A 56,686-nucleotide genomic window follows, 5' to 3' on the forward strand; every position below is an offset into this window, starting at 1 on the left:
CCGAACCCGGAAGTTAAGCCTTTCAGCGCCGATGGTACTGCAACCGAGAGGCTGTGGGAGAGTAGGACGCCGCCGGACATACACTCAAGTAGAGGCCACCGTAAGGTGGCCTCTACTCATTTCTGCACCTTTGAGCCTCGAGAACCAGGAGCACACAGTCGTGGCCGAGCAGCGTCGTAGCCAGCGCCCATCGGGCGGCAAGCCCACGGGAGGCAAGCCCGCGGCCGGACGCTCGGGCAAGCCCGGGCAGAAGCGTGGCCCGTCGGCGAAGTCCGCCGAGCGGTCCGCGCGCTGGAGTCCGGACGACCGCAAGGGATCGGGAGCCGGCAAGGACGCGCGCCGCGGCGGGAAGCCCGCTGGCCCGCAGAAGGGCGCGCGGCGCGGCCCCGGCAAGCCGGCCGAGAAGCCCGCGCGGACGGCGGAGCAGGCGACGTACGACGGCCCGGAGCTGCCCGAGGGCATCACCGGCGGCGAGCTCGACCGGTCGGTGTCGGCACAGCTCAAGGGCCTGCCCGAGAAGCTCGCGGCACGGGTGGCGCGCCACCTGGCCGCCGCCGGGCTGCTCATCGACCAGGACCCGGAGCTGGCCTACCAGCACGCGCTCGCCGCGCGGGCGCGTGCGCCGCGGATCGCCGTGGTGCGGGAGGCGACGGGCGAGGCGGCGTACGCCGCGGGCCACTACGCCGAGGCGCTCGCCGAGCTGCGGGCCGCCAAGCGGATGAACGGCGCGACGGCGTACCTGCCGATCATGGCTGACTGCCACCGGGCGCTCGGGAAGCCGCAGGACGCGCTGAAGCTGGCGAAGAGCCCCGGCGTCGCAAACTTCTCGGCCGAGGCGAAGGCTGAGATGACGATCGTCGAGGCCGGCGCCCGGCGCGACCTCGGACAGCTGGACGCCGCGCTGCGCACGCTCGAGCTCTCGCCGCTCCAGTCGAAGAGCCGCGGCGCGTGGGTGGTGCGGCTGCGCTACGCGTACGCCGACACGCTCGAGGCGGCCGGTCGCGAGCAGGATGCGCTCGCGTGGTTCCACCGCACGCACGCGATCGACTCGGACGAGATCACCGACGCCGCTGAGCGCGCGGAGGCGCTCGAGAAGCGGCTCGACTAGGTTTTCGCCGTGACGCCCGGGGCAGGATCGCAGCATTCTCGGGCGAGGAGGCGATCGATGCTGCGTTTCTCCGGCGCAGGCGTCAGCGATGTGGGGCGGGTCCGTCCCCACAACGAGGACGCCGCGTTCCTCGGGCCGTACGTCGCGATCGTGGCCGACGGCGTCGGCGGTGCCGCGGCCGGAGAGGTGGCATCGGCGACCTCGGCGTACGTCGTCGCCGCGACGGCGTTGGCTCACTTCGGCGAGGACCCCGGCCAGGTGCTGGTGCGGGGCGTCGAGGAGGCGCACGCGAGCGTCCGGGCGGGCGTGGTCGCCGACCCGGAGCGCACCGGGATGGCCACGACGCTGACCGCGGTCGCCACCGACGGCTACCGGGCGGTCCTCGCGCACGTCGGGGACAGCCGGGCCTACCTGCTGCGCGACGGAGACCTGCGCCAGCTGTCGCGCGACCACACCTATGTCCAGCATCTCGTCGACTCGGGCCAGCTCGACGCCGACGCGCGCGCCGGCCACCCGTGGAGCAACGTCGTGCTGCGCTCGCTCGACGGCGGTCCGGAGTCCAGCCTCGATCTCACCGAGCTGGACCTGCAGGTCGGCGACCGCCTCCTGCTCTGCAGCGACGGCCTCACGGACCTGGTCCCGGAGCTGGAGATCGCGGAGGCCCTCAAGGGGTTGGCGGACCCGCACGCCGCCGCGTCGATCCTCGTGCACGCGGCGAACACCGCCGGCGGCAGGGACAACGTGACCTGCCTGGTGCTCGACGTCGAGATCGGACCGCTGGTGATCGGGGACGGCACCGTCCTCGGCGCGCTCGCGGACCCGACGAACATCGTGGACCCCGCGTCGGTGCACGCCTGACGGGCGCGGCGCGACACGGGGCGCCTCACGCGGCAACGCTGGCGTTCTCAGGCCCCATTTGCCACAATGGGTCCCACAACTACACGCGTGTCACTCACGCCTCAAGACATCTTCGGTGAGACCGCTGGGGAAGGCGCATCTCGCGCTGGAGATGAATGGAGGTCACGGTGACCGCACGCACTGCTATCCGCACCGCGACGAGGGGCGTCCTGTACGTCCACTCAGCGCCGTCAGCGCTGTGCCCTCACATCGAGTGGGCCGTCGGCGGTGTCCTCGGCGTGCCCGTGAGCCTGGACTGGACCCCCCAGCCGGCCCAGCCGGGCGCGTACCGCGCCGAGCTCTCGTGGGCCGGGGCGACCGGCGCCGCGGCGGCCGTGGCGTCGGCACTACGCGGCTGGAACCACCTCCGGTTCGAGATCACCGAGGAGCCGACGGCGTCCTCGGAGGGCGCTCGCTACTCCTACACGCCCGAGCTCGGCATCTTCCACGCCGTCACCGGCCTGCACGGCGACATCATGATCCCTGAGGACCGGCTCAAGGCAGCGGTCGTCAAGGCCGCCCTCGGCGACACCACGCTGCTCGTCGAGATCGACAAGCTGCTCGGCAAGCCGTGGGACGACGAGCTGGAGACGTTCCGGCACGCCGGCGACGGCGCGCCGGTGCGCTGGCTGCACCAGGTGGTCTGACTAGCGCTTCCGCTTCAGGCGGAAGTGGGAGGGCTCGAACCACGTGACGTGCTCGCCCTCGTCGTCGTACCAGGCGAGCTTGGCCTTGATGGTGAAGCGGCCGGGCCGCGCGGTGTGGCGGCAGAACCGGAACGTGCTGTGGCCGGTGGCGGCGTCGGCATCGGAGAGGAACATCCCGGCCGCGACGCCCTCACCGGTGCGGTCGGTCAGGAACGTCTCGAGCAGCCACTCCTGCGTCGGTGGGGTGGCGGTGTACTTGTACGCGTAGTTGCGGCACCCCTTGCGCAGCACCCCGTCGGGCGCGTCGGTGTTGCCGTACGAGTCGCGCGTGCGGGGCGGCTCCGACTCCGGGGCGGGCTCCGGCTCCGGCTGCCCCAGCAGCAGGCCGAGCAGCGGGCTGAGCGGCCCCAGGATCGGGTCGGCAGGGGAGGGTTGCGGCTCCGCGTGGGCCGGCACACCAGCGAGAACCCCGGTGGTGACGCCGGCAGCCGCGAGGCATGCGACGAGACGTGTGACCGTGGCCATACGGGTCCAACGCGGCTCCCCGCGGGCCGTTACGGCTACAGCGGGATGTTGCCGTGCGCCCCGCGGCGTACGCCGACCGTCTGTACGGCGTCCTCGATGGCCCGCGCGATCGCCGATCGCGTGCGGGTGGGCTCGACGACCTCGTCGACCACCCCGATCTCGACCGCCTTGTCGACGCCGCCGGCGATCCGCTCGTGCTCGGCGGCGAGCTCGGCCTCGACCTGCGGGCGGATGTCGGGTGCGACCTCCGCCAGCCGACGCCGGTGCAGGATCCGGATCGCGGCGACGGCGCCCATGACCGCCACCTCCGCGCCCGGCCAGGCGAAGACCCTGGTCGCGCCGAGCGATCGGGCGTTCATGGCGATGTAGGCGCCGCCGTACGTCTTGCGGGTCACCAGGGTGACCCGCGGGACGACGCACTCGCCGAACGCGTGCAGCAGCTTCGCGCCGCGGCGCACGACGCCGTCCCACTCCTGGCCGACGCCCGGGAGGTAGCCGGGCACGTCGACCACGACGACGAGGGGGACACCGAATGCGTCGCACATGCGCACGAAGCGGGAGGCCTTCTCGGCGGAGAGCGAGTCGAGGCACCCGCCGAGGCGCAGCGGGTTGTTGGCGACGACGCCGACCGTGCGACCGCCGAGGCGGCCGAGGGCGGTGACGATGTTGGGCGCCCAGCGGGCGTGCAGCTCCTGGGCGGTGCCCTCGTCGAGGATCGACTCGACGAGCGGGTGCACGTCGTAGGCGCGCTTCTTGGACTCGGGCAGCAGCGCCTCGAGGTCGCGGTCCTCGACCTCGTCGATCTTCATGCTGCCCTGGGCGCCGAGCAGGGACGCGACGCCGCGGGCGCGGTCGAGCGCCTCCCGCTCGGACTCGGCCAGGATGTGCACGACGCCGGAGCGGCGTCCGTGCGGCTCCGGGCCGCCGAGGCGGAGCATGTCGACGTCCTCGCCGGTGACCGAGCGGACCACGTCGGGGCCGGTGACGAAGATCCGGCCCTCGGGGCCGAGGATGACGACGTCGGTGAGGGCCGGGCCGTACGCCGCGCCGCCGGCCGCGGGGCCGAGCACGACCGAGATCTGCGGGATCTTGCCGGAGGCCTGGGTCATGGCATGGAAGATCCGGCCGACCGCGTGCAGCGACAGCACGCCCTCGGCGAGGCGTGCGCCGCCCGAGTGCCAGAGGCCGATGATCGGCACGCCGTCGGTCATCGCGCGGTGGTAGGCGTCGACGACGACGCGGCAGCCCTGGTCGCCCATCGCGCCGCCCATGACGGTCGCGTCGGAGCAGAACGCCACGACGTGCGTGCCGTAGACCGAGCCGACTGCGGCCAGCATGCCGGAGTCGTCGTCGGGGGTGATCAGCTCGAGCGTGCCCTCGTCGAAGAGTGCGGTGAGTCGGTGGACCGGGTTGCGGGGGTCCTCCTCGCGGGGGAGCTTCGCAGGCTTCGTCGCGGTCGCCGTCATGTCAGACCGATCCGAAGGCGACGGCGACGTTGGCGCCGCCGAACCCGAAGGAGTTGTTGAGGGCCGCGATGTCGCCGAGCGGGAGGTCGCGGGCCTTGGTCGCGATGTCGAGGTCGACCGCCGGGTCCTGGTTGTCCAGGTTGATCGTCGGTGGCGCGATGCGGTGGTGCAGTGCGAGCACCGTGGCGACCGCCTCGAGCGCGCCGGCTCCACCGAGCAGGTGCCCGGTCATCGACTTCGTGCTGGTCACGACCACGTCCGTGGCGTGGGCGCCGAGTGTCGCGTGGAGCATCAGGCCCTCGGCGATGTCGCCCTGCGGCGTCGACGTCGCGTGCGCGTTGACGTGGGCGATGTCGCCAGGGCTGATCTCCGCCTCGGCCAGTGCGCGCAGGATCGCGCGGGAGCCGCCGCGACCCTCGGGGTCGGGCTGGGCGATGTCGTGGGAGTCGGCGGTGATGCCGGCGCCCAGGACGGTCGCGTAGATCCGCGCGCCGCGTGCCTTGGCGTGCTCCTCGGACTCGAGCACCAGCACGCCGGCGCCCTCGCCGAGCACGAAGCCGTCGCGCGCCGTGTCCCACGGTCGGGAGACCGCGGTCGGGTCGCCGCCGGCCTCGCCGCTCGCGGTCTTCGACAGCGCCATCATGTTGGCGAAGGCCGCCATCGGGAGGGGGTGGATGGCGGCCTCGGTGCCACCGGCGAGCACGACGTCGGCCCGGCCGAGCCGGATCTGGTCGACCGCCAGGGCGATGCCCTCGTTGCCGGAGGCGCACGCCGAGACCGGCGTGTTGACCGCCGCGCGCGCTCCGACGTACAGGCTGATCTGCGCCGCGGGCGCGTTCGGCATCAGCATGGGCACCGCGAGCGGGGAGACCCGGCGCGGGCCCTTCTCCTTGAGCGCGTCGTAGTTGTCGAGCAGCGTGGTCACACCGCCGATGCCGGAGGCCATGGCGACGCCGAGCCGGTCCTTGTCCAGCTCGGCGTCGACCAGTCCTGCGTCGGCCCACGCTTCCATGGCCGCGACCATCGCGAACTGCGAGCTGCGGTCGAGGCGGCGTGCCTTGACCCGCTCGAGGATCTCGGTGGGCTCCACGGCGATGCGGCCGGCGATCTTGACCGGCATCTCCTCGGCCCAGTCGTCGGTCAGGTACCGGACGCCGGAGCGTCCGTTGACCAGGGCGTCCCAGGTCGTGGGAACGTCACCGCCGACGGGGGAGGTGACCCCGAGGCCGGTGACGACGACTCGCTTGGAAGACATGCTGCTCCTGAAGGGTGTGACGCGCAGGTGTGGCTCAGGCCTGGGCGCGCTCGATGAAGGCGACGGCGTCGCCCACGGTCTTGAGGTTCTTGACCTCGTCATCGGGGATCGAGACGCCGAACTTCTCCTCAGCGGCGACGACGACCTCGACCATGGACAGGGAGTCCACGTCCAGGTCGTCCACGAAGGACTTGTCCAGCTGGACGTCGTCGGCGTCGATGCCGGCGACCTCGTTGACGATCTCGGCGAGGTCGCCGCGGATCTCCTCGGTGGTGGCCATCAGGCTGGTCCCTTTCTTCGGGTTTCGGTGGGTGGTGCGGAAACTGTGGTCGGCGCCGGCGTGCGGGTCAGGGGACCCGGACGACCTGCGCGGCGTACGCGAGGCCGGCGCCGAACGCGATGAGCAGCGCGGTGTCGCCGCTGCGCGCGTCGCCCTCCTCGATCATCCGGTCGAGGGCGAGCGGGATCGAGGCTGCGGAGGTGTTGCCCTGCTCGGCGATGTCGCGCGCGATCCGGACTCGCTCGGGCAGCTTCATCGCGCGGGCCATCGCGTCGGTGATGCGCATGTTGGCCTGGTGGGGGACGAAGACGTCGAGGTCGTCGATGCCCACGCCGGCGCGGTCGAGCGCCTGCTGACCGATCTTCGCCATCGCGAAGGACGCCCAGCGGAAGACCGCGTTGCCCTGCATGATCAGGTGCGGCATCTCCGGCTTGTCGCTGGCGATGACGTCGCGCCAGTCCTCCTTCTGGCGGATCAGGTCGAACTGCTCGCCGTCGGAGCCCCAGACGACCGGCCCGATGCCCGGGGTGTCGCTCGGTCCGACGACGGCTGCTCCCGCGCCGTCGGCGAAGATGAACGCCGTGCCGCGGTCACCGACGTCGGTGAGGTCGGAGAGGCGCTCGACGCCGATCACCAGCACGTGGCCGGCCGAGCCGCCGCGCACCAGGTCGGCCGCGAGCGCGACGCCGTGGCAGAAGCCGGCGCAGGCGGCGGAGATGTCGAACGCCGCGGCCTGGTCGGTGCCGAGCTCGTGGGCGATCGCGGTCGCGACCGCGGGCGTCTGGAACATGTGGGTGACGGTCGCGACGATGACGCAGTCGATCTGCTTGGCATCGATCCCGGCGCGCTCGATGGCGGTGCGGGACGCGGCGACCGACATCATCTGGACGGTCTCCTCGGGCGCCGCCCAGCGGCGCTGCTTGATGCCCGAGCGCTGCTGGATCCACTCGTCGCTGGAGTCGATCGCCTCGATGACCTCGGCGTTGGGGATCACCCGGCTGGGCCGGTAGGAGCCGAGGCCGAGGATGGCGGCGTGGCGCGTGCCCTCGACCTGGGCGAGGGGGTTGGTACCGGCCATCACTGGCCTCCTTCGGGGTGCAGGCGGAGCAGGGGCTGGCCGGGGGAGACGAGGTCGCCGTCCTCGACGAGCCACTCGACGACCTGGCCGCCGTGGGTCGCGTGCACGCTGATCTCGTCACGGAGGCTCGACACGGCGCCGATGACCGAACCGGACGGCAGCAGCTCTGCCTCGGCCGCGGCCTCGTCGATGCGGAAGCTGCCCTTCGCCGGCGACACGACCATGCGCCAGGTCGGCGAGGTGTCGATCTCGGCGAACTCGCCGTGCTTGTCGCAGAACGCCCGCGCCTCGTCGAGCTGGTCCGGTGTCTTGAGCGCGAGGGTCTCCACGCCCTTGAGAGCCCTCTTGGCGATGCCGGTGAGGGTGCCGGCGGGCGGCATCTCGAGAATGCCCGTGACGCCGAGGTCGGCGAACGTGTCCATGCACAGGTCCCACCGGACCGGGCTGGCGATCTGGCCGACGATCCTGCGGAGCACGTCGCGGCCCTCGTGGACGACCTGTCCGTCCTTGTTGGACACGAACCTCGTGCGTGGGTCGTGCACCGACACCGACCGCGCCAGGGAGGCGAGGTGGCCGACGGCGGGCTCCATGTGCTGGGTGTGGAAGGCGCCGGCCACGCTGAGCGGCATCAGGCGGGCCTTCGCCGGCGGCTCCTCGGCGAACGCCGCGAGCTGCTCCGTCGTGCCGGCCGCGACGACCTGTCCGGGCCCGTTGTCGTTGGCGGCGGTGAGGCCGTGCTTGTCGATGGCCGCGAGCACCTCCTCGCGGTCGCCGCCGAGCACCGCGGTCATGCCGGTCGGCGTCGCCTCGGCCGCCTGCGCCATCGCCTTGCCGCGCTCGCGGACCAGGACCATCGCCTGCTCCGCGGTGATCACGCGGGCACCCGCGGCCGCGGTGAGCTCGCCCACCGAGTGGCCGGCGACCGCGCTCACCTTGCCGAACGCGTCGGTGGGGTGCGGGAAGATCCCGAGGGCGGCGACCAGCCCGGTCGCGACCAGCAGCGGCTGGGCGATCCGGGTGTCGCGGATGGTCTCGGCGTCCGCCTCGGTGCCGTAGTGGGCGAGGTCGAGGCCGGCCACGGTCGACAGCCAGTCGAAGCGCGAGGCGAAGGTCGGATCCTCCAACCAAGGCTTGAGGAATCCGGGGGTCTGGGCCCCCTGGCCGGGAGCGACGATCACGAGCACGTCTCCACTCTGCCGCGCCCGCGGTCCGGACCTCGCCTGCGGCCCGCACGAAATCGCCCCGCGATTCTTTGTGGGGTTCCTACAAATGTGCTTGGCGGGGCGTGCTAGTGGGTGCGGCCAGACAGGCGGCCCAGGACGAGGGCGATCTGCAGCGTCAGCGACTCGCGCGGGTCGGAGGGCGAGAAGCCGGTGAGGTCCGCGACCTGCCGCAGGCGGTAGCGCACCGTGTTGGGGTGCACGAAGAGCGCGCGGCCGGTCGCCTCGATCGACGAGCCTTCCTGGAAGTACGTCGAGAGCGTCTCGATCAGCGTGCCCCGGGCGTGGGCGAGGGGGAGGTAGATCTCCTCGACCAGGTGCCGCCGGGCGTGGCCGTCGCCGGCCAGGGCGCGCTCGGGCAGCAAGTCGTCGCTGCGGACCGGGCGCGGAGCGTCCGGCCAGCCCGGCGCCGCCCGGTGGGCGGCGAGCGCGGCGCGGGCGGAGACGTGCGCGGTGCCGAGCCCGTCGGTCACCGGTCCGACGACGACCGGTCCCGGCCCGAAGTGGTCCGCGACGACCGCGGCCGCGGCGCGTGCGTCCGTGACACCGCCGAGGACCACGACCAGGCGGTCGCCCTGCACCGCGCAGAGGGCGTCCATGCCGGCGGCCCGAGCGAGGCGGCGTACGTCGTCGAAGGTGTCGCGCTCGCGGCGCTCGGCGGTGACGCTGCCGAGCACGACGGCGACCTCGCCACGCCCGGCCCAGCCGAGCGCGCTCGCGCGCGAGAGCAGCGCCTCGTCGGGGTCGGACCGGAGCACGGCGTCGACGACCAGCGCCTCGAGCCGGGCGTCCCACGCGCCCCGGACCTCGGCGGCGCGGGCGTAGACCTCGGCGGTCGCGAACGCGACCTCCCGGGCGTAGCGCAGCACGGCCGCGCGCACGTCGGCGGCGTCCTCGGGGTCGAGCAGCTCCTCGACGTTCGCCTCGACCACCTCGATCGAGAGCCGCACCAGCGCGACGGTCTGCTGGAGGCTGATGACGCCGGCGAGGGCGCGCGGCGCGGCGCCGAAGACCGAGGCCACCATCTCCTCGCCGGCCGGGGCCGGCTTGTCCTCGGCGAGGCGGTACCAGTCGACGAACCCGCGGATGCCGGCCTGGACGATCGTCGACACCCACGACCGGTCCTCGGCACTCAGCGAGCGGAACCAGGCCATGTCCTGGTCCATGCGCGCCGTGGCGGCCGTGGCGAGCGCTCCCGTCGCCCGCTGGAGCGCCTCGACGGCCCGCTCGTGCGGAAACGCGGCGGGAGGGGTGGCCACGTCGCGAGGCTATTGCACGGGTGATCGTGATCAAAACGTTGGTATAGCCGGGGGTTCACGCGCTGGATACCCGGGTACGTCTGCTTCAATCGCCCTCTACGCCCGTAGTCGGGCGTCGAGGCATGGGGAGGCGCAGTGTCCGGCCGGTACGACGTGCAGTTCGTGACCATCCACGGTCACCGGCGCGCCTTCGTGAAGACCGGCAAGGGACCGGTCGTGCTGCTCCTGCACGGCCTCGCGTGCGACCACACCACGTGGGACGACGTGATCGGCCGCCTGAGCCGCCGGCACACCGTGATCGCGCCCGACCTGCTCGGGCACGGGCAGTCCGACAAGCCCCGCGCGGACTACAGCGTCGGCGGCTACGCCAACGGCATGCGCGACCTGCTGACCGTGCTCGGGATCGACAAGGCCACGGTCGTCGGGCACAGCTTCGGCGGCGGGGTCGCGATGCAGTTCGCCTACCAGTTCCCCGAGCGCACCGAGCGCCTGGTGATCGTCGCCTCCGGCGGCCTCGGCCCCGAGGTGCACCCGGGTATCCGCGCGATCACGACCCCCGGCTTCCACGAGGCCATGGGCGTCCTCACGCTCCCCGGCCTGCGCCACCTCGGCATCGCCGGCATGCGCACGCTCGCTGCCATCGGCCTCAAGCAGACCCGCGACTTCGGCGAGGCGGCGCGCATCTTCGACTCGTTCAAGGATCCCGCCACCCGGCACGCCACCCGGCACGTCGTACGCGCCGTCGTCGACTGGCGGGGCCAGATCGTCACGATGGCCGACCGCGCCTATCTCAGCGAGGCGATGCCGATGTGCGTGGTGTGGGGCCGCGACGACCGGGTGATCCCGGTCCGGCACGCCAACACGGCGGCGGAGCTGGCGCCGAACGCGCGGGTCGAGGTCATCCCCGGCGCGGGCCACTTCCCGCACCACGACGACCCCGAGCGGTTCTGCCAGGTCCTCGAGGAGTTCGTGCGGACCACCGAGCCGGCGACGTACTCCCGGGCGCGCTTCCGCGCCCTGCTCAAGAACGGCGGCCCGGTGCCGCTCGAAGCAGTGGGCGAGACGGCGTAGCGCCGCTGCGGTGGTCGAGCGTGTCGAGACCCCGGACGTGAACAGGGCGGTGACCGTGGTCACCGCCCTGTCCTGTCTCACCGGGTCTCGACACGCGGGTCGCGACTTCGCAAGCTCAGCCGCGCCGCTTGCTCGACCACCATCAAGGGGTTGACGCCTTCCTTCGTCAGGCGTCTCCCCCTTCCTGCTTGACTCCCGCGACAGCGGTCGGGTCGTCGATGCGGTACTTGGCGAACGCCTCCTCGACCTTGTCCCGCCCGATCTGGCCGGCGTCGGCGAGCGCCTGGAGCGCCTGGACCACGACCGACTGCGCGTCGATGTGGAAGAAGCGCCGGGCGGCCGGGCGGGTGTCGGCGAAGCCGAATCCGTCGGCACCGAGCACGCGGTAGTCGCCGGGCACCCAGCGCGCGATCTGCAGCGGTACGGCGCGCATGTAGTCGGACACCGCGACGACCGGACCCTCGATGGCCTGGAGCTTGTCCGCGACGTACGGCGTGCGCGGGGACTCGCCCGGGTGCAGCAGGTTCCACTGCTCGGCGGCGGCGCCGTCGCGGGCCAGCTCGTTCCACGACGTGACCGACCACGTGTCGGCGCGCACGCCCCACTCCTCGCGGAGCAGGCGCTGGGCCTCGTCGACCCACGGGAACGCCACGCCCGAGGCGAGCAGCTGGACCCGGGGGCCCTCGCCCTCGCCGGTCTGGACGTGGTGGATGCCCTTGAGGATGCCCTCGACGTCGACGCCGTCCGGCTCCGCGGGCTGCGCGACCGGCTCGTTGTAGACCGTCAGGTAGAAGATGACGTTCTCGCCGGTGCCGTCGGAGCCGCCCTCGCCGTACATGCGCTCGAGGCCGGACTGCATGATGTGGCTGATCTCGTAGGCGAACGCCGGGTCGTAGTGCACGATCGCCGGGTTCGTCGCCGCCAGCAGCGGGGAGTGGCCGTCGGCGTGCTGGAGGCCCTCGCCGGTCAGTGTGGTGCGACCGGCGGTGGCGCCCACGAGGAAGCCGCGCGCGAGCTGGTCGGCCATCGCCCAGATCGAGTCGCCGGTGCGCTGGAAGCCGAACATCGAGTAGAAGATGTAGAACGGGATCATGTGCTCGCCGTGCGTGGAGTACGCCGAGCCGGCGGCGGTCGCCGACGCCATGGCGCCGGCCTCGGAGATGCCCTCGTGGAGCATCTGGCCCTGCGCCGATTCCTTGTAGGAGAGCAACAACTTCCGGTCGACCGACTCGTACTGCTGTCCGCCCGGGTTGTAGACCTTCGCGCTCGGGAACATCGAGTCCATGCCGAACGTGCGGTACTCGTCGGGCGCGATCGGCACGATGCGCTTGCCGATCTCCGGGTCCTTCATCCAGTCCTTGAGCAGCCGGACCGCGGCCATCGTGGTGGCGATCTTGTGCTTGCCGCCGCCCTGCTTGAGCTCGGCGTACATGTCGTCGCCCGGCAGCGTCAGCGGCTTGGCGCGGACGACCCGTCGCGGCAGCGAGCCGCCGAGCTGCTTGCGCCGCTCCATCATGTACTGGATCTCGGGAGAGTCCGGGCCGGGGTGGAAGAACGGCGCCGCGCCGGTCTCCTCATAGGCCCGCTCGAGGTCGCGGTCGGAGATCGGCAGGTACAGGCGGTCCCGGAACTTCTTCAGGTCGTCCTGGGTCAGCTTCTTCATCTGGTGCGTGGCGTTCTTGCCCTCGAGGGCGTCGATCGTCCAGCCCTTGATGGTCTTGGCCAGGATCACCGTCGGCTGGCCGACGTGCTTGGTGGCGGCGTCGAACGCGGCGTACACCTTGCGGTAGTCGTGGCCGCCGCGCGGCAGCTTGCGGATCTGGTCGGCGGTCATGTGCTCGACCATCGAGCGCAGGCGCGGGTCGGTGCCGAAGAAGTGGTCGCGGATGTAGTCGCCGGTCTCGACCGAGTAGGTCTGGAACGCGCCGTCGGGGGTGGTGTTCATCCGGTTCACGAGGACGCCGTCGACGTCGCGGGCCAGCAGCTGGTCCCACTCGCGGCCCCACACGACCTTGATGACGTTCCAGCCGGCGCCGCGGAAGTTGGCCTCGAGCTCCTGGATGATCTTGCCGTTGCCGGTCACCGGGCCGTCGAGCTGCTGCAGGTTGCAGTTGATGACCCAGGTCAGGTTGTCGAGCTCCTCGCGGGCCGCGATCCGGATCGCGCCGAGCGACTCGGGCTCGGCCATCTCGCCGTCGCCGAGGAACGCCCACACGCGCTGTTCGCCGGTGCTCTTGATGCCGCGGTTGTGCAGGTAGCGGTTGAACCGCGCCTGGTAGATCGAGTTCAGGCCGGTGAGGCCCATCGACACCGTCGGGAACTCCCAGAAGTCCGGCATCAGGCGCGGGTGCGGGTACGACGAGAGGCCGGCGTGGGTGCCGTGCTGGACCTCCTGGCGGAACCGGTAGAGCTGCTCCTCGGTCAGGCGGCCCTCGAGGTACGCCCGGGAGTAGATGCCGGGGGAGGCGTGGCCCTGGATGTAGACCTGGTCGCCGCCGCCCGGGTGGTCCTTGCCGCGGAAGAAGTGGTTGAAGCCGACCTCGTAGAGGCTGGCGGAGGACTGGTACGTCGCGATGTGGCCGCCGACCTCGAGGCCCTTGCGGTTCGCGGACGACACCATGACGGCGGCGTTCCAGCGGATGAACGCCCGGATCCGGCGCTCGGTCTCCTCGTCACCGGGGAACCACGGCTCGCGCTCCGGCGGGATCGAGTTGATGTAGTCGGTGCTGCGCAGGGCGGGCACACCGACGCTCGACTCGCGAGCGCGCTCGAGCAGGCGCAACATGACGTAGCGCGCGCGTTCGCGGCCGCGCTCCTCGACGAGCGAGTTGAAGGAGTCGAGCCAGTCCTGGGTCTCGTCCGGGTCGATGTCGGGCAGCTGGGTGGGCAGGCCTTCGTGGATGACGGTCGGGATGGTGCCGCTCCGCTTGCTGTCCGTGCCCTGAGAAGAAGTGGGTAGTGCGTCTTCGGTCACCTGCTCATCGTTGCACGCGCTCCCATCGCGCGAAATTTACCCGCGGGTAGCGGACAGCGACCCGCTCGTTGTGGGGAACGGGTTGCGCCCCCGGAGGAACTCCGGTGGACTACTCCCCACCTTGACTGCCGCGGGCATCCCGCGGGAGAACGACTGAAGGAGGCGACCGTTGAGCTCGACCCCGGGTGGTGGGTCCACCCAGACAGACCACGCACATGGCCCAGCCGAGCGACTCGGGTTCAAGGCGGGCATGGTGGTCCAGGAGCTGGGGTGGGACACCGACACCGACGACGAGCTCCGGGTGGCGATCGAGGACCAGATCGACGCCGACCTCGTGGACTCCGACTACGGCAACGTCGTCGACGCCGTCCTGCTGTGGTGGCGTGACGAGGACGGCGACCTGGTCGACGGCCTCGTCGACGCGCTGACCGACCTGGTGGGCGGCGGCGCGATCTGGCTGCTGACGCCGAAGGTCGGCCGGCCCAACGCCGTCGACCCCGCCGACATCGCCGAGGCCGCGCCGATCGCCGGCCTCTCGCAGACCACCACCGCGTCGGTCAGCAAGGAGTGGTCCGCGACCCGCCTGGTCGCGCCCAAGACGCCTGCTTAGCCGTCCCAGACGTTTCCGGCGCCCGGCCCCGGGGGAGCCTGCCGCTGTCCCCGGCCAGGAAGAGTTGACGTCCCCCGTGATCAACGTGAAGAGCGCCGCCGGCGCCGGCACCACCCTGAAGGTCCTCGGCAGGGCGGGCGTGATCCGCCCCCACAACCCGGTCGCCCTCGCCCGGACCGCCATGAAGCTCCGCGAGTGGGGAGTCGGCCCGGCCGGTGGGTTCACCGCCGCCGCGCTCCTCGACCCGCACCGGACCGCCGTCGTCGACGAGCTCGGGTCGCTGACCTACGACGAGCTGCGACGGCGCTCCAACGCACTGGCCCGGGCGCTCGCCGACCTCGGGGTCTCGAGCGGCGACGGCGTCGCGGTGATGTGCCGCAACCACCGGGGCTTCGTGGACGTCACGATCGCGGCGGCCAAGCTCGGCGCCGACCTCCTCTACCTCAACACGTCCTTCGCCGGCCCCCAGCTGGTCGACGTGATCGCGCGGGAGAAGCCGCGGGTCGTCGTCCACGACGAGGAGTTCGCCGCCCTGCTGGCGGGCGCCGACGTGGCGGAGCGGGTGGTCGCCTGGACCGACGGGCCGACCGACGCGCCCACGGTCGAGGGCCTGATCGCGCAGCACCCCGACGACGAGCTCGAGCCGCCCAGCCGCCACGGCCGCATCGTGATCCTCACCTCCGGCACGACGGGTACGCCGAAGGGGGCGCCGCGCACCGAGGCCGGGGTCGACGCGGCGGTGTCGCTGCTCTCCCGGATGCCGCTCCACTACGGCTGGCGCACCCACATCGCCGCGCCGCTCTTCCACACCTGGGGCTTCGCCCATCTCGCGCTGTCGATGCTGCTCGGCTCGACGATGGTGCTGCGGCGGCGGTTCGACCCGGCCGCGTTCCTCGCGGTCGCCGAGGCGGAGCGCTGCGACTCGCTGGTGGTGATCCCGGTGATGCTGCAGCGCGCCCTCGCGCTGCCCGACGCGGAGCTCGCCGGCTACGACCTGTCCCGGGTCCGGGTGGTCGCGTCGTCCGGCTCCGCGCTGCCGGGCGACCTCGCGCTCGAGTGGATGGACCGCTTCGGCGACAACCTCTACAACATCTACGGGTCGACCGAGGTCGCCTATGCCTCCATCGCCACGCCCGAGGACCTCCGGGCCGCGCCCGACGCGGCCGGGAAGCCGCCGTACGCCACGGTCGTGCGGATCCTCGACCCCGACGGGCGTGAGGTGCCGCGCGGCGAGGCCGGCCGGATCTTCGTCGGCAACGGGCTGCTCTTCGAGGGCTACACCGGAGGTGGCGGCAAGGAGGTCGTCGACGGGCTGATGTCGACCGGCGACGTCGGCCGCTTCGACGCCGACGGCCGGCTCCACGTCGAGGGCCGCGACGACGAGATGATCGTCTCCGGCGGGGAGAACGTCTTCCCAAGGGAGGTCGAGGACTGCCTGATGCGGCACCCGGCCGTCGTGGAGGTCGCCGCCGTGGGCGTCCCGGACCCCGGCTTCGGCAAGCGGCTGCGGGCGTACGTCGCGACCTCGGGCGAGGTCAGCGAGGACGAGCTCAAGGAGCACGTGAAGGCCAACCTCGCCCGGTTCAAGGTGCCACGGGAGATCGTCTTCCTCGAGGAGCTGCCGCGCAACGCGACCGGCAAGGTGCTGAAGCGGGAGCTGCGCACCGATTGAGGAACCCTCACCGCCGAGTGACAGGATTGGTGCCATGACAGGCCTCGAGCTCGGCGCGCCCGCCCCCGACTTCACGCTGCGCGACCAGTTCGGCCAGGACGTCTCGCTCTCGTCGTACCGCGACAAGAAGGCGGTCGCGATCCTCTTCTACCCCTACGCGTTCTCGGGGGTGTGCACCGGCGAGATGACGGGGGTCCGCGATCGGCTCGCCGAGTTCCTGACGTTCGAGACCGAGGTGCTCGCGGTCTCCTGCGACCCGGTCTACGCGCTGCGCGCGTTCGCCGACCAGGACGGCCTGAACTTCCCGCTGCTCTCCGACTTCTGGCCGCACGGCGAGGTCACCCGCGCCTACGAAGTCTTCGACGAGGCCAAGGGCTGCCCGCGACGGTCGTCGTACGTCGTCGACAAGGAGGGGCTGCTCCGCTGGGCCGTGCACAACGCCATGCCCGAGGGCCGCGACCTCGATGAGCACCTGCGGCAGCTCGCGGCCGCGGTCTGACGCCGGTCTAGACCGGCCCGGGGCGGTGAGTGAAATTTCCACCACGTCCGCCGGCGATGGCCTAGTCTGACTGCGTTGGACCGCAGGTGACCCGAGACTCCTGCGGTTCAACGTCATTTCGGAGTCATTTCGGACCGAGTTCGTGCCCACGCGGTTTCCTGCGTAGTCTGTGCCGCGCTCGGGCCGTCGGCGCCCGGCCGGGGCGTATAGCTCAGCGGTAGAGCACCTCCCTTACAAGGAGGTGGTCGGGGGTTCGATCCCCTCTGCGCCCACCGATCGTCGTACCGATCGTCGTACCGATCGTCGTACCGATCGCCGTACCGATTGTCGTCCGGCGGCGTACCCCGGGTAGGGTCGTCCGCGAAAGGGAGTAGTCCCCAACGGCTGTGTCGACACACTGCCTCCCGACGCCATCGCGGCGCCGGAGGGCCGGCGCAGCAGGCCGGGCGCCGACTCGATCAGGGTCGGACCGGCGGACGAGACTTTCGACCAGCACCACGACCGCTTTTCACCTGTGTCGTGCCTGGTCGAAGGCACGTCCGAACTCGTGAGGGCGTCTCTCCGGCCGGGCCGGAGAGAGGACCACCGTGTACGCCTTCCTGCTCAGCACCGCCGTCATCTTCGTGGCGGAGCTCGGGGACAAGTCCCAGCTGATGGCGATGACGTTCGCGGCGCGCTACCGCGTGCGCGACGTGCTCATCGGCATCACCGCCGCCACCGCGCTCGTCCACCTCGCGTCGGTCGGCATCGGCTACTTCGTCGGAGACGCCTTCGGTGACTACCAGGGCGCGATCTCGATCGTCGCCGGCATCGCGTTCCTGGCCTTCGCCGCCTGGACGCTGCGCGGTGACGAGCTCACCGACGAGGAGGCCGACAAGGCGCGCACCAGCAAGGGCGCCGCGATCCTCGCCGTCGGCGTCGCGTTCTTCCTCGCCGAGCTCGGCGACAAGACGATGCTCGCCACGATCACGCTGGCCACGCAGGAGGGCTGGCTCGGCACCTGGATCGGCAGCACGCTCGGCATGGTCGCCGCCGACGCCCTCGCGATCGTGGTCGGCGCCGTGCTCGGCAAGAACCTGCCCGAGAAGGTCATCAAGATCGGCGCCGCCGTGCTCTTCGCCCTCTTCGGTGCCGTGCTGATCGTCGACGGCCTCATGATGTGACCGTGGCCGACCCTGATCCGCTGGCGGACGCCGTCCGGGCCGCCCTCGCGGCCGGCGGCGACCCCGAGCGCGCCGTCCAGCAGCAGGCCTACATGAAGTCGGAGCTGCCCTTCCGTGGCTACAGCTCGCCCGAGCTCAAGGCGCTGCTGCGGCCGCTGCTCGCGGCGTATCGCCCCAGCGGGCGCGACGGCTGGGAGGCGACGGTGCGGGCGCTGTGGGACGACGCGACGCACCGGGAGGAGCGGTACGCCGCGCTCGCGATCGCCCGGCACCGGCGCGCCCGGGCCTGGCTGGCGCCGGAGTCGGTGCCGCTCTTCCGGCACCTCGTGGTGACCGGTGCATGGTGGGACCTCGTCGACGAGATCGCGCAGCACCTGGTCGGGCGGTCCCTCGCGGCGCATCGCGCAGAGCTGACGCCGGTGCTGCGGTCCTGGGCGAGCGACGACGACCTGTGGGTACGGCGTACCGCCGTGCTCTGCCAGCTCGGCCAACGGGACGGCACCGACACCGACCTGCTCCGCCACGCGATCGACGCGAACGTCGACGACGGGACGTTCTGGCTGCGCAAGGCCATCGGCTGGGCGCTTCGCGACTTCGCCCGTACCGACCCGGCGTGGGTGCGCGCCGAGGTCGCCCGGCACGGCGACCGCCTGTCGGGCCTGTCGCGCCGGGAAGCGCTCAAGCACCTCGGGGCCGTGGAGTAGTAGGTTCTCGGCATGATCCGGATGCTGATCAGCCTGCTGCTGACGCTGCTGGGGAACGCGCTCGGCCTCCTCGTGGCGGCCTGGGTGCTCGAGGACATGACGATCACCGCGTCGGCCTTCGTCGTCGCCGTCCTCATCTTCACCGTCGTCTACGCGCTCGCCCAGCCGTTCTTCACCCAGATGGCCCTGAGCAAGGCGCCCGCGCTGCGCGGCGGGGTCGCCCTGATCGCGACCCTCGTGGCGCTGATCGTCACGACCCTCCTCACGGACGACCTCTCGATCTCCGGCGCGCTGACCTGGATCGAGGCGACCGTCATCGTGTGGATCGTCTCGCTGCTGGGTGCGTGGTTGTTGCCGGCACTGTTCCTCAAGAAGAAGGTCGAGGAGCGCCGCGCCTGAGGCCCGAGCCTCGTAGCGCGATCTCAGCCGGTCTTGAGCGCGTCGACGTCGCGCTGGAGCAGCGAGTGCCGCCGGTCGGGGACGCTGGCAGCGAGGCCCGCCATGTAGGCGACCTTCACGGAGCGGACCAGCCGCTGCGTCGACCGGGACACGGGTCCGCGGTGGAAGAGATGGACCAGGTCGCCGACCACGACCCCGTCGTACCCCAGGCGCTCGGCCAGGGCGCGCAGGGCCTCGGGCGTGAAGAACGTGATGTGCTGCCCGGTCTCCGGCGTGTAGTAGTCCCACTCGTCCGGCTTCGGCGCCGGGTCGGGGAGGAGTCGGGTCGACATCAGCAGCCGGTCGGTGGTCGCCGCCACCGGAGCGAGTGACGCCACGGGGTCCACGAGGTGCTCGAGCACCTCGAAGCCGGTCACCAGGTCGTACCGGCTCCCCTCGAGGCTGGGGGCCTGGTGGTCCGGCGCGAAGATGTTCTCGGCCAGGGGGTCGAAGTGCTCGAAGGCGAAGCCGCGGTCGCGCATCAGGCGGGTGAGCGTGCCGTAGCCGCCGGCCCAGTCCAGGAACGTCCCGCCACGGAGCCGCTCGGTGCGGAGGAGCGCGGACGTCACGTGGGAGAGCACGACGCACCGGTCGAGCAGGCCGACGTCCAGACGCGCGATGGCCGAGCTGTAGGCCCGGTCCAGCCAGGTCGGCTCAACCGCCTGGACCATGCCGCAGGACGGGCACCGCACATAGGTGACGGTGACGTCGGTGAGCACCACGCCCTCGGCGAACGGTTCGGGCGTCGCTCCGCAGGCCCTGCACTCCTCGGTCACCCTGCGCTCCCTGAGGTGGTCGATGCGGACAGCGCCTGTGCCCGCGCGTTGAGCCGTTTCGCGGCCAACCGGCTCGCGATCCGCACCGGGACGTCCCACAGGGGCGCGATCGGCCGCGTCCACGGGCGCAGGTAACGGTGCTTGACGGCCTCCGACTCGGCGCTGGAGTGGGCTCGGTTGCTCACGGTGAGCGAGTCCGGGTGCCACCGGAAGGCAGAGGTGATCATCGGGGTCGGGATGAACCGGCCGTGCGCGCGCAGGCGCAGGAAGATGTCGAGGTCCATCGCGAACCTGAGGGACTCGTCGTACTGCCCGACCGCGTCGATCGCGCTCAGCCGGACCAGCGACGACGGCGTCGGCACCAGGTCGGGGCCCCAGCCGAGGATCCGGGTCGCCCAGGTGCCCGCTCGGCTGACGGCGATGGAGCGCCCGACCGGGTCGATGTAGTCGCAGGCGCCGAACGCGACGACGGCTCCCGGGTCCTCCTGGAGCAGCCGCGCCAGGTGGGCCAGCGCGCCGGGCAGGAAGTAGTCGTCGTCGTTGAGCCAGGCGTAGAACTCCTCGCCGTGCCGCGCGTCGAGGCCGGCGTTCACGGCACCGGTGAGGCCACGGCGGGGGTCGTCGACGACGTCGGCGCCGAGCTCGTGGGCCGCCGCGCGGGCGGCGGTCGCGCCGGCGGGGACAACGACGACGAGGCGGACGTCGACGCCCTCCTGCTCGGCCGCGCTCCGCATGGCGTCCGTGAGCGTGTCCGGTCGCTCGCCGAGCGTCGGCATCACGACCAGGACGGAGGGTCGGGCGCCGGTCATGCTCGCACCTCGCCCTCGGCCGCGACCCGGTCGAGCTCGTCGAGATCGGCCTGCACCATCGTCCGCACGAGCTCGGAGAAGCTCACGGTGGGCTCCCAGCCCAGCTCACGGAGCCGGGCGGCGTCACCCACGAGCGCCCGCGGGTCCGCGGGCCGGTAGAGGCTGGGGTCGACCGAGACATAGGGCTCCCAGTCGTCGATGCCGACGACCGCGAAGGCCTCGCGCACGAAGTCGCGCACGCTGTGGGCGTTGCCCGTCGCGACGACGTAGTCGTGCGGGGTGGGGGCGCCGAGGATGCGGATCATCGCGTCGACGTAGTCGGGCGCGTAGCCCCAGTCGCGCAGGACGTCCATGTTGCCGAGCGACAGGTGGTCGGCCCGGCCGCGCGCGATGGCCGCGACGGCCGCCGTGATCTTGCGCGCGACGAACGTGGGGGGCCGGCGCGGCGACTCGTGGTTGTACAGGATCGCGGCGGTCGCGTAGAGGCCGCGGTGCCGGTAGACCTGCACCATCGTGTGGGCGAAGTCCTTCGCGGCGCCGTACGGCGTGACCGGGTTGCGCAGCGTGGCCTCGTCCTGGGGTGCTGTCCCGGGGTCGCCGAAGACCTCGGCGCTCGAGGCCTGGAGGAAGCGGATCTCACGCCCGGTGCGCTCCTGGCGCTCCCACGCGGCGGCCAGCAGGCGGACCGCGCCGATCCCGATGGTGTCCGCGGTCTCGACGGGCGCCTCCCACGACCGGGCCACCGACGTCGAGCCGGCCAGGTTGAAGACCCGGTCGGGTGCCGACTCCTCGAGCGCGCGGAGCAGGCTGTCGTGATCGCGCAGGTCGGCCACGTGCACCTGCAGTCCCGGGAGCTCGGCCGCGATGGCGCCGACGACGGTCTCGTCACGGACGATGCCGTGGACCTCCTGGCCCTCGGCGAGGAGCCGTCGCGCGAGGTACCAGCCGTCCTGGCCGGTCACCCCCGTCAGCAGCGCCCGGTACCGGCTGTCCTGTTCAGTCACGTGGCTCCTCGTCGTCGTGATCGCGCCCACCGGGGGCGCGAGGCACAAGGCTAGGGCACGGCCTGCCGGATGACCGGTCGCCACTAGCATGAGGGCCGTCCGCACGCCCCGGACGCGACCCCGAGACGGAGACGATTCGCCCGCATGATGCCTGCTGCCCCTTCGCCACGCCCCGTCACCGTCGCGCTGCCGATGCTGAGCCTGGTCCGTGGAGGCATGGGCGGCAGCGAGACCTACGCGCGCGAGCTGACGCGAGGGCTCGCCGGTACGTCGGACCTCGACGTCACGGCGTACCTTCCCCGGGCAGCGGGAGGCTTCTCCGAGGGCGTGCCGGAGCAGGTGGTCGCGCAGGTGCCGGGGGAGGAGGGCACACGCGGTCGGCTGCTCAGCCAGCTGGCGGCGCGACGCAGCGGAGAGCTGCGGAGGGCGTTGCGCTCCGCCGACGTCGTGCACTACCCGCTGAGCGCGCCGGCGCCCCCGGCGCCGCGCGGCGTGCCGTGGGCGGTCACGCTGCTCGACGTCCAGCACCACGACCTCGCCGACCTCTTCTCCCGCGCAGAACTGCTCTACCGCACGCTCACCTACGACCGGCCGGCCCGGCGAGCAGCTGCCGTGCTGACGATCAGCGAGTTCTCGAAGCAGCGGATCGTGCACCACCTCGGCGTCGACCCCGACCGGGTCCACGTGGCGCACCTGGGCGTCGACACCAGCCACTTCGAGCCCGTCGTCGGCGACCGCGAGGACTTCGTGCTGTATCCCGCCCGCGGCTGGCCCCACAAGAACCACCGCGCGCTGATCGAGGCGATGCGGCTGGTCCGCGAGGAGCAGCCCGAGCTCCGACTGGTGCTCACCGGCGGCGGGCTGGACGACCTCGGCGGCCTGCCCGACTGGGTCGACCGGCGCGGGCTCGTCTCCCGCGAGGAGCTCCTCTCGCTCTACCAGCGCGCATCCTGCCTGGTGTTCCCGAGCCGGTACGAGGGCTTCGGCCTGCCGCCGCTCGAGGCGATGGCCTCGGGGTGTCCGGTGGCTGCCGCCAACGCCGGCTCCCTCCCGGAGATCTGCGGTGACGCGGCCGTCATGTTCGACCCCGAGGACGTCCGTGACATCGCGCGTGCGGTGCTCGACGCCCGGTCGCGCGGGCCCGAGCTGGCCGCCCGCGGCCTCGACCGCTGCCGGCAGTTCACCTGGGCGGCGTGTGCCGACGTGCACCGCGGCGTCTATCGCGCGATGGCCGAAGCGGCGCGTCGGTGACCGAGGCGACCACCACGGAGCGACGAACCTGGCCGCTCGCGGTCGGCGCCCTGGTCTCGGCGGTGCTGACCTGGGGCGTCCAGGCGCTCGCGTTCCGTGCCCTGGGCTCGGAGACCTACGCCGCGTTCATGGTGGTGTGGGGTGCCGTGTTCTTCCAGGTCGGTGTGCTGTTCGGGCTGCAGCAGGAGGTCACCCGAAGCGCCGCGTCGGCATCGGGGACGGCGAGTGGCAGCGCCGCGCAGGTGCCGATCTGGCGTTCGCCGGGGTTGCGCCTGGGCCTGCTCGTGGGCGTCGTCGGTGCAGCGGCCCTGCTCGCGTTCTCGCCGTTGTACGGCGATCGCGTGTTCGGCGACGACTGGCTCCCGATCGTGGTCGCGGTCGCCGGCGCGTTCCTGACCTACGCCCTCTTCAACGCCGTGAACGGTGCGTTGGCCGGCGGGCGGCGCTGGGGCTGGGTCGGCATCTCGATGGCGACGGAGGGCACGCTGCGCTTCGCCGTGCTCGTGGTGCTCCTGGCGGCGGGCGTCGGCCTCGTCGGCCTGTCCTTCGGGCTGGCCGTGGCGGGGCTGACCTGGCTGGCGCTCATGCTGTGGCCCGGCCCGCGCGCCACGCTCCACCAGCCGCTCGACCGGCGGGCCCGGGCGCTGGTCCGCCCCGCCTGCCAGGCGATGGTCGCGGCGGCCGCGGCGGCGATCCTGCTGTCCGGCTACCCCGTGCTGCTCAGCACGACGGCCCACGGGCCGCTCCCGGCCGAGGCGGGGGCCGTGATCGCGACGGTGGTGGCCACGCGGGCGCCGCTGCTGCTGCCGCTGAACGCCTTCCAGACCGTCATCCTGACGCGCTTCGTCGCCGCGGGGCGACACCTCGTGAAGCCGCTGGCCGCGATCCTGACGCTCGTCGGTGCGGTCACCGCGATCGGCTTCGTGCTCGGGGTCCTGATCGGGCCGTGGGCGCTCGAGATCCTCTACGGCGCCGACTACGAGATCGGCGGCTGGCTGGTCGGCGTGCTGGTGATCGGCGCCGGCACGCTGGCGATGCTGAGCGTCACCGGAGTGGCGGCGCTCGCGCTCGAGCGCCACGCCCTCTTCGCGATCGGCTGGATCGTCGCCGCCGGCGTCGCGACCCTGCTGCTCGCCACCGACATGAGCGTGGGGGATCGCACCGCGTGGGCCCTGGCCATGGGTCCGATCGCGGGCATGCTGGTCCACGTGGTCGGAGTGGTCCGGGGCCCGAGGACCGAGCTCTGACGCGCCCGCGTCGTCGCCTCGAGCCATCGGTAGTAGGTTTCCGGGCATGGTCCGGGTGCCGACGACTGCCGAACGTCTCGCAGGCCAGCATGTCCTGCTCACCGGTGTCACCGGGTTCGTCGGTGAGGCGCTCCTGCACCTGATGCTGGCCGAGGTGCCGGGGGTGCGGGTCACGGTGCTCGTGCGGCCCAAGGGGTCGACGTCCGCCGCAGCGCGGACGGCGGCCCTGCTCCGCAAGCCCATCTTCGCCGACGTCGTCGAGAGCGCCGGCGGGGTGGAGGCGCTGATGGAGGCGCGGGTCGGGGTGCTCGAGGGCGACCTGGCCGACGCGCCCGAGCTCCCCCGCGACCTCGACGCCGTCGTGCACTGCGCCGGCGACGTCTCCTTCGACCCGCCCGTCGACGAGGGCTTCCGCACCAACGTGCAGGGCACGCGCGAGCTGCTGGCCCGGGTCCGGGAGGCCGGGCCGGACGTCCACTACGTGCACATCTCCACGGCGTACGTCGCGGGCCGCCGGCGCGGCAGCATCCCGGAGGGGCCCGTCGACCATGACGTCGACCTCGAGATGGAGCTCGCCTGGGGGCTCGCGCAGCGCCAGATCGTCGAGCACCAGAGCCGCAGCGCCGTCGTGCTCGAGCGCGAGCGCAAGAAGGCCGAGAAGACGCACAGCCGGGCCGGCCTGCTCACGGCCGCGACGGCGACCGAGGAGGCCCGCCGGGAGTGGGTCAAGCGCGAGCTGGTGCGGATCGGCTCGGAGCGCGCCCGCAGCCTCGGCTGGACCGACTGCTACACGTTCACCAAGGCGCTGGGGGAGCGCGTCGTCGAGCAGCACGCCCGCGACCACCGGGTGTCGATCGTCCGGCCGAGCATCATCGAGTCCGCCCTGCGGGTGCCGCACGCGGGCTGGATCGAGGGCTTCAAGATGGCCGAGCCGCTGATTCTGGCCTACGGGCGCGGCGAGCTGCCCGAGTTCCCCGCGGCGGCCGACACCATCGTCGACATCGTGCCGGTCGATCACGTCGTGGCGGCGATCGTCGCGGTGCTGGCGCACCCGCCCGAGGCCGGCGACCCGGCGTACTTCCACGTCTCCTCCGGCGACCGCAACCCGCTGACCTTCTCGATGCTCTACGACAACGTGCGCGGCTACTTCGACGAGCACCCGTTCATCGCGGGCGACCGGGGTGCGGTGCGGTTGCCGGACTGGCGGTTCCCGGGCGCCGCGTCGGTCGAGCGGCTGCTGTCGACGAGCGAGCGCGCCCACCGGGTCGCGGACTACGTGATCGGGCACTCGCCGCGCGGCGACCGCACCCGCGACCTCGCCCGCAAGCTGGACCAGCAGGGACGGCGGCTGGAGTTCCTGCGCCGCTACCTCGACCTCTACCGCGAGTACGCCCAGGCCGAGCTGCGCTTCTCCGACGCCCACACGCTGGCGCTCTACCGGTCGCTCACGCCCGAGGACCAGGAGACCTTCGCGTTCGACACCGCGGTCGTCGACTGGGCGCACTACCTGCGCGAGGTGCACTGCCCGGCGGTCACCGCGCCCGTACGGCGGCTCGACGAGGCGCGCCGGGCCCGACGGGCGGCGGCGGACCCGTCCCTCAAGCCCATCGCGTCCGGCGCGGACGGGGTAGCGGCGTTCTTCGACATGGACGGCACGCTGCTGTCGTCGAACGTCATCGAGACCTATCTCTGGCTGCGGCTGCGCGAGCAGACCGGCGCCGAGCGGTGGGGCGAGATCGGCCGCGTCGCGGCGCGGGTGCCGTCGCTGGTGCGGGCCGAGCGGCGCGAGCGCAGCGCGTTCCTGCGGTCCGTCTACCGGCAGTACGCCGGCGCCCGGCTCGCCGACCTCGACGAGATCGCCGACCAGCACCTCGCTTCGCACGTGCTGTCGCGGCTCTCGCCCGACGCCGTACGCCGGATCCGCGAGCACCGTGCGGCCGGTCACCGGACCGTGCTCATCACCGGCGCGATCCGGCCGCTGACCCGGTCGCTCGAGCCGCTCTTCGACCACATCGAGGCCGCGGAGCTCGCCGTGGACGACCGCGGCGTGTGCACCGGCTACCTCGCCAGCTCGCCTCTGGTGGGGGAGTCGAGGGCGGCGTGGATGCGGCAGTACGCCGTGGAGCACGGCATCGACCTGGCGGCGTCGTACGGCTATGCCGACTCCCACTCCGACCTGCCGCTGCTCGAGGCGGTCGGCCGCCCGGTCGCGGTCAAGCCCGACGTCTCGCTCTTCCGGCACGCGCGCCGGCACCGGTGGACGATCGTCGACTGGGCGAGCCCGGACTCCAGCACGCGGACGCTGAACCCGGCAGGAGATCTCCGATGATGCTCGCCCTCGAGATGTTCCGGTCGGTGCCGCGCACGGTGGCGGGCAAGGCGATCGGCGGCCGGATGCCCGGCATCCTCTCCGGGTACGCCGCGCCGCTGCGGCTCGTCACGATCCAGGAGCCGAAGGTCGACCGTCCGGGCTGGGCGCGGCTGCGCACCCGCCTGTCCGGGATCTGCGGCTCCGACCTCGGCGCGCTGTCGGGGAGGACCAGCCTCTACTTCTCGGCCGTCGTCTCGATGCCGTTCGTGCCGGGCCACGAGGTGGTCGCCGAGCTGCTCGACGACTGCGAGGACCTGCCGAAGGGCACCCGCGTCGTCGTCGATCCGGTGCTCACCTGCGCCGCCCGCGGCGTCGAGCCGTGCGCCGCCTGCGTCGCCGGGCAGACCAATCGCTGCGAGCGGATCACCGTCGGCCACCTGTCGCCGGGCCTCCAGACCGGCTTCTGCAAGGACACCGGGGGCGGCTGGGGCCAGCAGCTCGCGGCGCACCGCAGCCAGCTGCACCCGGTCCCCGAGGGCTTCTCCGACGAGCAGGCGATCCTGGTCGAGCCGGTCGCGTGCGCGGTGCACACCGCGCTGCGGTCGGGCGTCACCGGCGGCGACCGGGTGCTGGTCAGCGGCGCCGGCTCGGTCGGCCTGCTCGCGACGCTGGCGCTGCGCGAGCTGACCGACGCGGGCGAGATCATCGTGGTCGCCAAGCACGCCCACCAGCGCGAGCTGGCCCGCGACTTCGGCGCGACCGAGGTGGTCGCGCCCGGCGAGGTGCTCCGCCGGGTCCGCCGCGCGACGGGCGCCTTCCAGCTCGAGCCGCAGTTCTCCTCGCCGTACCTGCTGGGCGGCGTCGACGTCGCGATCGACGCCGTCGGCAGCAAGCAGTCCCTGGAGGCGTCGCTGCAGGCGACCCGGGCCGGCGGACGCGTCGTGCTCTCCGGCATGCCGGCCGCCGCCGACCTGTCGGCGGCGTGGTTCCGGGAGCTCGAGGTCGTCGGCACCTACGCGTCCGCGCAGGGCGACGGCGCCTTCGACAAGGCGATCGAGCTGGTCGCCACCGACGCCGTCCAGCAGCTGGCGAAGAGTGTCGCCAGCTACCCGCTGCACCGCTGGCGGGAAGCACTCGACCACGCCCACGCGGCCGGCCGCCTCGGCACGGTCAAGGTGGCTTTCGACCCCCGCTCATCCCAGTGAGGAGTACTTCATGAGTCGCCCCGGATTCGTCCTCGAGGTGGACGACCGCACCCCACCGCTCGTCGTGCACGAGGGGCTGGGCTTCCGGCTCGAGGACTTCCCGCTCGGCACGCGGGTCGTCTACCCGCCCGAGTCCATCCCGACCGTGCCCGACGTCGACGAGGCGATCCGCGAGGCGCTGCTGCACCCGGCCGACTCCGACCCGCTGCCGACGCTGCTCTTCCCGGGCATGCGCCTGACGATCGCGTTCGACGACCTCTCGCTGCCGCTGCCGACGATGAAGGCGCCCGACATCCGCGGGCGGATCATCGAGCACGTGCTGACGATGGCGGCCGAGGCCGGCGTCGACGACGTGAAGCTCATCGCCGCCAACGCGCTGCACCGGCGGATGACCGCCGCCGAGCTCAAGCACATCGTGGGGGAGCGGGTGTTCCGCTCGTTCTACCCCCAGGGCGACCTCTACAACTTCGACGCCGAGGACCGCGCCGAGCTCGCCCACCTCGGCACCACCGACAAGGGCGAGGACGTCGAGATCAGCAAGCGGGCGGCGGAGTCCGACCTGCTCGTCTACGTCAACGTCAACCTCGTCGCCATGGACGGCGGCCACAAGTCCGTGGGCATCGGGCTGGCGTCGTACAAGTCCCTGCGTCACCACCACAACGCCCGGACGATGGTGCACTCGCGGTCGTTCATGGACCACAAGCACTCCGCGATGCACCACTCCGCCTGGCGGATGGGCCGGATCATCAAGGACCACGTCAAGGTCTTCCAGATCGAGACGACCCTCGACAACGACGTGTTCCCGAAGCCCTACGACTTCCTGCAGAAGCGCGAGTGGGAGTGGTCGGTCAAGGACCAGGCGTCGATGCTCGGCGTACGCCGCGGGCTCGCCGTCGCTCCGCAGAAGCTGCGCCACAAGATGTTCCACGACATGCGCTCGGCGTACGGGCTCACCGGCGTCAACGCCGGCGAGGTCGAGGCCGTGCACGAGCGCACGCTGGCGAAGGTGCACCAGCAGCACCTCGTCGAGGTGCAGGGGCAGAGCGACGTCCTCGTGATGGGCGTGCCGTACCTCGGCCCCTACAACGTGAACTCGTCGATGAACCCGATCCTCGCGACCTGCATGGGGCTCGGCTACTACTTCAACTCCTACCGGGGCCAGCCGGTCGTCCGGAAGGGCGGCGCGGTGATCCTCTACCACCCGCTGAACGAGGGCTTCAACCAGCTGCACCACCCGTCGTACGTCGACTTCTACGAGGAGGTGCTCGCCGAGTCGACCGACCCGGCGGTCGTGGGGGAGAAGTACGAGCAGCAGTTCGCGCAGGACCCGTGGTACATCCACCTCTACCGGACCTCGCACGCATACCACGGCGTCCACCCGTTCTACATGTGGTACTGGGCGGCCCACGCGATGGACCACGTCGACGAGGTGATCTGGGTCGGTGCCGACCGGCGGGCCGCGTCGCGACTCGGCTTCCGGGCCGCGACCACCCTGCAGGACGCGCTCGAGATGGCGTCGGGCACCGTCGGGTCGTCCCCGTCGATCACCTACCTGCACAACCCGCCCCACCTGCTGGCCGACGTGCGATGACGAACTTCCTCAAGGAGTCGGTCGACGACGTACGCACCGTGGCGCGCGGCTGGCGCTGGGGCCGGCGGCCGCAGGTGCCGCGGTCGGCGGAGGAGTGGGTGCCGCCGGCGCGGTCGACGGTCTTCCGCACCGACTGGTCGCGGCGGAAGCCGGCGATGGCGGCGCGCGAGGTGGCGCAGAAGGTCGGCCTCGAGCCGCTCTTCCGCTCCCAGGTGCGCACGCACGTCGAGGGCCTCGACGTGCTCGACCGCGTCGACGGGCCGGTGATCTTCGTGGCCAACCACGCCTCCCACCTCGACACACCGCTGGTGCTGCTGTCGCTGCCCGACGAGTGGCGACGGCGTACGGCGGTGGCGGCCGCGGCCGACTACTTCTTCGACACCTGGTGGCGCGCCGTGGGGTCGGTGCTGGTGTTCAACACGTTCCCGATCGACCGTCGCGGCGGCACGATGGCGGCCACGCCGGGTGAGGTGCTGGCCGACGGCTGGAGCCTGGTGATCTACCCCGAGGGGACCCGCTCGGTCGACGGCTGGATGGGCAAGTTCCGGATGGGCGCGGCGTTCCTCGCCAAGGAGCACGGCGTACCCGTCGTCCCGGTCGCCCACCGCGGCACGTTCGCGGCGATGCCGCGCGGGCAGGGCTGGCCCTCGCGCGGACGGCGCCAGCTCACGATCCGCTTCGGCGAGCCGCTGGTCGCGGGTGCCGACGAGTCCGTGCGCGACTTCGCGCCGCGGATCAAGGACGCCGTGGCGGCGCTGCTCGACGAGGACCGCACCACGTGGTGGGAGGCGCGCCGTCGCGTGGCGACCGGCGCCGTACCCGACCCGTCGGGACCGCAGGTCGCCCAGTGGCGGCGGGTGTGGGAGCAGACCGAGTCGCCGGTCGCCGAGGCGCCCGAGCGCAAGCTGACCGCGTGGCGCCAGCGTTGAGCCAAGGCTGACTCTCGGCTAAGAGGTGTCTCATCGGCGGCTCATGGTCGCCTCACTGCCGGCCGTCAGGCTCTTCCTCGAAGGAACGATTCCGATTCGAGGAGACACGATGAACAAGCTCATGACGTCCGGGATGGTCGGGTTGGCCGGGATGGTCGCGGCCGGGCTGGTCGCCTGGCAGGCGCCGGCATCCGCCTCCGGCTCGGACTCCGACACCGCGTTCAAGCGCGACGACGACAGCCAGGTGCTCGTCACGACGATCGACGACGACGATGACGACGACACCGGCCTCAACGACCAGACCCGCACGCGGACCCGCACCGGTCGGGACAACACGGGCACCAACACCCGCAGCGGTCGCGGCGACCGCGACAACAGCCGGGACACCCGGGTCCGTGACCTCACCTCCGACGGCCCGGGCAGCGGGAACGTCGACCGCTCGAGGAACGACACCAACGACCGCTCGCGGCACAACACGCGCGGCTGATGACCATCGCCTCCTGGGACTTCCTCGAGGGGGACCCGATCACCGCCGAGCTGACGGCTGTCCGTCGGCTCGGCGGTGGGTCCGCCTACGAGGCGTACCTGGCCTTCGACGAGGTCACCTACGCGCCGGTCGTCGTGAAGGTGGTGCGCCCTGACCAGGTCGAGGACGCCCACAGCCTGCGCGGCCTGGCTCGTGAGGTCGACGCGCTCGCGACCGTCAACCACCCGGTGGTCGTGCGCGGCCTGCGCCACGTGCTCTCGGGCGATCGACCGCACGTCGTGCTGGAGCAGATCGACGGCCCGCGGCTGTCCACGCTGATCCGGCGCTACGGCCCGCTGCAGGAGCAGCAGTACCTCCCGCTGGCGATCGAGGTCGCCAGCGCGCTGCACTACTTCGCGCACCTCGACTGGGTGCACCTCGACGTGAAGCCGAGCAACGTGATCATGGGCGCCCCCGCGCGCCTCATCGACCTCTCGGTCGCGCGGACGGTCGCCGACGCGGCCCGGTCCAGGCGCATCGGGACCGACCTCTACATGTCGCCCGAGCAGGCCGACCCCGACCGCTTCGGCCCGCCGTCGTCGGCCTCGGACGTGTGGGGGCTGTGCGCGACGCTCTTCGAGGCCGTCGCGGGCTACCGCGCCTTCGATGGCGCCTCGGACGACGACGTCCTGCCCCAGACCTTCGAGGACCCCTACGAGCTGCCGGACGGCGTACCGCCCGAGGTCGTCAAGGTCCTGTACGCCGGGCTCGACCGCGATCCGGCCAACCGGCCGCTGCCGCGCGAGGTCGCCGAGGCGCTCGAGCCCGTGCTCGCCCGGCAGCCGCGGGTGCGGCTCGGCGGCGCCCTGCGCGCCGGGTGAGCCGTCAGCGGTTGAAGCGGTAGCCCATGCCGCGCACGGTGGCGATCGACCCGGACCCGAGCTTCTTGCGCAGGTAGCCGACGTACACGTCGACGACGTTGGACCCGGGGTCGAAGTCGAGGCCCCAGACGTGGTCGAGGAGCTGCTCGCGGGAGAGCACCTGCCCGGCGTTCACCATGAACATCTCGGCCAGCGCGAACTCGCGGGCCGAGAGCTCCACCTGCCGCTCGCCGACGTCGGCCCGGCGGGTGCGGACGTCGAGCCGGACGCCGCCGCACTCGAGGACGTCCTCGCGACCCGGGTGACCGTTCGAGTGCTCCTGGCGCAGCCGGAGGCGGACCCGCGCGAGCAGCTCGGCGAACCGGAACGGCTTGGGCATGTAGTCGTCGGCGCCGCCCTCGAGCGCCGAGACCGTGTCGCCGACGGAGTCGCGCGCGGTGAGCACGATGACCGGGATCTGTGAGCCCTGGGCGCGCATCTGGTCGAGGACCTCGAAGCCGTCGATGCCCGGGAGGCCGATGTCGAGCACGACGAGGTCGAAGTCGCCGCCGAGTGCGCGGTCGAGACCGTCGCGGCCGTCGCCGACGACGGTGGTCAGGTGGCCGTCGGCGCGCAGGCCCTTGGCCACGAACGACGCGATGCGCTGTTCGTCCTCCACGATCAGGATGCGGGCCACTCGTCGTCCTCCAACCTCGTCGTCCTCGGCAGCGTCACGACGAATCGTGCTCCCGGCGGGTGCGGCGCCGGGGGGTCCTCCGCGGCGACGGTGCCGCCGTGCGCTCGCACGATGGCGCCGACGATGGAGAGGCCGAGTCCGAAGCCCTCGTCACCGGGTGGTACGGCGGAGCGGCCGAATCGTTCAAAGATCAGGTCGCGATCCTCGGGCGGGACGCCGGGGCCCGTGTCGCGGACCCAGAGCCGTACCTCGGTCGGGGTGGCGGACGAGCCGATCGCGACGGTGTCGCCGGCGCTGGTGTGCTTGACGGCGTTGTCGCAGAGCTGGAGCACCGCCTGGGTCAGCCGTTGCTCGTCGGCCACGACCTTGGTCGCCGCGACCTCGTCGACGACCCAACGGCGGTCGCCGAGGCCGCGGGCCTTGGCCATCAGGTCGTTGGTGAGCCCGTCGAGGTCGACCTGACGGAGCTGGAGGAAGTCGGGGCGGTCGCTCTTCGCGAGCAGGATGAGGTCGCCCACCAGCCGCGACATCCGGTCGATCTCGTCGAGGAGCAGCAGCCGGGTCTCGGCGACCTCGGTGGGGTTGTCGGGGTCGACGAGCTCGAGGTGACCTCGAAGCACGGTCAGCGGGGTCTTGAGCTCGTGGCCGGCGTCGTCGAGGAACTGCCGCTGGCCGATGAACGCCGCCTCCAGCCGGTCGAGCATCCCGTTGAAGGTGCGGGTGAGGGCGGTGATGTCGTCGTTGCCCGTGACCGGCAGCCGCTGCGAGAGGTCGGTCTCCGTGATGTCGTCCGCCGTCTCGCGCAGGGTGCGCAGCGGGGACAGCAGGCGACCGGAGACCCAGAACGCCACGGCCGTGATCAGGAGCAGGGCGAGGCCTGCGACGATGGCGTAGGTGCGCATCGTGTCGCGCAGGCCCTCCCTGGCCCGGTCGAGGAACGTGACGACGACCAGCGCTCCGGTCTGGTCGCCCTGGCGAACCGACTGGACGTTGATCTCGAGCGCCCCGAACTCGGAGTCGACCTCGGTGCGGCCGTTGCTCTCGATCAGGGGCGGGACGACCTCCCGGATCCAGGCGGACCCGCTGATCGCGTCCCACCTCGGCGACTGGCCGGTCGGCCCGTTGTCGCCCCAGGTCAGCAGCAGCTCGTTCTCGTCCGGGACGTTGCGCGTGAGGAAGAGCTCGAGCATCTCGGCGGCGCTGGTGAACGGTCGACCGGTGTCCGGGTTGCGGCCGTCCTCCTGCAGGGCCGCGAGCTCGGCGAACTCCTGCTCGGTCTGCGCCGCGACCTGCTGCTCGAGGCGGCGCAGCTCGATCGTGTACACCACGGCGCCCGCGACCGCGAGACCGGCGAGGACGAGGAGCGCCACCGTCGCGGTGATGCGGACGCGGACGGAGACGCTAGTCCTCGCCACCGTGCCCGCTGTCGTCGTCGCGGTCGTCGCTGTCGTCGCCGCCGTGGCCGCCATCATCGTCGTCCCCGCCGCCGTGTCCACGGTCGTCGGTGCGGTCATCGTCGTCGAGGTCGTCCCACGGCGTCACCACCTCGACGTCGTCATCGTCGTCGTCATCGTCGCCCGACCGCGACGGCGACGGGTCGGGCTTGGGCTTGGTCTCCGGCTTCGCCTTCCCCGTCGGCTCCCCGGTCGGGGTCGGGTCGGCCTCGCGGATCTGGATCGTCTCCCGCGGCGGCGGGTCGTCGGAGGCGGACGCGGCGAGGGAGCCCGCGACGTACGCACCGAGGGGCAGGACGACCGCGAGCCCGATGATGAGCTTCCAGACCGGGTGCATGGTCCGATCATTCTCCCCGATCGTGGGCGGTCGGTGAGAGTCGCATGAGAGCACTCTCACCCGCGAGGCGCAGGTGGGCGGCCGGTTCCAGCAGCACACGGGAAAACGAGGCAACCTACGGACAACGTCGGGTCACTACAGTGGCGGAATGATCGTCCCGTTCAGCGTCTCGGACTTCATCGACCGCGCCGTGCAGGTGTACGGCGAGCGAGTGGGCGTCGTCGACGAGCCGGACCAACCCGCGCCGCCGCTGAGTGGCTCGCCGGGCAGTGGCCGGCTGACGTACGCCGAGCTCGGCGTACTCGCGCGGCGGCAGGCCGCGAAGCTCGACGAGCTCGGTCTCGAGGTGGGCGACCGCGTCGCGGTCGTGAGCCACAACAGCGCGCGGCTGCTCACGTCGTTCTTCGGTGTCAGCGGCTGGGGGCGGGTGCTGGTGCCGGTGAACTTCCGGCTCCGCCCCGACGAGGTCCGCTACATCGTCGAGCACTCCGGCGCGCGGGTGCTGCTGGTCGACCCCGAGCTCGAGGAGTCGCTCAAGGACGTCGAGGCGGAGTTCAAGTTCGTGCTCGGCAACGACGACGAGCTGTTCGCGGCGGAGGATGCCGAGCCGCGGCCGTGGGAGCCCGACGAGAACGCGACCGCGTGCATCAACTACACCTCCGGCACGACCGCCCGCCCCAAGGGGGTGCAGATCACCCACCGCAACATCTGGGTCAACGCGGTGACGTTCGCGATGCACGCGACGGTGTCCGACCGCGACGTCTACCTGCACACGCTGCCCATGTTCCACGCCAACGGCTGGGGGATGCCGTACGCGATGACCGGCCTCGGCGTGCAGCACATCGTGCTGCGCAAGGTCGACGGAGCCGAGATCCTGCGCCGGGTGCGCGACCACGGCGTGACGGTCATGTGCGCCGCGCCGGCGGTCGCCGCCGCGGTGCTCGAGGCGGCCCAGACCTGGGAGGGCGAGATCCCGGGCCGTGACCGGGTGCGGATCATCATGGCCGGCGCGCCGCCGCCGACGAAGACGGTCGCGCGGGTGCAGGAGGAGCTGGGCTGGGAGTTCATCCAGATCTACGGCCTCACCGAGACCTCGCCGCTGCTGACCTTCAACCGGACCCGCGCGGAGTGGGACGACCTCGACGCCGAGGAGCGGGCGTCCCTGCTCACGCGGGCGGGCGCGCCCGCGCTCGGCGTACGGCTGAAGGTGTCGGACGGCGACCCGGAGGAGGGCGGCGGCGAGGTGCTGGCGCGCTCCAACGTCGTGCTCGAGGGCTACTGGGAGCAGCCCGAGGAGTCGGCGAGGGCGCTGGAGGACGGCTGGTTCCACACCGGCGACGGCGGCACGATCGGCGACGACGGCTACCTGACGATCTCCGACCGCAAGAAGGACGTGATCATCACCGGCGGCGAGAACGTCTCGAGCATCGAGGTCGAGGACGTGATCTTCTCCCACCCAGCGGTCGCGGAGGTCGCGGTGATCGGCATCCCGAGCGAGAAGTGGGGCGAGACGATCATGGCGATGGTCGTGCTCGCCGAGGGCCAGCAGGCCACCGAGGCAGAGATCATCGCGTGGTGCAAGGAGCGGGCGGCGGGCTACAAGGCCCCGACCGTGGTCGAGTTCCGCGACGAGCTCGCCCGCACCGCGACCGGCAAGCTGCAGAAGTTCAAGCTGCGCGCGCCGTACTGGGAGGGGCGCGACCGCCAGGTCAACTGAGGATCGTTGGGACTATCCCGATGCGCGCGTGTCGAGGACGACCTCGAACTCCAGCAGGTCGGCACCGGTCGCGACGGGGTTGGCGCGCTGGCCGGCGTGGGCCGCGGCGGCTCCGCCGTCGCGCCAGGCCTCGAACGACGCCTCGTCCTCCCACTCGGTGACGACGAAGTAGCGGTCCTCGCCCTTGACCGGACGCAGCAGCTGGAAGCCGAGGAAGCCGGCGCTGCCGTCGACGGTGTGGGCGCGGTTCGCGAAGCGCTTCTCGAGCTCCTCGTGCGCCTCGGGCGGGACGGAGATGGCGTTGATCTTCACGACCGACATGGGACGAGCCTAGGACCACGTCGGTCGGGCATCAGGCTCGACCTCCGTTGGTCGAGCAGCGAGCGCCGGCGCGGGTTTCCGGGGTCTCGACAGGCTCGACCACCGGTGGTCGAGCAGCGCGCCGACGCGCGCGACCAGCGGCGGTCGCGGCGCCCGTCCCCGATAATCTCGGGCCCATGCCCGCGCTGAAGGACGTCGTTGCCCTGCTGCACGGCTGGTACCCGCCCGCCACCGCCGACTCCTGGGACGCCGTCGGCCTGGTCGCCGGCGACCCGGACCAGCAGGTGCGCAAGGTGATGTTCGCGGTCGACCCGGTGCTGCCGGTGGCCCAGGAGGCGGCAGAGTGGGGCGCCGACCTGCTGGTCGTCCATCACCCGCTCTTCCTCAAGGGAGTGCACGGCGTCGCGGCGACGACGCCCAAGGGCCGCACGCTGGCGACGTTGACGAAAGCCGGCTGCGCACTGCTCACCGCGCACACCAACGCCGACCAGGCGCTCGGTGGCGTGTCCGAGTCGCTCGCGCTGGCGCTCGGGCTCACCGGTCTCGCGCCGATCGTGCCGGCGCCGGCCGGGCCGATGGACAAGCTCACGACCTACGTTCCGGTCGCGGACGCCGAGGCGCTGCGTGCGGCGCTCGCCGCGGCCGGCGCCGGCCGGATCGGCGACTACGACCACGCGTCGTTCTCGACGCCCGGGTCGGGCCGGTTCCGCCCGCTGGAGGGCGCGAACCCGACCATCGGAGCGGTCGGCACCGTCGAGACCGTCGAGGAGGAGCGGATCGAGGTCGTGCTGCCCCGGTCGGCGCGCGCGAGGGTGGTCCGGGCGATGCTGGACGCGCACCCCTACGAGGAGCCGGCGTTCGACGTCGTCGAGCTCGCCGACCCCGGCGTCGCCGCGACCGGCACCGGCCGGATCGGCGACGTCGCGCCGACGACGCTGCGGGAGTTCGCCGCGGCCGTCTCGGCTGCGCTGCCGGCGACCGCCCACGGCGTACGGGTGGCCGGCGACCCCGACCGGGAGGTACGCCGCGTCGCGGTGTGCGGCGGGGCGGGTGACTTCCTGCTCGACACGGTCGCGCGGACCGACGCCGACGTCTACGTGACGAGCGACCTGCGGCACCACCCGGCGAGCGAGTTCCGGGAGCTGGAGGGGCCCGCCCTGGTCGACATCGCGCACTGGGCGGCCGAGTGGACCTGGCTGCCGGCGGTGGAGGCGCGGGTGCGCGCGGCGCTCGGTGCAAATGGGGGCGATACGGTGGACACCCGCGTGAGCACCACGTGCACCGATCCCTGGCAGTTCCGCATCTGAGGAGACCCCGCTGAAAGCCGATCCCGCCGCCCAACTGAAGCTCCTCGACCTGCAGGAGCTGGACTCCCGCGGCGACCAGCTGCGCCACCAGCGGGCGAAGCTCCCGGAGCTCGCGGAGATCACCGAGCAGACCGCGAAGCGCACCGACGTCGACAACCTCGCGCGGGACGCGCGGATCGCCGTCGACGACCTGACCACCGAGCAGAAGAAGGTCGACCAGGACGTCGAGGCGGTCAAGGCGCGCCGCACGCGCGACCGCGACCGGATGGACCAGGGCCTGGTCACCAACCCCAAGGACCTCGAGCGGATGCAGCACGAGCTCGAGTCGCTGGAGCGCCGGATCTCGTCGCTCGAGGACGACGAGCTCGAGGTGATGGAGAAGCTCGAGGAGGCCCAGCGCGAGCTCGACCAGCTCCAGCAGCTGGTCGCCGAGACCGACGACCGGCTGACGACGCTGCACGCGGCCCGCGACGAGAAGCTCGCGGACATCGACGCGAAGCTCCAGCAGGTGCAGGCCGACCGCGGACCGGCGGCCGAGGGGCTGCCCGCGGACCTGGTCACGCTCTACGACCGGCTGCGCGACCAGAAGGGGGGCGTCGGGGCGGCCGCCCTGCGGCGCCGGGAGTGTGGCGGCTGCCGGCTCACCCTCGACTCCGTCGAGCTGACCCGCATCAAGGGCCTGCCCGAGGACGAGGTCGTCCGCTGCGAGGAGTGCCAGCGCATCCTCGTGCGCACCCCCGAGTCCGGTCTGTGACCCGATCGGTCGTCATCGAGGCCGACGGCGGCTCGCGGGGCAACCCCGGCCCAGCCGCGTACGGCGCGGTGCTGCGTGACGCCGAGTCCGGCGCCGTCATCGCCGAGGACGGCCGCAGGATCGGCGTAGCGACCAACAACGTCGCGGAGTACTCCGGCCTGATCGCCGGCCTCAAGCTCGCCGCCGAGCTCGCGCCCGACGCCGACGTCGAGGTGCGCATGGACTCCAAGCTCGTCGTCGAGCAGATGTCGGGCCGTTGGAGGATCAAGCACCCCGACATGCGTCCGCTGGCCGAGCAGGCGCGGCGGCTCGCGCCGGACGGCACGACGTACACCTGGGTGCCGCGGCTCGAGAACGCGCACGCGGACCGGCTCGCCAACGAGGCCCTCGACGGGAAGCGCGACGGCGTGACCGTCGCGGCCGAGGCCGGTCCGTGGGAGGACGAGCCGGAGTCCCTGGCCGAGCTCGTGCAGGACCCCGACACCCAGCCGGTCTCGATGCAGACCCAGGCGCGGGGCTGGTCGGGCGGTGGCGCGCCGACGACCGTCGTGCTGGTGCGCCACGGCGTCACCGCGCACACCCTCGAGAAGCGCTTCTCCGGGGGCCTCGCCAGCGCCAACCCGGGCCTCAGCGACGAGGGCCGCGCCCAGATCCGCGCCGTCGCCGACTGGCTGGGTCCGATCGCCGACCGCATCGACGCCGTCGTCGCGTCGCCGGTACGCCGCACGTTGGAGTCGGCCGAGATCATCGCGGCCGCGTTGGGGCGCGAGGTCGGGCTCGAGCCCGGCTTCGCCGAGATGGAGTTCGGCCACTGGGACGGGCTCACCTTCGCGGAGGTGGGGGAGCGGCACCCCGACGAGCTGACGTCGTGGCTGGGCTCGGTCGACCTGGCGCCGACCGGTGGCGAGTCCTTCCGCACCGTGCAGGAGCGGGTGCTCGCGGGGCTCGACCGGCTGCTCGAGACCCACGCCGGCCGCACCGTGGTCGTCGTCAGCCACGTGACGCCGATCAAGACGCTGGTCGCCAACGCGGTCGACGCGCCGATGGAGTCGTTGTTCCGGATGGAGCTCAGCCCCGGGTCGGTGACGGTGCTGGCGTGGTTCGACGACCGCCCGTCGATGCGGATGTACAACGCGCTGCCGCCCGGCAACGACGTGTTCGCGCCCGGCGCGACGAAGTGGTAGCTACAGCTCGCTGACCACGACGTCGAGACGGGTGCCGTCGACCTCGACCACCCAGCCGAGGTCGCGCAACGCCTCCGCGAGCCGGTCCGGTGTCCGAGGGTCGGCGCCGTCCTCGAGCAGCGCGCGCACGATGCGGCCCTTGGTGGCCTTGTTGAAGTGGCTGACCACCTTGCGCTGTCCCTGGTGCTCGTGCAGCACCCGCACCGTCGCGACCTTCACCTCGGGCGTCGGCCGCCAGAAGGCGGCGTAGGTGCTGCTGCGCAGGTCGACGAGCAGGCCGCGGCCCAGCGCCTCCGTCACCGCGTCGCCGAGGCACTCGCGCCAGACGGCGGCCACCGCGCCGAGCCCGGGCAGGGTGGTGTCGCCGGAGAGGCGGTACGCCGGGATGCGGTCGCCCGGGCGCACGAGCCCGAACAGGCTGGAGGTGACCGCCAGGCGCTTCGTCGCCCGCCGTCGGGCGGCCGTGGAGAGCGTGGCGACGTCGAGGGCGTCGTACAGGACACCGGTGTAGACCTGGTCGGCCCGCGCGGTCGGGTTGCCGCGCAGCCCGCGGTTCAGGTCGACGAGGTCGAGCTGGGTGCCGCCGACGCCGAGGGTCTTCGCGGCCACGTCGGGGTCGCCCTCGCAGAGCTCGACCAGGGCGTCGAGCACGCGCTCCCTCGCGGGGGTCAGCGTCGGGAAGTCGAGCGTGGCCAGGTCGAGCGGCTTGCCGCGACGCGGCGCGGCCTTGCCCTCGCTGGGCGGCAGCAGGATGAGCACGGTGCCCTATCGTGCCGGTATGCCGAGCAGTCGCGTCGTCCGGGTCCGCTCCGCCGATGACGGCGTGGCCGCGGCCACGCTGCGGGCCGGCATGGAGCGCATCCGCGACGAGCTCGACGCCTCGCCGGACTTCCCGCCCGAGGCCGAGGAGGCCGCCGCCGCGGCCGCGGCCTCGCCCCGGCTGCCGGACCTCGACCGCACCGACATCCCCTTCGTGACGATCGACCCGCCCGGCGCCCGCGACCTCGACCAGGCGGTGCACCTGTCGCGCGACGGGTCCGGGTACGTCGTGGAGTACGCCATCGCCGACGTCGCCGCGTTCGTCGCAGCCGGCGACCCGGTCGACCTCGAGGCGAACCGGCGCGGCGAGACGCTCTACGGCCCCGACGGGAAGGTGCCGCTGCACCCGGCCGTGCTCAGCGAGGGCGCGGCGTCGCTGCTGCCCGACCAGGAGCGCCCGGCGCTGCTGTGGACGATCCGGCTCGACGACGAGGGCACCCGCACCGACGTACGCGTGGAGCGGGCGCGGGTGCGCTCCACCGCGCAGCTGACCTACGAGGAGGCGCAGGCGGCGATCGACGGCGGCACCGCCGACGCCTCCCTGGCGCTGCTGAAGGAGATCGGCGAGCTGCGGCTCGCGCGGGAGGCGCAGCGGGGTGGCGTGGAGCTGCCGCTGCCCGACCAGGAGGTCGACGTCGTCGGGGACCGGTGGCACCTGGAGTTCCGGGAGCAGCTGCCGGCGGAGCGCTGGAATGCGCAGATCTCCCTCCTCACGGGCTTCGCGGCGGCCGACCTGATGATGTACGCGCGGATCGGGCTGCTGCGCACCCTGCCGCCGCCGGACCCGCGCGACGTGCAGCGCCTGCACCGCACCGCCCGCGCGCTCGGCATCGACTGGCCGGCCGAGCAGCTCTACCCCGACTTCGTGCGCTCGCTCGATCCCTCGATCCCCGCGCACGCCGCGATGGTCGACGCGAGCGCGCGGCTGCTGCGGGGGAGCGGGTACGTCGCGTTCGACGGCGAGACGCCCGCGCAGCCGCTGCACTCGGCGCTCGCCGAGGAGTACGCCCACGTGACCGCCCCGCTGCGCCGGCTCGGCGACCGGTACGCCGGCGAGGTCTGCCTCGCGCTCTGCGCGGGCACCGAGGTGCCCGACTGGGTGCGGGCGGCGCTGCCGGCGCTGCCGAAGACGCTCCAGTCGTCGGGGTCGCGGTCGCGTGCCTACGAGCGCGCCATGCTCGACCTGGTCGAGGCCGGCGTGCTCGCCGACCGGGTCGGTGAGACCTTCCCCGGCGTCGTGGTCGACGTCGAGGAGGACGACGAACGCCGCGGTGTCGTGGTCGTCCACGACCCCGACGTCGAGGCGCGCGTGGTGTCGTCGACGCCGCTGCCGCTCGGCACCGACGTGCAGGTGCGGCTGACCGTGGCCGACGTCGAGGCACGACGCGTGGAGTTCACGCTGGCCTGAGCCGATCGGTTCACCTCGTGGTCGCCCGGCCGTCGCGATCCGATCACCCGACTCCGACAGGTTTCAAGCACCGAAGAACCTGACCCACTCGGAAGGCCGGAAATGACCGAGACGTTCGACCCTGCCCGCCACGTCCAGCTGCCTATGGCCGGACACACCCACGGCAACCGGAGCGCCGTGACCTGCCACCTGCGGTGTGGCAACGCCTGCGCGTTCGAGGCGCCGAACACCACCGAGACGACGTACTTCCGCGAGATCGCGAGCCAGGCCCTGAGCCGGCGCCGCATGCTCGGCGCCGGAGCCGTCGCCGCCGGCCTGCTCGCGGGCGGCTCGCTGGTGTCGCCGGCCGCTGCCGACGGTCGCGGCCGCGACAACGGACAAGGCCACGGCAAGGGCCGGGACCGGCGCGAACCGCTCGAGTTCGCCGCGATCGCACCGGTGGCGGCCACGGTCGACGCCTTCTCCGTGCCGAGCGGCTACCGCTGGGACGCGATCATCCGCTGGGGCGACCCGATCCTGCGCGGTGCCCCGCCGTTCGACCCGGCGGCGCAGACCCCCGAGGCGCAGGCCGGTCAGTTCGGCTACAACAACGACTACCTCGACATCATCGAGACCAACCGCTCGGGCACGAGCGCGATCCTCGTGTGCAACCACGAGTACACCAACGAGAACATCATGTTCCCGCCCGGCACCGCCCCCGAGACCGTCATCCGTACGGCGTGGGCCGCGCACGGCCTCTCGGTCGTCGAGCTGCGCCGCCGCCGGCGCGGCGACACCTGGACCTACGTCCCGGGCGCGCGGCTCAACCGGCGGATCACGCTCGACACCGAGTTCGAGCTCGACGGCCCGGCCGCCGGCTCGGCGCTGCTGAGGACCGCCGCCGACCCGACCGGTCGCAAGGTGCGCGGCACCATGAACAACTGCGCCGGCGGTACCACCCCGTGGGGCACGATCCTGTCGGGCGAGGAGAACTTCAACCAGTACTTCAGGGCGACCGGCACCGACCCGAAGGAAGCGCGCTACGGCCTGAGCAGCAGCCAGGACACGCGCAACTGGCGCTCGGTCGACCCGCGCTGGGACGCCACCACCGCGGCGTACGCCAACGAGCCGAACCGGTTCGGCTGGATCGTCGAGATCGACCCGACCGACCCGGGCTCCACGCCCGTGAAGCACACGGCGATGGGCCGCTTCAAGCACGAGGGCGCCAACGTCACGGTCAACCGCGACGGGCACGTCGTGGCCTACATGGGCGACGACGAGCGCTTCGACTACCTCTACCGGTTCGTGTCGAAGGAGCGGATCCGCCACGGCGGCAGCTGGCGCGACCAGCGGCACAACAAGCGGCTGCTGAGCGAGGGCGACCTGTCGGTGGCGCGGTTCACCGGCGACGGCCTGGCGGACGGCGTCAGCGACGGCACCGGCGAGTGGATCCCGCTGACGAGGGACGGGCAGTCGATGGTCCCGGGCTTCAGCCTCGAGGAGGTGCTGGTCTACACGCGGCTGGCCGCCGATGCCGTGCAGCCGACCAAGATGGACCGGCCCGAGGACGTCGAGCCCAACCCGATCAACGGCCGGGTCTACGTCGCCTGCACCAACAACACCGACCGCGGCAAGGTCGGCAAGGAGGGGCCGACGGAGCCCAACCCCCGCGCGGCCAACAAGGACGGCCACGTCGTCGAGATCGCGCCGACCCGCGGCGACCACACCGCCGACACGTTCACCTGGAACCTGCTGCTGATCTGCGGCGACCCCGCCACCGCCGGCACCTACTTCGGTGGCTGGACGGGCGCGGTCTCGCCGATCTCCTGCCCCGACAACGTCGCGTTCGACAGCGAGGGCAACCTCTGGATCTCGACCGACGGCCAGCCGTCGGCCCTGAAGCTCGCCGACGGGCTCTTCAAGGTGCCCGTGTCGGGTCGCGAGCGCGGCCACGTGCAGCAGTTCCTCGCCGTACCCGCCGGGGCTGAGACGTGTGGCCCGGTGATCCACGACCGGGACGGCTCGGTGTTCGTCGCCGTCCAGCACCCCGGCGAGGAGGGTTCCTGGGCCGCGCCGCAGTCGCGGTTCCCCGACTACGTCGCCGCGGGCGGTACGCCGGCGCCCGGCGCCTTCGCCGGGCCGCGGCCGGCAGTGGTGCAGGTGACGCGCGACTGACGGCGCGACCGACAGGCATCATCTCCACCACGATCCTGACCTGACGTGCCACAAATCCGGCCGGACCGGCGTTTGATGGGCGTGAGCGAGGTAGCCGTGGAGAGCACTGCGCCGCCGGGCAGGTACGCCACCGACGAGGAGCTGTTCCATGCCCTCTACCCGGGACTGCGGCGGTTCGCCGCGGTGGTCGGCGCGCGCGACCAGGAGCCGGACGACCTCGTGCAGGAGGCCCTGGCCCGGGCCCTCAAGCACGGCCCGCTGCATCGGCTGGACTCACCCGGCGGCTACCTGCGCCGCGCCATCCTGAACCTCGCCGCCGACACCTGGCGCGCGGCCGGCCGCCGCGAGCGCGCGCTGCGACTGCTGCACCGGGACGCGGAGTCGAGCGACCCCGAGCCCTCGGACCTGTCGGAGCTCGACCGCCTCGGCTCGCTCGACCGGGCGGTGCTCTACCTCGCCGATGTCGAGGGATACGGGTTCCGCGAGGTCGCGGACCTGCTCGACCTGTCGGGGACCGCTGCTCGGTCCCGAGCGTCCCGCGCCCGCCATCGACTCCGCGACGCCATCACCTCTCCCGAAGGGGACGGGGCATGAGCATCGACGAGTTCTTCGACGACCGCTCGCAGCGTGGCGAGGCGCGCGGCGCGAAGCGGGTGTGGGAGGACGCCTCCGCCGCGAGTCGCTCGGCTCGCCGCCGGGGTCGCGTCGCCGTGGGCGCGTCGCTCGTGGCGGCGGCCGCCGCTGCCACGCTCATCCTGCCCGGCATGCTGACCGGCGGGCCCGACGACAAGGCGCGCGATCCGGCCGCGCCCCCCACGACCGCTGACCCCAGCCCACCGGAGCCGACGGCCACGGGCCTTGCCCTCGTCCTGGAGCTGAACGACCGCTACCGCATGTGCGCCGAGAACGCCGGCTTCGACCCACGCGGGGTCCAGGTCGTCGTCGGCGACGACGGACTGCCGTGGGCCGTCAAGACCGGCGTCGACGTCCCGGCCAGGATCCACGGGCAGTGCCTGACGGCCATCGGGGGGCGGGACCCGCACGCCTCGTCGTACGGCGAGCCCAGTGCGCCCTGATGCTTGGCCCGATGTCACGTCCGGGTCCCGCATCTCGTCCTGGTAGTCGACGGCACATCGACATCAGGAGGAGACATGACCACGACCAGGATCCCGCCGAAGGAGATCACCGGGCTCTACGGCGCGATGGTGAAGAAGTTCGCGGGCAGGATGTTCGGCCAGGTCCCCGAGTCGCTCGGCGTGATGTGGCACCACCTGCCGGTGCTCAAGGCCAGCATGGCCTACGGCCAGAAGGTCCAGAAGTGGGACCGCTGCGACGAGGGCCTCAAGTCCTTCGCTCACATGGCGGTGGCCTCGCTCGTGGGCTGCTCGTGGTGCCTGGACTTCAACTACTTCATGGCCCACAACCACGGGCTCGACGTGGAGAGGGCACGCGAGATCCCGCGGTGGCGCGAGTCGGACGTGTTCTCGCCGCTGGAGCGGGAGGTGCTCGGGTACGCCGAGGCGATGAGCCAGACCCCGCCCACGGTGACCGACGAGATGGTCGCCAGCCTGCTGGAGCAGCTCGGTCCCGACGGCGTCATCGAGCTGACCTCGGTGATCGGGATGGCCAACCTCACGACGCGCTCGAACACCGCCCTGGGCATCGAGTCGGAGGGCTTCTCAGCAGCCTGCGGACTGAAGCCCATGGCAGAGCGGGCGGGGAGCGCGACGGCCTGACCCGAGGCGCGACGGCAGGCGCAGCTCCGGGAGGCGCCGCCGGCGTACGTCCCGGACGACCGGCGCGTCGGGAAGCGCGCTGAACATCGAACAGCCGTCGTAGCGGCCGTCGTCACCTTCCCGGGTCCGTGTCATGGCTGCTGCGACGAGTCCGAGGTCCATCGCGCCCATCTCCTCTGGTCGGTGTTTCCAGTGAACGCTTTATTGATGGTAACGCACAGCGTTGCTGGCTACAATGCTTTTGCTGGCAACATTCTCGAGGGGTGATGGCGTGGCTGAGACCGAGCGGTGGCCGAGGCTGGTGGGCGGACGACCGTCGCTCGACCTGGTCAACACCGACGGGTACGACGTGGTGCTCCAGTCCGGCGAGGCGTTCCTTTCGTGGTGCCGGTACGCCGGCCTCGCGGTCTCCCCGCGCCTGACCCCCGCGGCCGAGCGTGCGCTCCTGCGCGACGCACGCAGGCTCCGCGCGGCGCTCCGCTCCGTCATGACGTCGCTGGCTTCGGGCGGTGGCGTGCCGGGGGAGATGGCCGCGATCCAGGCGATCTGGGCCGACGCCGTCCGCAGCGCGAGGCCCGTGCTCGACGAGGGGCGGCTCCGCTGGACCTGGGACCCGGCCGCGCCGTCGTCGGCTCTTTCGGAGCTCGCCGCCGACGCCGTCGACCTGCTCACCCAGGGGCCTCTCGGCCGCCTCAAGGAGTGCCCCGGCTGCGGCTTCGTCTTCCTCGACACCACGAAGAACGGCGCCCGCCGTTGGTGCTCGATGGAGGACTGCGGCAAGGAGGAGAAGATGCGGCGCTACGTCGCGAAGCGCGCGAAGGCCCGTGCGGGAGCGGAGCGTTGACGAGGAGGTTACTCGCCGGTCGCGTATGAAAAATGCGCCGCTGGGCACGGGAACCGGTGCAGGGAATACGCGAAGAGCGGCCAGCCGCCCGGGCGGCCGCGCCCCGGAGGGAGATCCGATGAGCACCGAGCAGCCTGCACCGCTGACACCGGAGGAGCTGGCCCAGGAGGGGGTCACGGCGCTGCCGGACAAGGAGGTCGTCTCGATCCTCGATCTTGCCGCGGACATCGACCTGGCGATCGACGGCGCGGCTCCCATCGACCTAGCGGTGGCACTCAACGCCAACGTGGTGGCCCCGATCGATGCCGCGGTGAGCGCCAACCTGCTCAGCAACGGCTCGACCGCGCAGGCGATGTCCGACCAGGGCGTCATGGTCACCCAGAGCATCGAGGCCGACGCCATCGCGACCGGCATCCAGGACAGCCAGATCGACCAGAGCGACACCGTCGAGGGCGGGGACCCGCCTGCCGGGGACGACGGAGCTCAGACGATGCTGGCCGCGGGCACCGAGGTGGGCGACGCCGGCCTCGACGCCGCGAGTGCGCCGGTGGACGGCAGCGTGGTCGTGGACGCGGCCGGCAACATCCTCGGTGTCCTCGACACCGACACCGGCAACGTGGTGGACGCCGACGGCAACATCGTCGGCACTCTCAACGAGACCACCGGAGTCGTGGTCGACGCCGCCGGCCAGCTCATCGGCACCGTCACCGACCTCGTGAACGGCGCCAGCGTGATCGGGAGCGACGGCGACGTGCTCGGCGTCCTCGACGCGGTCACGGGCAACATCGTGGACGCCTCGGGCAACGTCGTGGGTGTGCTCGATCCGTTGACCGGCGACGTGTTGAACGCCGTCGGCGCGGTGGTGGGCAGCGTGACGGACTTCATCGACGGCACCACCGTCCTCGACGCGGCCGGCAACGTGATCGGTATGCTCGACGGCGCGACGGGCAACGTGGTCGACGTGGCCGGCAACGTCATCGGCGCGCTCGACCCGATCACCGGGCAGGTGCTCGACGCTGCCGGCAACCTGCTGGGCACCGTGGGGGAGATCGTCGACGACGTCACGGACACCATCGGCCAGCTCAACACCGGCGACCTGCTCAAGGGCGACCTGCTCAACGTCGACATCAACGTCGACCTCGACGCCGATCTGGCTGCGCCGATCAACGGCGCGATCGCGGCCAACGCCAACGTAGCGGCGCCGATCGACGCGTCGGTGGCGGCGAACATCCTGTCCGAGGACTCGGTGTCGACCGCGATCGCCCAGCAGGACGCGATCATCACGCAGACGATCACGGGCAACGCCGTGGCGACGTCCGAGCAGGTCTCGGACATCGACCAGAGCTCGGTCGAGCCCGTCGACACCGACACCGCGTCGACCGACGACGACCCGGTCACCACCCAGCCGGTGGCGACCGAGACCGCCGCTGCTGCGGACGAGTCGGCCACGGACGCGCCCGACCCGGCGGCAGAGCCGGTGACGGACCCGGCGACGGTCGAGGAACCGACCGTGGATGACGGCGCGGTCGACGCGGCCGCCAGCTCCACCCCGTGAGCACGCTTGTCGACGCGCCCGTTCGCGTCGACGGCGTCCAGTTCATCGGAGAGATGGTGGGGTCCGGCTACCGGACCCCACCCTCCCTGGTCAGGCGCGCCGACGGCCAGGTCCTGCAGCTCACTCCGCTGCTCTACCTGGTGCTGCGGGCGGTGGACGGCCGATCCAGCTGCGCCGAGATCGCGCAGCGCGTCGGCCGCGCGATGGGTCGGAGCGTGACGGCGACCGACATCGCGACGCTGATCGACACGCGGCTGCGGCCGCTCGGCCTCCTCCGGCAGGCCGACGGCTCCGAGCCCGCGATCAAGCGCTCCGACCCGCTGCTCGGCCTCAAGCCACGATTCGCCGTCACCAGCCCACGAGCCACCCGGTGGCTGACCGACCCGTTCCGGTTCCTCTTCCGGCCGGCCATCGCCGCCGTCTTCGTGGTCGGGTTCGCCGCCGTCGCTGGATGGGTGTTCTTCGAGCGCGGCCTCGGCGCCTCGGCGTACGACGCCTTCGAGCGACCCCACCTGCTGCTGCTGGTATTCGCGGTGACGGTGCTCTCGGGCGGCTTGCACGAGTTCGGGCACGCGGCTGCGGCTCGCTACAGCGGAGCCCAGCCCGGCGCGATGGGCGCGGGGCTGTATCTGGTGTGGCCGGCGTTCTACACCGATGTCACCGACAGCTACCGGCTGGGCCGTGCCGGGCGGATCCGCACCGACCTCGGCGGCCTGTACTTCAACGCGATCGTCGTAGTCCTCACCTTCGTCTGGTGGTGGGCGACGGGGTGGGAGGCGCTGCTCCTGCTCGTCGCCACGCAGGTGCTGCAGATGATGCAGCAGCTGCTGCCGCTGCTGCGGTTCGACGGCTACCACCTGCTCGCCGACCTCGCGGGCGTGCCGGACCTCTACCACCGGATCCGGCCGACGCTGGTGGGACTGCTCCCGCACCGCTGGCGCTCGCCCGAGAACCGGGTGCTCACCCCGCGGGCCCGCTTCTTCATCACGCTCTGGGTGCTCCTGACCGTCCCGATGCTGGCGCTGATGCTCTACGCGGTCATCGCCGCCGTGCCGCGGCTGCTGGGCAGTGCCGGGTCGGTGCTGCGTGCGGACGCCGCCGCGGTCGGTCGCGCATGGGGCGCCGGCAACCCCCTCGACGTCTCGGCCGGCACGCTCCAGGTGCTCGGTGTCGCGCTCCCGGTGCTGGCGTGCGGCCTGATCCTGTGTCGCGTCGGCCTCCGCTTCTTCGGTGGGCTGGCGCGGTGGAGCCGTGGCTCGTTCATCAAGCGGGTGGCCGCCACCGCCGCCAGCGTCACGGTGGTGACAGCGCTGCTGTGGGCCTGGTGGCCGCACCCGGGCGTCTATCGCCCGATCGAGCCGGGGGAGCGTGGCCTGGTCACGTCGCTCTTCCAGCCGCCCGAGGCCGAGCTCACCTCCGCCAGCACTGCAGGCGGGCCCCTCGTGAGCTCTGGAGGCGTTCGGGCTGCCGCGATGCAGGCACAGAGCCGGCTGAGCGAGGAGCGTCTCGTCGTACCGCTCGAGGAGGGCACCGACCTCCCGACCCGCGACGACCCGCGGGTCGTGATGGTGCTCATGCCGCGGACAGAGCCGGAGAGCGACCTCCCGGTCAGAGGCACGCGGGTCGACCCGCGACAGGCACCCGCTGGTGACTCCGCCGGCTCGTCGGTTGCGGCACCGGGTGAGGCGCAGACCACCGCCCCGGCCGGCAGCGCGCCGGACCAGCCCGCTCCCGGGCCCTGGGTCTTCCCCTTCGACCAGCCGCTCCCGCCCGCCGAGGGCGACAACCAGGCCCTGGCGGTGAACACCGCGGACGACTCGGTGGTGTACGACGTCGCCTTCGCCCTCGTCTGGGCCACGGGCGACGAGGTGCTCAACGTCAACGAGGCGCACGCCTACGCGTCCTGCTCGAACTGCGTCGCCGTCGCCGTCGCCTTCCAGGTCGTCCTGGTGCTGGACGACGCCCGGGTCATCGTGCCCCAGAACCTCGCCGTGGCCGCCAACTACGACTGCTACCAGTGCATCACCGCAGCGATCGCCAGCCAGCTGGTGCTCTCGGTCGAGGAGGAGCCCGGGCAGGCGCAGCTCCTGGCGCTGGACTCCATCTGGGACGAGCTCGTCGCCTTCGCGAGCTCGATCACGGCGTACTCCATCACCGAGATCACGGACGTCCTCGAGACGTTCCAGGCCGAGATCACCGCGCTCCTGCGCGGCGCTCCCACCGTCGAGGCCGAGCCGAGTCCCACCACGTCCGACCCGCCCGATGCCGGGGAACCGACCACGCCGACCACCCCGGATTCGTCATCGCCGACCGGGCAGGCGACCACGGGACCGTCGGCGCCGTCGCCGACCTCGTCCTCGCCCTCGTCGCCCACGTCGACGACGCCGGCCGATCCGACCTCGGAACCCACCTCGCCGACTCCGACCGAGCCCTCGGCCTCGCCCTCGTCCACGGCTGAGTCGCCCACGGACCCGCCGTCCACGTCGTCGCCGACCGAGTCGACGTCTCCGACTCCGCCCGCCGAGAGCTCCACCCCGAGCCCGATCCCGTCACCCTGAGAGCCGGCTTTCGGTGCCCTAGAATCGCGGCCTCGCCTCACCCCTGGGGCGGACGGGCTACGGCAGGTTCCGATCCTGTGTGGCGACCGTGATCCGTAAACAGTGGTACGACCACATCGGCAGGGGTTACCCGGCGGACCCGGCCCTCGCGCCTGGGTCCGCCGTGGTTGCACGCGGACTCTCCTCGAGCCGTGATGTGGATGCGCTGGCCTGTAGGCCGGGTTCTGTACGCCGGAGCGTGGCGACCATCCATCTACGACGACCGTTGCCGGCCGCCTCCAGCGGTCTACCCGCGCACTCGGGCGGGCCGCCCTCGGTCGTGCGCGCGTCCGGGGCCCGAAGGCTCCGGACTTCTTGACCTTGCTCCAGGTGGGGTTTACCTAGCCGGTCGGGTCGCCCCGGCCGCTGGTGGTCTCTTACACCACCCTTTCACCCTTACCTCCCGTTGCCGGAAGGCGGTTTGCTTTCTGTGGCACTGTCCCGCGGGTTGCCCCGGGTGGGTGTTACCCACCACCCTGCCCTGTGGAGCCCGGACCTTCCTCGGGGAGTTGCCTCCACGCGGTCGCCCGGCCAGCCCATCCGCGAGAGCAAGGATAGGGCAGACCGGGCTTCCGCGTGCAGGTCAGCGGCTCGCCTCGAGCACGAGGTTGTACGCCGTGCGTGCCGCCACCTGAGCAACCCGGAAGCCGGCGTCGACGAACGCGCCGGTCAATCGGGCCGCGCCGGCCTGGGCGCCGAAGGCGGCGCCCCCGTCGGCGACGCTGTGGGGGACGCACAGCGTCGCGCTTCCGGTGTAGAAGGCCAGCGCGATCGGGTTCTCGAGGTTGGCCTCGAGGGTGTCCTCGGCGAACGGCTCGACGGCGACGACGCTGCCGCCGGGCGCCAGCGAGGCGCGGGCGTGCGCGAGCGCGCCGACGGGGTCGCCGAGGTCGTGCAGCGAGTCGAAGAAGAAGATCACGTCGTAGCTGTCGTCGTACGACGAGGCGTCGCCGACCTCGAACTGGACCCGGTCCGCGACGCCCGCCTGCTGCGCGGCCGCGGTCGCCCGCCAGATCGACTCGTCGTGGTAGTCCACGCCGACGAACGTCGAGGCCGGGAACGCCTCGGCGAGCATGATCGTGGCCGTGCCGAGGCCGCAGCCGACGTCGAGCACGCGGGCCCCGCGCTGGAGCCGCTCGGCCAGCCCCTCGACGGCCGGGACCCACTCGGACAGGAGCGATCCGCGGTAGATGGTGCCGTAGAACCGCTCGACACCCCCGAACAGGCGCGAGTCGTGCTGGTGCCAGCCCACGCCCTCGCCGGTCGTGTACGCGTGGGCGAGCTGGTCGACGGCGGCGAACTGGGCGACGAGCAGCTCGAAGCTGCCGAGCTGGCAGGCGAGGCTCTCCTCGTCCGCGAGCACCAGGGCGTGCTCGGCCGGCAGCGAGAACGATGCGGTCGCGGCGTCGTAGGCGACGTACCCGGCCGCTGCCTGGGCAGCGAGCCACTCCTGGACGTAGCGCTCGGCGAGCCCGCAGCGCTCGGCCAGCTCGGCGGCGGTCGAGGACGGCATCGACGCCAGCGCGCGCCAGAGGCCGAGCCGATCGCCGAGGTGCACCAGCACCGCGTTGGCGGCGAAGGCGCGTTCGCCGGCGACCCGCATGGAGAACTCCTCCACTACGGCGGTGTCGATGTCGATCTGGGTGGTCATGGTGTTCCTCTCGGGGTCGTGCGGTCCCGGGTCGGCACCGCAGTACGACGAGGTTCGCGGGACCGCCTGTCACGCGGCTGTTCCGTCCGGTGACAGGTCCGTGACAGCCTGTCGCTGGAGGCTCACGGCATGACGGACCTGACCGACCTCGGCACCCTGCTCGGCGTCTGGGCGCACCCCGACGACGAGACCTACCTGACCGGTGGGCTGATGGCGGCGTTGCGCGATGCCGGCCACCGCGTCGTGTGCGTCACCGCCACCCGGGGCGAGGCCGCGGACCCGGGTGGCACAGCAGGGGAGCGTGCTGCCCTGGCCGCGCTCCGCACCCGTGAGCTCGACGCGGCGCTGGCCGTCCTCGGGGTCGACGAGCACCACTGGCTCGACCATCCCGACGGCGCGTGCTCGGACGCCGACCCGGCGGCCGCTGCCGAGAAGCTCGCCTGCCTGGTCGACGAGGTGCGTCCCGACACCGTGATCACCTTCGGACCCGACGGCTTCACCGGCCACCCCGACCACCGGGCGATCAACGGCTGGGTCGACCGTGCGCTCGAGCTGGCTGCCGCGACCCCGCTGGTGCTGCACCCGGTCGCCGTCGAGCCGGCGGTCGACCCCGAGCTCGACGAGGACTTCGGCGTCTTCGAGCTCGGCCGTCCGCGCATCTGCACCCCGGGGGAGCTCGCCCTCACCGTGCCGCTGACGGGGGTCGCGCTGGACCGCAAGGTCACGGCGCTGCTGCGCCAGGAGTCGCAGACGGCGGGCCTGGTCGCCGCGGTCGGGCTGGACCGGTTCGGCGCCTGGGTCGCCACCGAACGGTTCGCCGAGCCCGCGCAATCGGGATGACGGCGGGGACCGCGCTCCGGCACAGTGCGGTCATGAACCGGGACGAGCTCCCGCTGCGCATCTGCCTCCTCGGCCCGCTCGAGCTGCGGGTCGACGGTACGGCGGTGGACGTGCCCGGTGCCCAGCGCCGAGCTCTGCTCGCCTTGCTCGCACTCGCCGACGGTCGCCCGGTGAGCACCGACCGGCTCGTCGACGCCCTCTGGCCCGACGACCCGCCCGCACGCGCGGACCAGGCGCTCTACAACCACGTCTCGCGGCTGCGCGGACACCTGCGGCCCCACGAGCAGCGCCTGCAGCGCGCGGCCGGCGGCTACCTGCTGCGGCTCGAGCAGGACGAGCTCGACGTGGCGGCGGTACGGCGACTGTCGGCCTCGGGAGACACCGAGTCCGCGCTGGCGCTGTGGCGTGGCCCGGCACTGGAGGACCTGCGTGGCAGCCCGGTGTTCGAGGTCGACTGCGTGGCCCTCGACGAGCTCCAGCTGCGACTCGTCGACGACCTGCTCGAGCACCGCATCGACGCCGGCGACCGCTCGGTCACCTCCGACGCCAGCGCCGCTGCGGCTCGGGCACCGCTCCGCGAACGCACGGCGCTGCTGCTGGTGCGGGCGCTGGCGACCGAGGGGCGTACGGCGGAGGCGATGGCTGCGTCCGCGGCGTACCGCCGGCGGCTCGCCGAGGAGACCGGCCTCGACCCGGGGGCCGATCTCGCCGCCCTCGAGGAGCGGGTCGCCTCGGGCGCCGTCGCCGGTGCAAGGCAGACCCGGGCCCCCGGGCGGCCGGACGGTCCGATGGTCGGCCGACAGCACGATCGCGACGACGTGCTGCGCCTGGTCGGCGCCCACGGGGTCGTCACCGTCACCGGACCCGGCGGCGTCGGCAAGACGCGACTGGCCCTCGACGTCGCCACCGATCCGGCCACGGGCTCGTCCGACACCGCGGTCGTCGACCTCGCCGCTGTCGACAGCGCCGAACGCGTGTGCGCCGCGGTGGCCTCCGCCCTCGGCCTGCGCACCGGCGAGACCGTCGGCCCGGAGGACGTCGCGACCGCGCTCGCCGACCGGACGCTGTTGCTGCTGCTCGACAACTGCGAGCACGTGGTCGAAGCGTGCCGGGCGCTCGTCGTCACCATGCGGCGCCTCGCGTCCGGCGTCCGCGTGCTCGCCACCTCCCGGGTGACGCTGCACGTGCCGGGAGAGTACGTCGTCCGGCTCCAGCCCCTGCCCGTCCCGCGGGCGGCGGGTGGCGACCTGGCCGCGCTCCGGCGCCAGCCCGCGGTCCGGGCGTTCGTGGAGCACACGCGGCGCGTGCGACCCGGCTACGACCTCGCCGAGACGGACGCCGCCGACGTGGTCGAGGTGATCCGGCGGCTGGACGGGCTGCCCCTCGGGATCGAGCTGGCAGCACGTCAGATGGCGGTGATGCCGCCGAGCGCGGTGCGCGACCGCCTCGACCGGGCACTGGACCTGACGACCGGCCGCACCGGCGCCGACGACGACCGGCAGCGCACGCTGCGCGTGACGATCGGTGCGTCGTACTCCCTGCTGCCCGAGGGGGCTCGCGCCCTGCTGCGGGCGCTGGCGCCGTTCCCGGGTGGGGTCGACCTCGCAACGGTGGAGGGGCTCGCCACGGCGGTGGACGCCGGGGACGCCCTGCACACCCTCCACCAGCTCGTCGACGCCTCCCTGGTCGTGGCCGATCCCGGCGCGGGCAGGTACCGCCTGCTCTTCACGGTGCGGTCCTTCCTCCTCGACGAGCTGAGGACCCTCGGTGAGCTGGAGTACGCCGAGGACCGGTTCCTCGCCAGGGTCGTCGAGATCGCGGCCGAGATCGGTGCGGCCGCGTCGGGACCCGACGAGCCGGCCGCCGACCGGCGGCTGCGCGCCGAGCTGGACAACCTGCGCGCGGCCCGGGACGTGGCGCGGCAGCGGGCGCGCGACGACGTCCTGGTCGAGATCACGCTGTCGCTGGACGAGGCGTGCATCTGGCGCGACCTGCGGGAGCTGTGGCAGTGGTCGCTCGAGCTCGCGTCCGACCCGACGCTCGTCGGACACCCGGACCGGGTGCGCATCCTCGGCTGCGCCGCCGAGGCCGGCCGGCTACTCGGCGACCTGGACCGGGCCCGGAGCCATGCCGAGGAGGCCCTCCGCCTGGCCGGACCGGACTGCGCACCGACCGAGGTGGCCGCGGCGTGGGACGCGCTGGCGAGCGTCGCTCACTATCGCGGGGACTTCATCGTCGCGAGGGACGGCTGGCTCCGCGCTCGCGAGGGGCGCCCGGCGTCCGCGGCCGTCCACCGCGCGTCCGCCGCGCTGGCGGCGTCGTACGGCGGCGACCCCCTCGGAGCGCGCGCCCTCGTGGACCATGCCCACGCCGAGCTGGCCGAGAGCGGCGGTGTCTCGCACCGCGCGTTCACGGCCTACGTGGAGGGCGAGGTGCGGTCGACCGCCGACACCGAGTCGGCCATCCCGTGCTACCTGTCCGCGATCGAGGACGCACGGCGCAGCGGCGCCGTCTTCGTGGAGGGCGTGGCCGGCGTCGCCCTGGCCTCCGCCCGCGCGCGGACCGGGGACCTCGCGGGTGCGGCCGCCGGCTTCGCCGACCTGCTGGGCTCGTGGCGCCGCACCGGGCACTCCACCCAGCTCTGGACCACGGCGCGCAACGCCGCGGCGGTCCTGGCCGCCGCGGGCCGCGCCCACACGGCCGCGCTCGTGCTCACGTGCGCCGACGCGCAGCCCGGCGCCGCCGCGGTGAACCCCGCGATCGCCCGGCACAGCGGCCGGGTCTTCCTCACCCTGGACGACGTGCTGCCGGGTGCGGACGCCGGCGCGATCCGGGCGGAGGCGGAGCGGCTGACGCCCAGCGGCGTGCTCGACCTCGCCGGACGGGACCTCACCGTCCTGGCCGACGCGCTCGTCCGGGGATGACTACGCTGTCGCGGTGCTGACCGAGGGATACGAGATCAGGCCACTGGGCGTCGCGGACGCCGGGGCGCGGGCGGCGGCGTACGCGCGCAACCGCGAGCACCTCGCGCCGTGGGACCCGGTGCGGCCGGAGAGCTTCTTCACCGAGCAGGGGCAGGTCGAGAACATCGAGCAGCAGCTGGTCGACCTGGAGAAGGGGAAGCGGCACGCCTTCATGCTCTGGTACGACGCCGGCGACCGGCAGAGCATCGTCGGCCAGGTGGCCCTCGACAACGTCGTGCGCGGGGTGCTGCAGAGCGGGACGGTCGGCTACTGGCTCGACCACGAGCACCTCGGCAAGGGCCTCGCGACGCAGATGGTCGGCGACGTCGTCGAGTTCGCCAGGGAGATCGGCCTGCACCGGCTCGAGGCCGGGACGATGGTCAGGAACACGGCGTCGCAGGGGGTGCTGCTGCGCAGCGGGTTCACGCAGTACGGCGTGGCCGAGCGCTTCCTCTACATCGCCGGTGGATGGCAGGACCACGTGCTGTTCCAGCGCATCCTGCACGACGAGGCGCCCGGGAATCCCGGGTCCTGAGCGGGCGTTGAGGGGGCATGAACGACGACATGCTGCCCACGCCGCCGGTCGTGTTCCCGGGACAGGCGGCCCCGGAGTCGGCGTACCGCACCGCGTTCGACCTGCTCGCCAACCGCGCGCCCAAGGAGGCGCTCGAGGTGCTCGAGCCGGCGCTGGAGCAGGAGCCCGACAACACCGGCCTGCGCACGATGCGTGCGTGGGCCTACCTGCTGCGCGCGCAGCTCCAGCGCGCCGAGACCGACCTCGAGCAGCTCGTCGAGGAGAACCCCGCCGACGACTGGGCGCAGCACGCGCTCGGGCGCTGCCTCGAGCGCCAGAGCAGGTACGCCGAGGCGCTTCCGCATCTGCGGCTCGCGGCCGCGATGAGTGGCGACCCCGACCACGGGCTGGCAGCGCTGCGCGTGGAGGAGAGGCTCAAGACCGCCGAGTAGGGGTACCTTCCGGCCATGAGCGACTACTGGTTCTGCGTCAAGCACCACCGCGTGGAGCAGGGCGAGG

General features: G+C 72.5%; 52 protein-coding genes, 1 tRNA gene, 1 rRNA gene and 1 other RNA gene (1 of these 55 cut by a window edge). 37 read left to right on the forward strand and 18 right to left on the reverse strand.

Annotated features, from left to right (window positions below):
- From rrf to ACFQQI_RS17405, 4 genes are all read left to right on the forward strand, one after another.
- A 5S ribosomal RNA gene (gene rrf, locus ACFQQI_RS17390) occupies nt 1–78 on the forward strand; the annotation flags it as partial.
- A 52-nt stretch (nt 79–130) separates the two neighbouring features.
- The gene (locus ACFQQI_RS17395; protein ID WP_378566245.1) at nt 131–1,108 is read left to right on the forward strand and encodes a tetratricopeptide repeat protein; all 978 of its coding nucleotides are present in this window, start codon (nt 131–133) and stop codon (nt 1,106–1,108) included.
- A gap of 57 nt (nt 1,109–1,165) precedes the next feature.
- Nucleotides 1,166–1,966: a PP2C family protein-serine/threonine phosphatase gene (locus tag ACFQQI_RS17400; RefSeq protein ID WP_378566248.1), complete on the forward strand. Its 801-nt coding sequence runs from the start codon at nt 1,166–1,168 to the stop codon at nt 1,964–1,966.
- A 155-nt stretch (nt 1,967–2,121) separates the two neighbouring features.
- Nucleotides 2,122–2,652 (forward strand): DUF3145 domain-containing protein, encoded by a 531-nt coding sequence (locus ACFQQI_RS17405; RefSeq protein WP_378566251.1) that lies wholly within the window; start codon nt 2,122–2,124, stop codon nt 2,650–2,652.
- Here the strand turns inward: ACFQQI_RS17405 and ACFQQI_RS17410 are convergent, their stop codons facing one another.
- The 7 genes from ACFQQI_RS17410 to ACFQQI_RS17440 form a co-directional block, all read right to left on the reverse strand.
- Nucleotides 2,653–3,108, reverse strand: a complete 456-nt coding sequence (locus ACFQQI_RS17410) for a hypothetical protein (protein WP_378566254.1) — start codon at nt 3,106–3,108, stop codon at nt 2,653–2,655.
- A gap of 104 nt (nt 3,109–3,212) precedes the next feature.
- Nucleotides 3,213–4,643 carry an acyl-CoA carboxylase subunit beta gene (locus ACFQQI_RS17415; RefSeq protein ID WP_378566257.1) on the reverse strand — a complete coding sequence of 477 codons (1,431 nt, stop codon included), beginning with the start codon at nt 4,641–4,643 and terminating at the stop codon, nt 3,213–3,215.
- A 1-nt stretch (nt 4,644) separates the two neighbouring features.
- Nucleotides 4,645–5,898: a beta-ketoacyl-[acyl-carrier-protein] synthase family protein gene (locus ACFQQI_RS17420; protein WP_378566260.1), complete on the reverse strand. Its 1,254-nt coding sequence runs from the start codon at nt 5,896–5,898 to the stop codon at nt 4,645–4,647.
- 34 nt (nt 5,899–5,932) lie between these two features.
- Entirely contained in the window at nt 5,933–6,181 is a 249-nt protein-coding gene (locus tag ACFQQI_RS17425; protein WP_378566614.1) for an acyl carrier protein, read from the reverse strand.
- Nucleotides 6,182–6,245: 64 nt separating this feature from the next.
- On the reverse strand, nt 6,246–7,256 hold the full coding sequence (locus tag ACFQQI_RS17430) for a beta-ketoacyl-ACP synthase III (protein WP_378566263.1): 1,011 nt from the start codon (nt 7,254–7,256) through the stop codon (nt 6,246–6,248).
- Entirely contained in the window at nt 7,256–8,440 is a 1,185-nt protein-coding gene (locus ACFQQI_RS17435) for an acyltransferase domain-containing protein (RefSeq protein WP_378566266.1), read from the reverse strand. Before ACFQQI_RS17435 ends, ACFQQI_RS17430 begins: the two co-directional genes overlap by 1 nt.
- Before the next feature lie 104 nt (nt 8,441–8,544).
- On the reverse strand, nt 8,545–9,735 hold the full coding sequence (locus ACFQQI_RS17440; RefSeq protein ID WP_378566269.1) for a PucR family transcriptional regulator: 1,191 nt from the start codon (nt 9,733–9,735) through the stop codon (nt 8,545–8,547).
- Nucleotides 9,736–9,897: 162 nt separating this feature from the next.
- On the opposite strand from ACFQQI_RS17440, the gene ACFQQI_RS17445 reads away from it, so the two are divergent.
- Complete coding sequence (locus ACFQQI_RS17445; protein ID WP_378566272.1) at nt 9,898–10,806, forward strand: alpha/beta fold hydrolase; 909 nt, start codon at nt 9,898–9,900, stop codon at nt 10,804–10,806.
- 166 nt (nt 10,807–10,972) lie between these two features.
- Here the strand turns inward: ACFQQI_RS17445 and aceE are convergent, their stop codons facing one another.
- Nucleotides 10,973–13,780 carry a pyruvate dehydrogenase (acetyl-transferring), homodimeric type gene (aceE, locus tag ACFQQI_RS17450; protein ID WP_378566277.1) on the reverse strand — a complete coding sequence of 936 codons (2,808 nt, stop codon included), beginning with the start codon at nt 13,778–13,780 and terminating at the stop codon, nt 10,973–10,975.
- Between the two features lie 169 nt (nt 13,781–13,949).
- On the opposite strand from aceE, the gene ACFQQI_RS17455 reads away from it, so the two are divergent.
- The 7 genes from ACFQQI_RS17455 to ACFQQI_RS17485 all read left to right on the forward strand — a co-directional run bounded on the left by ACFQQI_RS17455 (nt 13,950) and on the right by ACFQQI_RS17485 (nt 18,827).
- A complete protein-coding gene (locus tag ACFQQI_RS17455) occupies nt 13,950–14,390 on the forward strand; it encodes a DUF3052 domain-containing protein (protein WP_378566279.1) in 441 nt (146 codons plus the stop codon).
- Nucleotides 14,391–14,466: 76 nt separating this feature from the next.
- Entirely contained in the window at nt 14,467–16,062 is a 1,596-nt protein-coding gene (locus tag ACFQQI_RS17460; RefSeq protein WP_378566281.1) for an AMP-binding protein, read from the forward strand.
- A 34-nt stretch (nt 16,063–16,096) separates the two neighbouring features.
- The gene (locus ACFQQI_RS17465) at nt 16,097–16,561 is read left to right on the forward strand and encodes a peroxiredoxin (RefSeq protein WP_378566283.1); all 465 of its coding nucleotides are present in this window, start codon (nt 16,097–16,099) and stop codon (nt 16,559–16,561) included.
- A gap of 200 nt (nt 16,562–16,761) precedes the next feature.
- A tRNA-Val gene (locus tag ACFQQI_RS17470) sits at nt 16,762–16,833 on the forward strand.
- A gap of 315 nt (nt 16,834–17,148) precedes the next feature.
- The gene (locus ACFQQI_RS17475; RefSeq protein ID WP_378566285.1) at nt 17,149–17,724 is read left to right on the forward strand and encodes a TMEM165/GDT1 family protein; all 576 of its coding nucleotides are present in this window, start codon (nt 17,149–17,151) and stop codon (nt 17,722–17,724) included.
- A 2-nt stretch (nt 17,725–17,726) separates the two neighbouring features.
- Nucleotides 17,727–18,428, forward strand: a complete 702-nt coding sequence (locus ACFQQI_RS17480) for a DNA alkylation repair protein (protein WP_378566287.1) — start codon at nt 17,727–17,729, stop codon at nt 18,426–18,428.
- A 12-nt stretch (nt 18,429–18,440) separates the two neighbouring features.
- Complete coding sequence (locus tag ACFQQI_RS17485) at nt 18,441–18,827, forward strand: hypothetical protein (RefSeq protein ID WP_378566288.1); 387 nt, start codon at nt 18,441–18,443, stop codon at nt 18,825–18,827.
- A 23-nt stretch (nt 18,828–18,850) separates the two neighbouring features.
- On the opposite strand, the gene ACFQQI_RS17490 is transcribed toward ACFQQI_RS17485, so the two are convergent.
- Genes ACFQQI_RS17490 through ACFQQI_RS17500 form a run of 3 tightly spaced genes read right to left on the reverse strand, consistent with a single transcriptional unit; the run spans nt 18,851 to nt 21,455 of the window.
- Nucleotides 18,851–19,642, reverse strand: a complete 792-nt coding sequence (locus ACFQQI_RS17490; RefSeq protein WP_378566290.1) for a class I SAM-dependent methyltransferase — start codon at nt 19,640–19,642, stop codon at nt 18,851–18,853.
- Nucleotides 19,639–20,451, reverse strand: coding sequence for a glycosyltransferase (locus ACFQQI_RS17495; RefSeq protein ID WP_378566293.1), 813 nt, complete (start codon nt 20,449–20,451; stop codon nt 19,639–19,641). Before ACFQQI_RS17495 ends, ACFQQI_RS17490 begins: the two co-directional genes overlap by 4 nt.
- Nucleotides 20,448–21,455 (reverse strand): GDP-mannose 4,6-dehydratase, encoded by a 1,008-nt coding sequence (locus ACFQQI_RS17500; RefSeq protein WP_378566295.1) that lies wholly within the window; start codon nt 21,453–21,455, stop codon nt 20,448–20,450. The genes ACFQQI_RS17495 and ACFQQI_RS17500 overlap by 4 nt, the downstream gene beginning before the upstream one ends.
- Nucleotides 21,456–21,602: 147 nt before the next feature.
- Here ACFQQI_RS17500 and ACFQQI_RS17505 point away from each other — a divergent pair, with 147 nt between their 5' ends.
- From ACFQQI_RS17505 to ACFQQI_RS17540, 8 genes are all read left to right on the forward strand, one after another.
- Nucleotides 21,603–22,706, forward strand: a complete 1,104-nt coding sequence (locus ACFQQI_RS17505; RefSeq protein ID WP_378566298.1) for a glycosyltransferase family 4 protein — start codon at nt 21,603–21,605, stop codon at nt 22,704–22,706.
- Nucleotides 22,703–23,953 (forward strand): lipopolysaccharide biosynthesis protein, encoded by a 1,251-nt coding sequence (locus ACFQQI_RS17510; RefSeq protein ID WP_378566301.1) that lies wholly within the window; start codon nt 22,703–22,705, stop codon nt 23,951–23,953. The genes ACFQQI_RS17505 and ACFQQI_RS17510 overlap by 4 nt, the downstream gene beginning before the upstream one ends.
- 46 nt (nt 23,954–23,999) lie before the next feature.
- Nucleotides 24,000–26,282, forward strand: a complete 2,283-nt coding sequence (locus tag ACFQQI_RS17515) for an HAD-IB family hydrolase (protein ID WP_378566303.1) — start codon at nt 24,000–24,002, stop codon at nt 26,280–26,282.
- Nucleotides 26,282–27,469 (forward strand): zinc-binding dehydrogenase, encoded by a 1,188-nt coding sequence (locus ACFQQI_RS17520; protein WP_378566616.1) that lies wholly within the window; start codon nt 26,282–26,284, stop codon nt 27,467–27,469. The genes ACFQQI_RS17515 and ACFQQI_RS17520 overlap by 1 nt, the downstream gene beginning before the upstream one ends.
- A 10-nt stretch (nt 27,470–27,479) precedes the next feature.
- Entirely contained in the window at nt 27,480–29,060 is a 1,581-nt protein-coding gene (locus tag ACFQQI_RS17525) for a lactate racemase domain-containing protein (RefSeq protein ID WP_378566306.1), read from the forward strand.
- Entirely contained in the window at nt 29,057–29,989 is a 933-nt protein-coding gene (locus ACFQQI_RS17530; RefSeq protein WP_378566309.1) for a lysophospholipid acyltransferase family protein, read from the forward strand. Before ACFQQI_RS17525 ends, ACFQQI_RS17530 begins: the two co-directional genes overlap by 4 nt.
- 109 nt (nt 29,990–30,098) lie before the next feature.
- The gene (locus tag ACFQQI_RS17535) at nt 30,099–30,476 is read left to right on the forward strand and encodes a hypothetical protein (RefSeq protein WP_378566313.1); all 378 of its coding nucleotides are present in this window, start codon (nt 30,099–30,101) and stop codon (nt 30,474–30,476) included.
- Nucleotides 30,476–31,336 carry a serine/threonine-protein kinase gene (locus tag ACFQQI_RS17540; protein WP_378566316.1) on the forward strand — a complete coding sequence of 287 codons (861 nt, stop codon included), beginning with the start codon at nt 30,476–30,478 and terminating at the stop codon, nt 31,334–31,336. Before ACFQQI_RS17535 ends, ACFQQI_RS17540 begins: the two co-directional genes overlap by 1 nt.
- Before the next feature lie 4 nt (nt 31,337–31,340).
- Here ACFQQI_RS17540 and ACFQQI_RS17545 read toward each other — a convergent pair whose 3' ends face one another.
- The 3 genes from ACFQQI_RS17545 to ACFQQI_RS17555 are packed head-to-tail and all read right to left on the reverse strand — an operon-like array spanning nt 31,341 to nt 33,803.
- Nucleotides 31,341–32,012: a response regulator transcription factor gene (locus ACFQQI_RS17545; protein ID WP_378566319.1), complete on the reverse strand. Its 672-nt coding sequence runs from the start codon at nt 32,010–32,012 to the stop codon at nt 31,341–31,343.
- Complete coding sequence (locus ACFQQI_RS17550) at nt 31,997–33,427, reverse strand: ATP-binding protein (protein WP_378566322.1); 1,431 nt, start codon at nt 33,425–33,427, stop codon at nt 31,997–31,999. Before ACFQQI_RS17550 ends, ACFQQI_RS17545 begins: the two co-directional genes overlap by 16 nt.
- Nucleotides 33,414–33,803 carry a hypothetical protein gene (locus ACFQQI_RS17555; protein WP_378566325.1) on the reverse strand — a complete coding sequence of 130 codons (390 nt, stop codon included), beginning with the start codon at nt 33,801–33,803 and terminating at the stop codon, nt 33,414–33,416. Before ACFQQI_RS17555 ends, ACFQQI_RS17550 begins: the two co-directional genes overlap by 14 nt.
- Nucleotides 33,804–33,951: 148 nt before the next feature.
- Between ACFQQI_RS17555 and ACFQQI_RS17560 the strand changes: the two genes are divergently transcribed.
- Nucleotides 33,952–35,520: an AMP-binding protein gene (locus ACFQQI_RS17560; RefSeq protein ID WP_378566328.1), complete on the forward strand. Its 1,569-nt coding sequence runs from the start codon at nt 33,952–33,954 to the stop codon at nt 35,518–35,520.
- A gap of 12 nt (nt 35,521–35,532) precedes the next feature.
- Here ACFQQI_RS17560 and ACFQQI_RS17565 read toward each other — a convergent pair whose 3' ends face one another.
- Nucleotides 35,533–35,841 carry an antibiotic biosynthesis monooxygenase family protein gene (locus tag ACFQQI_RS17565; protein ID WP_378566331.1) on the reverse strand — a complete coding sequence of 103 codons (309 nt, stop codon included), beginning with the start codon at nt 35,839–35,841 and terminating at the stop codon, nt 35,533–35,535.
- A gap of 176 nt (nt 35,842–36,017) precedes the next feature.
- Here ACFQQI_RS17565 and ACFQQI_RS17570 point away from each other — a divergent pair, with 176 nt between their 5' ends.
- The 3 genes from ACFQQI_RS17570 (at nt 36,018) to ACFQQI_RS17580 (ending at nt 39,086) form a co-directional block, all read left to right on the forward strand.
- On the forward strand, nt 36,018–37,148 hold the full coding sequence (locus ACFQQI_RS17570) for a Nif3-like dinuclear metal center hexameric protein (RefSeq protein WP_378566335.1): 1,131 nt from the start codon (nt 36,018–36,020) through the stop codon (nt 37,146–37,148).
- 265 nt (nt 37,149–37,413) lie between these two features.
- Entirely contained in the window at nt 37,414–37,902 is a 489-nt protein-coding gene (locus ACFQQI_RS17575) for a zinc ribbon domain-containing protein (RefSeq protein WP_378566338.1), read from the forward strand.
- Nucleotides 37,899–39,086, forward strand: a complete 1,188-nt coding sequence (locus ACFQQI_RS17580) for a bifunctional RNase H/acid phosphatase (protein WP_378566341.1) — start codon at nt 37,899–37,901, stop codon at nt 39,084–39,086. Before ACFQQI_RS17575 ends, ACFQQI_RS17580 begins: the two co-directional genes overlap by 4 nt.
- Here the strand turns inward: ACFQQI_RS17580 and yaaA are convergent, their stop codons facing one another.
- Complete coding sequence (gene yaaA / locus ACFQQI_RS17585; RefSeq protein WP_378566344.1) at nt 39,087–39,845, reverse strand: peroxide stress protein YaaA; 759 nt, start codon at nt 39,843–39,845, stop codon at nt 39,087–39,089. It lies immediately after the preceding gene.
- A gap of 19 nt (nt 39,846–39,864) precedes the next feature.
- Between yaaA and ACFQQI_RS17590 the strand changes: the two genes are divergently transcribed.
- The 8 genes from ACFQQI_RS17590 (at nt 39,865) to ACFQQI_RS17625 (ending at nt 50,160) form a co-directional block, all read left to right on the forward strand.
- Entirely contained in the window at nt 39,865–41,313 is a 1,449-nt protein-coding gene (locus tag ACFQQI_RS17590; RefSeq protein ID WP_378566347.1) for an RNB domain-containing ribonuclease, read from the forward strand.
- A 102-nt stretch (nt 41,314–41,415) separates the two neighbouring features.
- A complete protein-coding gene (locus ACFQQI_RS17595; RefSeq protein ID WP_378566350.1) occupies nt 41,416–43,467 on the forward strand; it encodes a PhoX family protein in 2,052 nt (683 codons plus the stop codon).
- 81 nt (nt 43,468–43,548) lie between these two features.
- A complete protein-coding gene (locus ACFQQI_RS17600) occupies nt 43,549–44,061 on the forward strand; it encodes an RNA polymerase sigma factor (protein WP_378566353.1) in 513 nt (170 codons plus the stop codon).
- Complete coding sequence (locus tag ACFQQI_RS17605; protein ID WP_378566356.1) at nt 44,058–44,543, forward strand: hypothetical protein; 486 nt, start codon at nt 44,058–44,060, stop codon at nt 44,541–44,543. Before ACFQQI_RS17600 ends, ACFQQI_RS17605 begins: the two co-directional genes overlap by 4 nt.
- A 75-nt stretch (nt 44,544–44,618) precedes the next feature.
- Nucleotides 44,619–45,203: a carboxymuconolactone decarboxylase family protein gene (locus tag ACFQQI_RS17610; protein ID WP_378566359.1), complete on the forward strand. Its 585-nt coding sequence runs from the start codon at nt 44,619–44,621 to the stop codon at nt 45,201–45,203.
- A gap of 271 nt (nt 45,204–45,474) precedes the next feature.
- The gene (locus tag ACFQQI_RS17615; RefSeq protein ID WP_378566362.1) at nt 45,475–46,047 is read left to right on the forward strand and encodes a CGNR zinc finger domain-containing protein; all 573 of its coding nucleotides are present in this window, start codon (nt 45,475–45,477) and stop codon (nt 46,045–46,047) included.
- Between the two features lie 118 nt (nt 46,048–46,165).
- Entirely contained in the window at nt 46,166–47,602 is a 1,437-nt protein-coding gene (locus tag ACFQQI_RS17620) for a hypothetical protein (protein ID WP_378566364.1), read from the forward strand.
- A complete protein-coding gene (locus ACFQQI_RS17625) occupies nt 47,599–50,160 on the forward strand; it encodes a hypothetical protein (protein WP_378566368.1) in 2,562 nt (853 codons plus the stop codon). The genes ACFQQI_RS17620 and ACFQQI_RS17625 overlap by 4 nt, the downstream gene beginning before the upstream one ends.
- Before the next feature lie 197 nt (nt 50,161–50,357).
- Here the strand turns inward: ACFQQI_RS17625 and rnpB are convergent.
- Together rnpB and ACFQQI_RS17635 are read right to left on the reverse strand one after the other, a co-directional pair.
- Nucleotides 50,358–50,738, reverse strand: an RNA gene (gene rnpB / locus ACFQQI_RS17630) — RNase P RNA component class A.
- A gap of 44 nt (nt 50,739–50,782) precedes the next feature.
- Nucleotides 50,783–51,850, reverse strand: coding sequence for a class I SAM-dependent methyltransferase (locus ACFQQI_RS17635; protein ID WP_378566371.1), 1,068 nt, complete (start codon nt 51,848–51,850; stop codon nt 50,783–50,785).
- Between the two features lie 129 nt (nt 51,851–51,979).
- On the opposite strand from ACFQQI_RS17635, the gene ACFQQI_RS17640 reads away from it, so the two are divergent.
- The 5 genes in view from ACFQQI_RS17640 to ACFQQI_RS17660 are tightly spaced (at most 32 nt apart) and all read left to right on the forward strand, a layout consistent with a single transcriptional unit that may run on beyond the window.
- Nucleotides 51,980–52,690, forward strand: a complete 711-nt coding sequence (locus ACFQQI_RS17640; protein WP_378566374.1) for a PIG-L deacetylase family protein — start codon at nt 51,980–51,982, stop codon at nt 52,688–52,690.
- Nucleotides 52,691–52,722: 32 nt separating this feature from the next.
- A complete protein-coding gene (locus ACFQQI_RS17645) occupies nt 52,723–55,614 on the forward strand; it encodes a BTAD domain-containing putative transcriptional regulator (protein WP_378566377.1) in 2,892 nt (963 codons plus the stop codon).
- 13 nt (nt 55,615–55,627) lie between these two features.
- Entirely contained in the window at nt 55,628–56,188 is a 561-nt protein-coding gene (locus tag ACFQQI_RS17650) for a GNAT family N-acetyltransferase (RefSeq protein WP_378566380.1), read from the forward strand.
- Nucleotides 56,189–56,205: 17 nt separating this feature from the next.
- Nucleotides 56,206–56,619, forward strand: coding sequence for a tetratricopeptide repeat protein (locus tag ACFQQI_RS17655; RefSeq protein ID WP_378566383.1), 414 nt, complete (start codon nt 56,206–56,208; stop codon nt 56,617–56,619).
- 15 nt (nt 56,620–56,634) lie between these two features.
- Nucleotides 56,635–56,686, forward strand: the beginning of a protein-coding gene (locus ACFQQI_RS17660) for a hypothetical protein (RefSeq protein WP_378566386.1). The gene runs 122 nt beyond the window's last position; 52 of the gene's 174 nt are visible here — the first part of the coding sequence; the start codon lies at nt 56,635–56,637; its stop codon lies beyond the right edge, outside the window.

The organism is Nocardioides sp. GCM10030259 (assembly GCF_042666375.1).
Taxonomy (GTDB): domain Bacteria; phylum Actinomycetota; class Actinomycetes; order Propionibacteriales; family Nocardioidaceae; genus Nocardioides.

Excerpts from the sequence above, each read along its gene's own strand:
- ACFQQI_RS17575 (WP_378566338.1), top strand. The coding sequence starts at position 37,414 with ATGGACCAGGGCCTGGTCACCAACCCCAAGGACCTCGAGCGGATGCAG.
- ACFQQI_RS17635 (WP_378566371.1), bottom strand. The coding sequence starts at position 51,850 with ATGACCACCCAGATCGACATCGACACCGCCGTAGTGGAGGAGTTCTCC.
- ACFQQI_RS17535 (WP_378566313.1), top strand. The coding sequence starts at position 30,099 with ATGAACAAGCTCATGACGTCCGGGATGGTCGGGTTGGCCGGGATGGTC.
- ACFQQI_RS17505 (WP_378566298.1), top strand. The coding sequence starts at position 21,603 with ATGCCTGCTGCCCCTTCGCCACGCCCCGTCACCGTCGCGCTGCCGATG.
- ACFQQI_RS17520 (WP_378566616.1), top strand. The coding sequence starts at position 26,282 with ATGCTCGCCCTCGAGATGTTCCGGTCGGTGCCGCGCACGGTGGCGGGC.
- ACFQQI_RS17400 (WP_378566248.1), top strand. The coding sequence starts at position 1,166 with ATGCTGCGTTTCTCCGGCGCAGGCGTCAGCGATGTGGGGCGGGTCCGT.
- ACFQQI_RS17620 (WP_378566364.1), top strand. The coding sequence starts at position 46,166 with ATGAGCACCGAGCAGCCTGCACCGCTGACACCGGAGGAGCTGGCCCAG.
- ACFQQI_RS17640 (WP_378566374.1), top strand. The coding sequence starts at position 51,980 with ATGACGGACCTGACCGACCTCGGCACCCTGCTCGGCGTCTGGGCGCAC.
- ACFQQI_RS17540 (WP_378566316.1), top strand. The coding sequence starts at position 30,476 with ATGACCATCGCCTCCTGGGACTTCCTCGAGGGGGACCCGATCACCGCC.
- ACFQQI_RS17645 (WP_378566377.1), top strand. The coding sequence starts at position 52,723 with ATGAACCGGGACGAGCTCCCGCTGCGCATCTGCCTCCTCGGCCCGCTC.
- ACFQQI_RS17565 (WP_378566331.1), bottom strand. The coding sequence starts at position 35,841 with ATGTCGGTCGTGAAGATCAACGCCATCTCCGTCCCGCCCGAGGCGCAC.
- ACFQQI_RS17610 (WP_378566359.1), top strand. The coding sequence starts at position 44,619 with ATGACCACGACCAGGATCCCGCCGAAGGAGATCACCGGGCTCTACGGC.
- ACFQQI_RS17560 (WP_378566328.1), top strand. The coding sequence starts at position 33,952 with ATGATCGTCCCGTTCAGCGTCTCGGACTTCATCGACCGCGCCGTGCAG.
- ACFQQI_RS17590 (WP_378566347.1), top strand. The coding sequence starts at position 39,865 with ATGCCGAGCAGTCGCGTCGTCCGGGTCCGCTCCGCCGATGACGGCGTG.
- ACFQQI_RS17595 (WP_378566350.1), top strand. The coding sequence starts at position 41,416 with ATGACCGAGACGTTCGACCCTGCCCGCCACGTCCAGCTGCCTATGGCC.
- ACFQQI_RS17415 (WP_378566257.1), bottom strand. The coding sequence starts at position 4,643 with ATGACGGCGACCGCGACGAAGCCTGCGAAGCTCCCCCGCGAGGAGGAC.
- ACFQQI_RS17485 (WP_378566288.1), top strand. The coding sequence starts at position 18,441 with ATGATCCGGATGCTGATCAGCCTGCTGCTGACGCTGCTGGGGAACGCG.
- ACFQQI_RS17420 (WP_378566260.1), bottom strand. The coding sequence starts at position 5,898 with ATGTCTTCCAAGCGAGTCGTCGTCACCGGCCTCGGGGTCACCTCCCCC.
- ACFQQI_RS17570 (WP_378566335.1), top strand. The coding sequence starts at position 36,018 with ATGCCCGCGCTGAAGGACGTCGTTGCCCTGCTGCACGGCTGGTACCCG.
- ACFQQI_RS17465 (WP_378566283.1), top strand. The coding sequence starts at position 16,097 with ATGACAGGCCTCGAGCTCGGCGCGCCCGCCCCCGACTTCACGCTGCGC.
- ACFQQI_RS17495 (WP_378566293.1), bottom strand. The coding sequence starts at position 20,451 with ATGACCGGCGCCCGACCCTCCGTCCTGGTCGTGATGCCGACGCTCGGC.
- ACFQQI_RS17525 (WP_378566306.1), top strand. The coding sequence starts at position 27,480 with ATGAGTCGCCCCGGATTCGTCCTCGAGGTGGACGACCGCACCCCACCG.
- ACFQQI_RS17430 (WP_378566263.1), bottom strand. The coding sequence starts at position 7,256 with ATGGCCGGTACCAACCCCCTCGCCCAGGTCGAGGGCACGCGCCACGCC.
- ACFQQI_RS17655 (WP_378566383.1), top strand. The coding sequence starts at position 56,206 with ATGAACGACGACATGCTGCCCACGCCGCCGGTCGTGTTCCCGGGACAG.
- ACFQQI_RS17515 (WP_378566303.1), top strand. The coding sequence starts at position 24,000 with ATGGTCCGGGTGCCGACGACTGCCGAACGTCTCGCAGGCCAGCATGTC.
- ACFQQI_RS17530 (WP_378566309.1), top strand. The coding sequence starts at position 29,057 with ATGACGAACTTCCTCAAGGAGTCGGTCGACGACGTACGCACCGTGGCG.
- ACFQQI_RS17555 (WP_378566325.1), bottom strand. The coding sequence starts at position 33,803 with ATGCACCCGGTCTGGAAGCTCATCATCGGGCTCGCGGTCGTCCTGCCC.
- ACFQQI_RS17405 (WP_378566251.1), top strand. The coding sequence starts at position 2,122 with ATGGAGGTCACGGTGACCGCACGCACTGCTATCCGCACCGCGACGAGG.
- ACFQQI_RS17605 (WP_378566356.1), top strand. The coding sequence starts at position 44,058 with ATGAGCATCGACGAGTTCTTCGACGACCGCTCGCAGCGTGGCGAGGCG.